At 45.4% G+C, this 57,671-nt stretch carries 49 protein-coding genes; 12 read left to right on the forward strand and 37 right to left on the reverse strand.

The features are described from left to right. Positions 1–187: 187 nt before the first annotated feature. Positions 188–607 carry a hypothetical protein gene (locus tag EH243_RS08250; protein WP_126158173.1) on the reverse strand — a complete coding sequence of 140 codons (420 nt, stop codon included), beginning with the start codon at positions 605–607 and terminating at the stop codon, positions 188–190. Between the two features lie 448 nt (positions 608–1,055). Here EH243_RS08250 and EH243_RS08255 point away from each other — a divergent pair, with 448 nt between their 5' ends. Next, positions 1,056–1,871: an SHOCT domain-containing protein gene (locus EH243_RS08255; protein ID WP_126158174.1), complete on the forward strand. Its 816-nt coding sequence runs from the start codon at positions 1,056–1,058 to the stop codon at positions 1,869–1,871. A gap of 848 nt (positions 1,872–2,719) precedes the next feature. On the opposite strand, the gene EH243_RS08260 is transcribed toward EH243_RS08255, so the two are convergent. From EH243_RS08260 to EH243_RS08375, 24 genes are all read right to left on the reverse strand, one after another. Next, positions 2,720–3,088 carry a DUF3703 domain-containing protein gene (locus EH243_RS08260; RefSeq protein WP_126158175.1) on the reverse strand — a complete coding sequence of 123 codons (369 nt, stop codon included), beginning with the start codon at positions 3,086–3,088 and terminating at the stop codon, positions 2,720–2,722. 78 nt (positions 3,089–3,166) lie between these two features. Further along, positions 3,167–4,522 (reverse strand): nucleotide-binding domain-containing protein, encoded by a 1,356-nt coding sequence (locus tag EH243_RS08265; protein WP_126158176.1) that lies wholly within the window; start codon positions 4,520–4,522, stop codon positions 3,167–3,169. Positions 4,523–4,525: 3 nt separating this feature from the next. Beyond that, complete coding sequence (locus EH243_RS08270; protein WP_126158177.1) at positions 4,526–5,071, reverse strand: Pycsar system effector family protein; 546 nt, start codon at positions 5,069–5,071, stop codon at positions 4,526–4,528. 89 nt (positions 5,072–5,160) lie between these two features. Further along, the gene (locus EH243_RS08275) at positions 5,161–5,850 is read right to left on the reverse strand and encodes a DUF4145 domain-containing protein (RefSeq protein WP_126158178.1); all 690 of its coding nucleotides are present in this window, start codon (positions 5,848–5,850) and stop codon (positions 5,161–5,163) included. A gap of 840 nt (positions 5,851–6,690) precedes the next feature. Beyond that, positions 6,691–7,506 carry an HNH endonuclease gene (locus tag EH243_RS08280; protein WP_126158179.1) on the reverse strand — a complete coding sequence of 272 codons (816 nt, stop codon included), beginning with the start codon at positions 7,504–7,506 and terminating at the stop codon, positions 6,691–6,693. 108 nt (positions 7,507–7,614) lie between these two features. Then, a complete protein-coding gene (locus EH243_RS08285; RefSeq protein WP_126158180.1) occupies positions 7,615–7,983 on the reverse strand; it encodes a hypothetical protein in 369 nt (122 codons plus the stop codon). Between the two features lie 9 nt (positions 7,984–7,992). Further along, on the reverse strand, positions 7,993–8,283 hold the full coding sequence (locus tag EH243_RS08290; RefSeq protein ID WP_126158181.1) for a helix-turn-helix domain-containing protein: 291 nt from the start codon (positions 8,281–8,283) through the stop codon (positions 7,993–7,995). Between the two features lie 11 nt (positions 8,284–8,294). Then, entirely contained in the window at positions 8,295–8,549 is a 255-nt protein-coding gene (locus EH243_RS08295; protein ID WP_126158182.1) for a hypothetical protein, read from the reverse strand. Beyond that, the gene (locus EH243_RS08300) at positions 8,546–9,175 is read right to left on the reverse strand and encodes a MerR family transcriptional regulator (protein WP_126158183.1); all 630 of its coding nucleotides are present in this window, start codon (positions 9,173–9,175) and stop codon (positions 8,546–8,548) included. The genes EH243_RS08295 and EH243_RS08300 overlap by 4 nt, the downstream gene beginning before the upstream one ends. A gap of 130 nt (positions 9,176–9,305) precedes the next feature. After that, positions 9,306–10,916 carry a TnsD family Tn7-like transposition protein gene (locus EH243_RS08305; protein WP_126158184.1) on the reverse strand — a complete coding sequence of 537 codons (1,611 nt, stop codon included), beginning with the start codon at positions 10,914–10,916 and terminating at the stop codon, positions 9,306–9,308. A 7-nt stretch (positions 10,917–10,923) separates the two neighbouring features. Continuing rightward, positions 10,924–11,883, reverse strand: a complete 960-nt coding sequence (locus tag EH243_RS08310; protein WP_126158185.1) for a TniQ family protein — start codon at positions 11,881–11,883, stop codon at positions 10,924–10,926. Further along, positions 11,876–13,333 (reverse strand): ATP-binding protein, encoded by a 1,458-nt coding sequence (locus EH243_RS08315; RefSeq protein WP_126158186.1) that lies wholly within the window; start codon positions 13,331–13,333, stop codon positions 11,876–11,878. The genes EH243_RS08310 and EH243_RS08315 overlap by 8 nt, the downstream gene beginning before the upstream one ends. Before the next feature lie 4 nt (positions 13,334–13,337). Next, positions 13,338–15,518 (reverse strand): Mu transposase C-terminal domain-containing protein, encoded by a 2,181-nt coding sequence (locus EH243_RS08320; RefSeq protein ID WP_164549072.1) that lies wholly within the window; start codon positions 15,516–15,518, stop codon positions 13,338–13,340. Continuing rightward, positions 15,508–16,386: a TnsA endonuclease N-terminal domain-containing protein gene (locus EH243_RS08325; protein WP_126158188.1), complete on the reverse strand. Its 879-nt coding sequence runs from the start codon at positions 16,384–16,386 to the stop codon at positions 15,508–15,510. Before EH243_RS08325 ends, EH243_RS08320 begins: the two co-directional genes overlap by 11 nt. 576 nt (positions 16,387–16,962) lie before the next feature. Beyond that, positions 16,963–18,210 (reverse strand): DUF5677 domain-containing protein, encoded by a 1,248-nt coding sequence (locus EH243_RS08330; RefSeq protein ID WP_126158189.1) that lies wholly within the window; start codon positions 18,208–18,210, stop codon positions 16,963–16,965. Beyond that, a protein-coding gene (locus EH243_RS08335; protein ID WP_126158190.1) for an IS3 family transposase occupies positions 18,207–19,384 on the reverse strand; the annotation gives its coding sequence in 2 pieces (ribosomal slippage) (positions 18,207–19,126 and positions 19,126–19,384; 1,179 coding nt in all). The genes EH243_RS08330 and EH243_RS08335 overlap by 4 nt, the downstream gene beginning before the upstream one ends. A gap of 40 nt (positions 19,385–19,424) precedes the next feature. Then, positions 19,425–19,742 (reverse strand): hypothetical protein, encoded by a 318-nt coding sequence (locus EH243_RS08340; protein WP_126158191.1) that lies wholly within the window; start codon positions 19,740–19,742, stop codon positions 19,425–19,427. Positions 19,743–19,880: 138 nt separating this feature from the next. Further along, entirely contained in the window at positions 19,881–20,438 is a 558-nt protein-coding gene (locus EH243_RS08345; protein WP_126158192.1) for a hypothetical protein, read from the reverse strand. A 102-nt stretch (positions 20,439–20,540) separates the two neighbouring features. Further along, positions 20,541–22,928: a DUF4238 domain-containing protein gene (locus EH243_RS08350; RefSeq protein ID WP_126158193.1), complete on the reverse strand. Its 2,388-nt coding sequence runs from the start codon at positions 22,926–22,928 to the stop codon at positions 20,541–20,543. A 176-nt stretch (positions 22,929–23,104) separates the two neighbouring features. Further along, positions 23,105–23,422 (reverse strand): antibiotic biosynthesis monooxygenase family protein, encoded by a 318-nt coding sequence (locus tag EH243_RS08355; RefSeq protein ID WP_126158194.1) that lies wholly within the window; start codon positions 23,420–23,422, stop codon positions 23,105–23,107. A 151-nt stretch (positions 23,423–23,573) separates the two neighbouring features. Beyond that, the gene (locus EH243_RS08360; protein ID WP_126158195.1) at positions 23,574–26,108 is read right to left on the reverse strand and encodes a DEAD/DEAH box helicase; all 2,535 of its coding nucleotides are present in this window, start codon (positions 26,106–26,108) and stop codon (positions 23,574–23,576) included. A gap of 9 nt (positions 26,109–26,117) precedes the next feature. Next, positions 26,118–27,047 (reverse strand): HamA C-terminal domain-containing protein, encoded by a 930-nt coding sequence (locus EH243_RS08365; protein ID WP_126158196.1) that lies wholly within the window; start codon positions 27,045–27,047, stop codon positions 26,118–26,120. Positions 27,048–27,175: 128 nt separating this feature from the next. After that, positions 27,176–27,883, reverse strand: a complete 708-nt coding sequence (locus EH243_RS08370) for a methyltransferase domain-containing protein (RefSeq protein WP_126158197.1) — start codon at positions 27,881–27,883, stop codon at positions 27,176–27,178. Next, positions 27,867–28,565, reverse strand: a complete 699-nt coding sequence (locus EH243_RS08375; RefSeq protein WP_126158198.1) for a hypothetical protein — start codon at positions 28,563–28,565, stop codon at positions 27,867–27,869. Before EH243_RS08375 ends, EH243_RS08370 begins: the two co-directional genes overlap by 17 nt. Positions 28,566–29,160: 595 nt before the next feature. Between EH243_RS08375 and EH243_RS18880 the strand changes: the two genes are divergently transcribed. Then, entirely contained in the window at positions 29,161–29,316 is a 156-nt protein-coding gene (locus EH243_RS18880; RefSeq protein ID WP_420897533.1) for a YgjP-like metallopeptidase domain-containing protein, read from the forward strand. Between the two features lie 410 nt (positions 29,317–29,726). On the opposite strand, the gene gcvP is transcribed toward EH243_RS18880, so the two are convergent. The 4 genes from gcvP to EH243_RS08400 all read right to left on the reverse strand — a co-directional run bounded on the left by gcvP (position 29,727) and on the right by EH243_RS08400 (position 36,113). Beyond that, positions 29,727–32,636: an aminomethyl-transferring glycine dehydrogenase gene (gcvP, locus tag EH243_RS08385; RefSeq protein WP_126158199.1), complete on the reverse strand. Its 2,910-nt coding sequence runs from the start codon at positions 32,634–32,636 to the stop codon at positions 29,727–29,729. A 187-nt stretch (positions 32,637–32,823) separates the two neighbouring features. After that, positions 32,824–33,213, reverse strand: coding sequence for a glycine cleavage system protein GcvH (gcvH, locus tag EH243_RS08390; RefSeq protein ID WP_126158200.1), 390 nt, complete (start codon positions 33,211–33,213; stop codon positions 32,824–32,826). 72 nt (positions 33,214–33,285) lie between these two features. Beyond that, positions 33,286–34,590: a serine hydroxymethyltransferase gene (glyA, locus tag EH243_RS08395; RefSeq protein WP_126158201.1), complete on the reverse strand. Its 1,305-nt coding sequence runs from the start codon at positions 34,588–34,590 to the stop codon at positions 33,286–33,288. A 143-nt stretch (positions 34,591–34,733) separates the two neighbouring features. After that, positions 34,734–36,113, reverse strand: a complete 1,380-nt coding sequence (locus EH243_RS08400; protein ID WP_126158202.1) for an L-serine ammonia-lyase — start codon at positions 36,111–36,113, stop codon at positions 34,734–34,736. Between the two features lie 437 nt (positions 36,114–36,550). Between EH243_RS08400 and EH243_RS08405 the strand changes: the two genes are divergently transcribed. The 3 genes from EH243_RS08405 (at position 36,551) to EH243_RS08415 (ending at position 39,718) form a co-directional block, all read left to right on the forward strand. Next, the gene (locus EH243_RS08405) at positions 36,551–37,186 is read left to right on the forward strand and encodes a helix-turn-helix domain-containing protein (protein WP_126158203.1); all 636 of its coding nucleotides are present in this window, start codon (positions 36,551–36,553) and stop codon (positions 37,184–37,186) included. A 389-nt stretch (positions 37,187–37,575) separates the two neighbouring features. Further along, positions 37,576–38,691 (forward strand): glycine cleavage system aminomethyltransferase GcvT, encoded by a 1,116-nt coding sequence (gcvT, locus tag EH243_RS08410; RefSeq protein WP_126158204.1) that lies wholly within the window; start codon positions 37,576–37,578, stop codon positions 38,689–38,691. Positions 38,692–38,773: 82 nt separating this feature from the next. After that, complete coding sequence (locus EH243_RS08415) at positions 38,774–39,718, forward strand: homoserine kinase (RefSeq protein ID WP_126158205.1); 945 nt, start codon at positions 38,774–38,776, stop codon at positions 39,716–39,718. A gap of 107 nt (positions 39,719–39,825) precedes the next feature. On the opposite strand, the gene EH243_RS08420 is transcribed toward EH243_RS08415, so the two are convergent. From EH243_RS08420 to EH243_RS08435, 4 genes are all read right to left on the reverse strand, one after another. Next, the gene (locus tag EH243_RS08420) at positions 39,826–40,701 is read right to left on the reverse strand and encodes a TraB/GumN family protein (RefSeq protein ID WP_164549073.1); all 876 of its coding nucleotides are present in this window, start codon (positions 40,699–40,701) and stop codon (positions 39,826–39,828) included. A 187-nt stretch (positions 40,702–40,888) separates the two neighbouring features. After that, the gene (alr, locus tag EH243_RS08425; RefSeq protein ID WP_126158207.1) at positions 40,889–41,968 is read right to left on the reverse strand and encodes an alanine racemase; all 1,080 of its coding nucleotides are present in this window, start codon (positions 41,966–41,968) and stop codon (positions 40,889–40,891) included. A gap of 78 nt (positions 41,969–42,046) precedes the next feature. Further along, on the reverse strand, positions 42,047–42,433 hold the full coding sequence (locus EH243_RS08430) for a RidA family protein (protein ID WP_126158208.1): 387 nt from the start codon (positions 42,431–42,433) through the stop codon (positions 42,047–42,049). Positions 42,434–42,618: 185 nt separating this feature from the next. Further along, positions 42,619–43,878: a D-amino acid dehydrogenase gene (locus EH243_RS08435; RefSeq protein ID WP_126158209.1), complete on the reverse strand. Its 1,260-nt coding sequence runs from the start codon at positions 43,876–43,878 to the stop codon at positions 42,619–42,621. A 171-nt stretch (positions 43,879–44,049) separates the two neighbouring features. Between EH243_RS08435 and EH243_RS08440 the strand changes: the two genes are divergently transcribed. Next, on the forward strand, positions 44,050–44,547 hold the full coding sequence (locus EH243_RS08440; RefSeq protein WP_126158210.1) for a winged helix-turn-helix transcriptional regulator: 498 nt from the start codon (positions 44,050–44,052) through the stop codon (positions 44,545–44,547). 70 nt (positions 44,548–44,617) lie between these two features. Here the strand turns inward: EH243_RS08440 and EH243_RS08445 are convergent, their stop codons facing one another. Next, positions 44,618–45,523 (reverse strand): LysR substrate-binding domain-containing protein, encoded by a 906-nt coding sequence (locus EH243_RS08445; RefSeq protein WP_126158211.1) that lies wholly within the window; start codon positions 45,521–45,523, stop codon positions 44,618–44,620. A 134-nt stretch (positions 45,524–45,657) separates the two neighbouring features. On the opposite strand from EH243_RS08445, the gene EH243_RS08450 reads away from it, so the two are divergent. From EH243_RS08450 to EH243_RS08460, 3 genes are all read left to right on the forward strand, one after another. Then, positions 45,658–46,995, forward strand: coding sequence for a D-serine ammonia-lyase (locus tag EH243_RS08450; protein WP_126158212.1), 1,338 nt, complete (start codon positions 45,658–45,660; stop codon positions 46,993–46,995). Between the two features lie 240 nt (positions 46,996–47,235). Beyond that, the gene (locus EH243_RS08455; protein ID WP_126158213.1) at positions 47,236–48,588 is read left to right on the forward strand and encodes an alanine/glycine:cation symporter family protein; all 1,353 of its coding nucleotides are present in this window, start codon (positions 47,236–47,238) and stop codon (positions 48,586–48,588) included. A 269-nt stretch (positions 48,589–48,857) separates the two neighbouring features. Next, entirely contained in the window at positions 48,858–49,598 is a 741-nt protein-coding gene (locus tag EH243_RS08460; RefSeq protein ID WP_126158214.1) for an alpha/beta fold hydrolase, read from the forward strand. Between the two features lie 16 nt (positions 49,599–49,614). On the opposite strand, the gene EH243_RS08465 is transcribed toward EH243_RS08460, so the two are convergent. Further along, positions 49,615–50,547, reverse strand: a complete 933-nt coding sequence (locus EH243_RS08465; RefSeq protein WP_126158215.1) for a LysR family transcriptional regulator — start codon at positions 50,545–50,547, stop codon at positions 49,615–49,617. Between the two features lie 217 nt (positions 50,548–50,764). On the opposite strand from EH243_RS08465, the gene aptA reads away from it, so the two are divergent. Next, a complete protein-coding gene (gene aptA, locus EH243_RS08470; RefSeq protein ID WP_126158216.1) occupies positions 50,765–52,084 on the forward strand; it encodes an omega-aminotransferase AptA in 1,320 nt (439 codons plus the stop codon). Positions 52,085–52,202: 118 nt separating this feature from the next. On the opposite strand, the gene EH243_RS08475 is transcribed toward aptA, so the two are convergent. Continuing rightward, on the reverse strand, positions 52,203–55,307 hold the full coding sequence (locus EH243_RS08475) for an EAL domain-containing protein (RefSeq protein ID WP_126158217.1): 3,105 nt from the start codon (positions 55,305–55,307) through the stop codon (positions 52,203–52,205). A 466-nt stretch (positions 55,308–55,773) separates the two neighbouring features. On the opposite strand from EH243_RS08475, the gene EH243_RS08480 reads away from it, so the two are divergent. Then, a complete protein-coding gene (locus EH243_RS08480) occupies positions 55,774–56,280 on the forward strand; it encodes a DUF1003 domain-containing protein (RefSeq protein WP_126158218.1) in 507 nt (168 codons plus the stop codon). A 9-nt stretch (positions 56,281–56,289) separates the two neighbouring features. Further along, positions 56,290–56,898: a mechanosensitive ion channel domain-containing protein gene (locus tag EH243_RS08485; RefSeq protein WP_126158219.1), complete on the forward strand. Its 609-nt coding sequence runs from the start codon at positions 56,290–56,292 to the stop codon at positions 56,896–56,898. A 17-nt stretch (positions 56,899–56,915) separates the two neighbouring features. Here the strand turns inward: EH243_RS08485 and EH243_RS08490 are convergent, their stop codons facing one another. Then, complete coding sequence (locus EH243_RS08490; protein WP_206441565.1) at positions 56,916–57,467, reverse strand: cupin domain-containing protein; 552 nt, start codon at positions 57,465–57,467, stop codon at positions 56,916–56,918. Positions 57,468–57,671 lie beyond the last annotated feature (204 nt).

Here is a 57,671-nt window from a genome sequence, read left to right on the forward strand (position 1 = left end):
ATTGATGGATAGCACATAAACGGCTCCATCAGCCCCGAGAAAGGCCGCTGCCAGCCAACAGTAAACCCTTAACAAGCCCCATGATTTGCGGCTATTTTGAGTAGCAGAGAACTCGAGTAGCAGCGAAATTCGATAGCATCATACTCACCCATGACTAACACCGTACAAACGGCGTATGACAACTACATCACCGCTGCGAGTAACCCGGCGCATCTCTCAATAAATCCTTGTGGCTGGCGGTATAATCAGCATAAAACGCCAGTGGCTGCTGGCTGTCCAAGGTTGCCAGTACTTCTTTATACCATGCCACATAGTCCGAATTTAAACGGCTTTCTCCGGGCTTCCTCAATCGATAAAATTCGATGAAATTATCACAAAGCTCTTCTATCGAAGCGGTATCCTCACTCCATTCAACCTGTCCTTCGGTCTGAACACTGTCTTGCACAATAATATTATCATTTGGCCAGCGACCGTTGTCTAAGTGCCCGATACAATACTGCCAATACATACCGCTAGCCGACATCCCTGAGTAGATATAAATATCGGCATAACCTTTTTCATGAAGCAAGCCAATCATATTAGCTATTTTATCGTACACAACATCCATGACTAAAACTCCCTATCCAATATCAACCGCTTTGACGCACCAGTTTTGACACACCAGTATAGAACATAAAATAAAGCCGTGATTTGATTAAACTCAACCAATCTCTAGGCGAAAAAACCAGTCTTGGGCAGATCACTGCTCACCTAGCGCGTTGACGCCTTCGCTGTTATACCAAGCCTAACACCCCCCAAAAAACCACCCCACAACAACCGATTAACACTCACACTTGGTCCAGAGCAGCAGAACTGCCCCAGAGCCCCGATTAACGTCCGCCAGGCAACCCCCATCATGACGGTGAAGGGATGATCATGCACAAAAATAGTTCAAAAAATAAACAATTCTGTTACAGGTTATTCGATGTCAACATGCTAAACTAAGCACTCTACGGAACCTGCCAACAACACTATGCTGAACAGCTCTCCGTTTTTAACTGATAAAAGAGCCCATGATGCAAAACTTAACAGCCGACGGACAACAACTCGTCAACAACCTAAGCCAGAAATATAACCTTAGCTATGATGCCGTTGTGCATATGCTAATCGCCGTTAATAACGGCTCTGGTACGATGGCACAATTTAATTGCCCAGAACTCGGCGGCAGCGGTCAGTGGATGCGTGGCGGCATGACCATGGTTGGCGATATGTTCAACAACGGCCTAAAAAACACCGTAGACAACCTATGTAACGAGCTAGCCAACGGCCTAGCCAACCTACAAATCTTTGTCCCTATTCCACAAGGCACACCCGGCAGTAACCAGTGGTGGCCCGTCGGTTTAGGCCAACCGTTTAGCAGTGGCGCACAAAACAATATTCGCTATGCGGTCTTTCCAAACCGTTTAGCCGTAGAACTGAATGGCCAAGTAACGGTGTATAACACTCTAGACAACAATATTAGCGGTGTTAGCCAACAACAGGGTGGCGACACATCCCTCACCTTTAGTAGCCAATACGGCACCATTGCCGTCAATAGCCTACCTATAGTGTCAGGCCCAGGCATCGCTCCAGCACCACAGCGTAATTTTGCCCAGCCTGCGCAAAACACGAACACTCAAAGCAACAATGCGCCGAACAATAATATTCCGGCCAACGATGCTCCGGCACCCATCAACCCGCCACAGGCCAGCAACCCCGTCAATACACCTAATACGGCATCGATTGATGAGACCCTGCAGGTCATCGAAAAATTAGCGAAATTGAAAGATGCGGGCGCTATCTCTGAAAACGAATACAACGCGAAAAAAACAGAGCTGCTGAGTCGTATCTAATGATCTCGTCAGTCACCTAAGATGAGATAAGCCAGAGCGTCACCATCCCCACCCCTTTGTAAGGCGTGGGGATTTTTTTGGCCTGTAGGAGCTGCCTCTGGCAGCGATAAGACTACGCACTGCAACAATCAGCGGACTGAACCCTGTGGGAGCTGCCTCTGGCTGCGATAAGACTATGTACTGCAATAATTAGCCGACTTAACCCTGTGGAAGCTGCCTCTGGCTGCGATAAGGCATATCACTGCAATAATTAGCGACCTTAACCCTGTGGGAGCTGCCTCTGGCTGTGATAAGGCAATGCACTGTCATAATTAGCGGATTAACCCTTGTGGGAGCTGCCTCTGGCAGCGATAAAGCGATGCACTGCCATAATTAGCGAACTTAATCCTTTGGGAGGAGCCTCTGGCTGCGATAAGGCAATGTACTGCCATAATTAGCGGACCGAACCCTGTGGAAGCTGCCTCTGGCAGCGATAGAGCGATGCACTGCCATAATTAACCGACTTAACCCTGTGGGAGCTGCCTCCGGCAGCGATAAGACTATGGACTGCCATAATTAGCAGACCGAACCCTGTGGGAGCTGCCTCTGCCAGCGATAAGGCTATGCACTCCAATAATTAACCGACTTAACCCTGTGGGAGTTGCCTTTGGCTGCGATAAAGCGATGCACTGCAATAATTAACCGACTTAACCCCGTGGGAGCTGCCTCCGGCAGCGATATCATCAACTGCCCCATTCGGCAGCCGCTTAACTTCATTATCAATTAACTTAATTCACAGCCTCAGCAGTACGCACCGGTGACCTTAACGCACCCAAGCGGACGTAAGGGTATCTGTGTGACACCCATGGTTATACACCGGACTTGGCTTTTTGAATCAAAGCGGCCAAATCCGGCGGGGTTGGCATCGCCTTAAACGGACTAACATTCGCACCACCAGTATTGCCTGATGGGACCAGACCAAATACTGTTTTCGTCGCGGCGCCCACAATGCGAAAAACCTGACCGAACACCTCTCGGAATGAGCGATTTCTAACAGCCCACACCAGCATCAAGATATGCACCTTAACGTGCCAATACGTTGATTCTTGTCCTATAACGTGCGCCCGCTCTAGATAAACAAATGCTTGCTGAGCATCACCGCCTGAACTTTCCCGTTTGGCGTTCGCCAGTTCTATCTCAACGTACGGAGCTATTTTTTGTGAAAAACCACGTCGCATAAAGTCATCCTCAGAGCAAGTATAACGTTCTAAACAGCCGCGCGTTTTTTTGCCTCGGCTACTTTGGCTTGTGATACCCTACCTTATCATTACACCAATCCAGTCCCGAAATAGCATAGCGCCACTTGATTCGTAAACTTCGCATTTCATTGTATGTAAACCTCGATATAAGGTAGCCTCATCGAGATTTACTTTAGAGAATGGAGGTATTGATTTGTCATATTGGCTAACACATTTTTTCTGGATATATTTAACCACACCCATTTGTTCGATATCCCTTTCATCATCAGGAGTTGCTCTTCCATGATTAGTTTTTTTGAAAACTACTTTAAGAGGAAAATTAAGTCTATTTGCCGTTCTAGCTGCAACTTCAAAAACTAGAGATATATTTGGCTCTAAAAACTTAGAAGCCGATATGTATTCACTCCGCTGCCCGTTAATTATAGTGAAACATTTGAAGTCTATTTGGGAATGATTCTTTACAGTACCTCCAGTAATCTTTTCTCTAAAGCTTCGAGGAAGGGCTATAAATTCAAGACACTTAGAATATGATAGCTGTCTCATGGCATAGTTTATAGGGACTCCATCTTTGTCGGTAAGATTAGGAGTGACTACCGGAAGGTTCTCTTGCACGCCATCTTTATTTCGAGCCTTAATTTGTGAGTACTTCTCTGGCCAATTAACAAAGTCCAACAGCCCTTGCCCAAGCATTGTTTGGTTTTTGCTAGCTAAACCTTGTAGCTTAGAAGCCATATCAACTGGCAATCCAGTTGCGGAAACCTCACCTACATTCTGATAACCAAAGCTACCCCAGAGCACTTCATTATCATCACCAAAATCACAGCCTACTCTAAAACCAAAGTCTTTTGCGTCTAGACCTTGTCGCTCCATCCAGGGTTTAATACTTTCTTCTAAAATTGCTCTTAGGGTTATAGAACAATTAATTGCGTCAGAAACAGCATCTTCTTTTTCTGTTGAACGCCCACCAAAGAATGCCATTACTGCATCACCCATTAATCGATGAACATGCCCATCAAAGGATCTTATTATTTCAACACATGTTTGAATTACTGCATTTTTAAACTTAAAAACAAAATCCAAAGGGTATAGGAGTGAAAGTCTTGTCGAGCCCTTAATATCTACAAATAGAGTGCAAGTATAGTGATTCTGTGTCGTAGCTGTACCCTCAAGAGCTATGAAATCAGGGTGAGTACCAATGGGAGAATCATTGATCCCAAATTTACCAAAATGAGGGCGAATTTGAGTTTGGAGGAGAAACTCCTCTTGGGGACCAGCTGGTAATGACTGCAACGAATCCATGACAGAATGAGCATCCATTGCTTCCAAAGAAGCTGATTTTTCGACGGCTACAGCAGTAGTCTGGCTATTTACAGAATCAAAAAAATCTTCAAACATTCTTTCAAAGTTAGCCATTTATTATTTCACCCCTTCAAATATTAAAAGCAGCAATGAAATTGCCAGCAAAGGAATAACTCCATAAATTATGATACCTGCAGCGATTTTTAAGATTCGAAATTTTTCATTAATTATTTCAGCAATGATAAATACCTGTTTAGACAAATCCTCTAGTAGCTGTTCAGTAGATGCTGCTTCTACTTTTTCCTGATAACCATCAATCCCATTTTCGCACGTAGCAACATCGCCAAAAAAAATTAAATATTTATCACCATCATGCGTTTTAGTATTTGGAAAGACCGCTCTTAAAAGATTTATAGCAGCAGAGAGAGAAAGAATTATTGTCAAAGCAGAAAACAGTAGTGCTGAATAATATAAGTAGTTACATCCTAAATCTACAGGTTCAATAGACATAACTCGAATTGTAAGCCCTAACACAATCGCTCCAACAAAGGACATCATTAGCCCAACTTTAAAGTTTGTTGTTGCAATATAGTGATCATACCTTGTAATGACATCGAATAAGAAAGTAGTCTTATCCTTCAATTTTTCGTTTCCTTCGTCCAAAGCCTTCTCCTATATTTCGGTTAACTCGGGGATATAACAGGCGCAGCTTTGCTGCGTCCGGCGCCAGAGGCGCGTAGCTGATTGACTTGTTAAGTGTTGCCACGCTGAGGGACACGCTTTTTTAGCTTTTCAGCTTTTTTCGAATGAACGTAGATTGTCTCTACTAAACTTTCTGTTATTTCAACTACAGTCAATACATCTTCAGCACTTGGATGAAATCCTCTATGGATCGCTGCATGACCGGCCTCCAAAATAGGTTCAACGATTTCTCGTTGTTTGCCAGATAGATAACCTGCTTGCTGAAAAGCCTCTAGGTTCTTTTTAAAAGTACCGTTGTCTGATACTTCTATAATCATCAAATGTTCAATTAACGCGCGAATACCCATTGCCGCTAGCCGACGTGAATCATTATGCAGTGCTGAATAGATTTCTTTGAGAAGCCCTCGAACATACTGCATTTGCTCATTGGGAACAAGACCGCCAAGTTCTGATAGCCACTTAGGCTCCGCTCGGGAAATTGCAGGAGGGTAGTAGTTAATGTCGATTATTGGCCGCCCATATTCATCGCATATTTCGGAGAACCAACTTGCATGCATAAGTTTTACGCTATCGCAGCCGCAACATTTAACCATATTGAATGTCTCACTTCCATGTATGGTATAACCATGATCGATCTCCTCATCCCATGGCTGATCTTCCTTATGCAACAGTATGTGGTTGGTTTCCCCGAGACACTTATTACACTGAGCTTTCAATTTGATTTCTTCCTTAGTTTCCATAGACACTCAACTGCTCATTATAGTGCCATCTAGCGCTATATCCCCTAAGCACTATAATTCTAGGAATACGACAATCCAAAGGACAACTACATCTTATATATCAGCAGGTTAAGAACATTCAAGAGAAGCACTTTACAGAAATATAGTGCCGTTCGAGGCTGCATCCCTGCCATAAACGTACTTCAATCATAATAGCTAGATGCTGCTAAATCAAAGCATTAGCTCAATACTTTGTGTACTCAAGGGGAAAGGGATCCCTTGAATAAGGGTAATGACATATCACGATGGCGCGTCTCATGCTTCGCCGACACCCGCATCTTTTTAGACCCCGCTGATTCTTCAATCGCCCCTAGAAGGGGCTCCCACATAAAGGCGTTAAACGCAAAAAGGCCGCTGAGATAGCGGCCTTTAGTTTTTAACTTGAATTGTTGTTATCAACCAAATATATCGTGCTTGTCACACTAATGAGTCACAAACTATATTACGCTCACAATCTTCATTAAATCAGTCACAAACTATATTCAAGGTTGACACTAAATGATAACAACAATTCAAGTTGGAAACTCACGAGTCAAATATATAGGCATTTATAACCAGAAAGTCATCTTTTAAGTTGGAAACTATCATGATTATACTTACCTCTCGATGCTAATAAAAAACAATTCAAGTTGGAAACTAATAAATACCTAAAACCCTATAGAATGAGAGTCTGACACAACGACTCATCTATCGATTAATAGATATTCCTGTCAAAAACATATGTATATCAACTTCTATAATATTTTTACAGTCTCATAATTTTTCGGACTAAGCAAACCCTTCAAATTCACATTATTTTCGTTATTTAAATAGCTTTAGATAACGAGCAAGAATTTTAGACCTTAAGCTACTTACAGTCATTGGTGGATTAACTTGATGAATCATTGCATGACAGTTTGGGCATAGTGGTACTAGGTCCTCAATAGGATCTACAACGTACTCTTTCCCAATGCTACTCAAGGGCACTATATGATGAACATGAATGTAATTTTTCCCCAAATCTAGGCCATATACCAAACTAAGATCAATACCACATGCTTTACATTTTATACCATGATGATCGATACACTTTTGCCGTGCCTTAAGGTCTCTTTCGTACCTATTAACAAGAACAGTCTTTTTCGCGCCTTCTATATACTCAGATGCTTCATTAAAATCAGCTTCACCTGCATATGATGGTTCTAGATTACCAGTGAGCTTATCCCATAGTTTCTCAAGGTCCGCGTCGATACCTCGATATGAAGTTCCTGATTTTTCTGGTGTAAATGCTCTTGATGATACTCCGAGAAGATCGGCTAGATACTCATGTGAAGCTACTGGTTTAGATGCTTTATCAGCTAGATAATCAAAACAAATATCGACATACCAGGCATTTTTGCTTGAGTCTGAAAAATCTTCCTCCTGTCGAGGCTCCGAAGCTATTTTTCCAGACCCCATTAGACCGGGTGAAAGCTTGCCTGTTCTCGATAGATAAACTCTATCCCCTATACACCCTTTTTTATGTGCACCAAACTTCCATCGCTCTACCACGATCTCCCCAGATGAGAATCTATCCATAAGATCCTGCATTTTTTCTTCAGACCACTTATCCTTATTCCACGTTATAATCCAAGCCAATGTGATCTCCTTTTTATATCTCACACTACAATTATGTCAACTCCCTATGATTAGCTAAAAATATAAAGAAACACTAAAAATCACAGGAACCTAAAACCTAAACCCTTTTTATTTATCTAACCATGCAAGGTAAGCGTTCAATGCAGAAATACTGCCGAATTTAACGTACCAAACCTCATGCTTATCCGTCAGCCTAGAAGCATTTTTTAGGTTTAAATTTGAATTTCGAGATTGGCCTTTGCTATAAGGTTGACCAGGGTGGCTTCTATTCACAATCTCTATATCAGCAGATAATAACGATCGATCGAACTCTTGTAACCAACAATAAACGCCATTTTTTCTTGTTCGCTCAATAGCAACTTGCTTTCCAAACCGGCTTTCAAAACCGGCGATGTATTTTGTTGGATTAGATGTCCGATTCAGATGAGAATCTAACATTTTCTCGGCAGTTGCTGATGTAAATATTTGTAGGTCCATCTTCATATCCTATTTGTACGTGTAATATTTAGTAATTAAGCTCCAAACCTCTGGGAAATATTGCTGCAATGCGAGCTCAAATAACTGTGTTGGCTCAATATCCAACGCTTCTGAAAGATGATCAATACGGCTGATAGGTAGATTTGTCCTTCCTGATTTGATCATACTAATCATGTTTATACTCGAAAACCCCGCTTCTTCAGCAATTGTCACTTGGCTTTTATGTGATTCATTAATAGCTTTAGTTAGAAATCGAGTTAAGGGGGTATCCTTAAAATAACTTTCCTGTTTACTCTTCATGAGAATTTCCTCTAAATGATATGCCCAACCGTAATAATACGACCATCCTCTGACTCAATGAGATACGTATCAGATAACGAGTCCAAATGATTAAGCACTCTATTAAGATCCTGTTTTAAGTGTTTAGCATCACGCTTAGTTAGTTGATACTTATATGTGCCACCTTTTTGATACATTTCTTTGCCGTAGTTAATAATTAGAGAAGCCATCGCATCTGGAATCGCTCGTTGTTTCAGTCGTTTTCTTGCATGCTGAGTTATCATCATGATGCCTCCACCTCTAATGTATCGGTAGGAATAAACCCTCTGCGCTTGCACAGCCACCTAAGCCCATCTTCTGGGGTAACATAAGTACGACCACCAACTTTAACTGTCTCTAAGCGATCATCTTTAGTTTGGTGAGTAGCATTGCGAACACTTTTCTCATTCATATTCGCTAAAAAAGCAACTTCACTCAAGGTAAGCAAATCATCCTTATAACCAGAAATAAATAAGTTTCCGTCTTCAGTAAAAGCGTAGTCATAACCCCCGCTAGCTAAATCTAGCTTGGCTCTTGCAATCATTGCCGAAAACACATTTTCACATTCAGTTAGCCTATTAGCCTCATAAAATTCCATAGCTGAACTCGCAATGTGAAGAAATGCCTGCATATCCTGAAGATCATCTAAAGAGATGCAATCAGCCGCTGAGGTATATCCTTTTACAGCGTAATCAAAAACATTATCAAAGATGTCACTAATTGACGAAGATTTGGGTTCTAAAACCATTTCACTCAGAGAAAACGCTCTCCTACATGAATTGTCTCTAAACGTGTTCAATGCATGTTGAGTTATTCGTAGACCAGCTTCTATATCCAATTCAAGCTTGTACTTTCTTTCTTCAATTGATTTCATGACATTACCTATTTTCTAAATATTCCATTATGGGTGGAATATATACCCACAAGCACCGCATGTCAACATATGTTACTTGAAATGGAATATATTAACGATATGTCTAACTTATACTCTACTGATAGACTCTCTAACTGCCTAAACATCTCTCAATTTTCTCTTTGGCCGCTAGGTACGCCTTTGGTAGTTTAGCTTGCTGACGAGGTAACCAGTTGTGTCCGCCAAAATATCGATCGATCTCAGACATAGATTTTGCGGTATCGATTTCCAACATAATCCTGCGACTCAAGTCATTGTCTAATTTCCCCCAGTCCTTTCTGGAGCGAAATACTTTCTTCTGGGCTGGCGGTAATTGCTGATACAGCCACGCTTTATCATGTTTAAATAACCACATATAGGCTGAGCATGCCGCTTTAATTTCATTTCTGGTATCGCTTGGATGGCTGTTGATATGGTCTATCAATCGATTTCTGGTTTCTCTCAGCTTTGTTTTAGCGCGTAGGTGTTTACGCCATGCCGATAGCCCTTTGTGACTCTGAATGATTTGTTCTACTGCACTAACAGATATGCGATGTTCCTTCGCGATAACATCTCTGTGCTGTCCCATAAAGGCTTTACGCCATATGGCACGCTCTACTTCTTCAGAAACTAACTGTGCTCGGCTACCAACCTTAATTCCATTCTTGAGGGCTAGCTGCTTTATAAAGCCGACACTACGGCCGGATAGTACAGATACTTTGCGCATCGATAGGCCGCTCCTCAATAGGACTAACATCTTGTTGGTCTCTAATACCTGATCAACTTTGTTAATTGTTACTGGCTCACTTAAAGGTTGATGGCGAACCTGCATGTTGAAGAGTATTTCCGGTGTCTTGGCTAAAAATGCCATCAGAAGCACATGCTTAATGAAGTGCAGATTTGCATCAGAGTGTACGAGCCTAGGCACAAAATTGAAGTTAGATAATTCAGTTGGCAAAAGGTTATTCGGGGACGTAAATAGCTCATCCCAATATGCCGTCAAATCAGCTTTCAGGGCTTTAAAACGAAGATTCCCATTCTTAGTAATATACCCTCGATCAGTGAGCGCCTGTTGATAACATCTACGTACTGAGAAAAGCGGTGATTGTTTGTTCAGAAAATCATGTAGCTGGGTAATAAAACGGGAAAGGTGCTTCTCACTGTCGGTATGAACAGCGCCATCGTCTAACATATGATTGTTTGGTAGTAGATACTTGCGACCGGCCTTGCCTTCACCCGCGCTAATGCTGCTTAATCGCTGACCGTGAACGGGACATACTGTCACTCCGTAAAGTTGATGGCTGGTATGCCAAACACTCCCTCCGTGCGTTGCTTCATCGTCAATTAAACAACTTGGACATAGCTTCAGCATCACACCCAACGCCAACTTACTGGCTGCTTGGCGTGATACTCGAAGTACACTGCCACCTTCATGGCCAAGCATACTATTCATCAGCTTTAAGCGCTCTGTAGGCTTCGCCAGCGTGAATGCATAAAGAGAGTAACCCGTCCCATCCAAAAGTAATTTGAAGGGGTTAATTGAAGCACTCTCTGCTAGATCTCTTACATGCGCAGGTAATACTGGATGCAATCTGACATGCTCAATATTAAATAAACGCTGGTTTGTTTGTTGCGGGGTGGTGTCGAGAGAATGCAGATGTATGTTGGCGACCATACTATAAACAGACTCACCTGCAATGTACTGAGGTATTGGTTGGCTCATGGCGATCTTAACCCATGAGTATCGATAAATCGTTGCTATCAAAACCTACATAATTCAGTATGGACAAGTAGATTAATGGGTGGCACGGTCGTTTTATAGTCGATAAGTTATGCAGGTGAGCATTTTTAAATAAAGTCGGCATTTTTCCTGTTGCGGCTACATCAAATTTAGAAAAGAACATCCTGAATGCTTGGGGATCGATATTGTCGGCCAACTCCTGCTCCCAAGCCCTTATCAAAATTTTCCTCCTGTATGTACCAATATCTGCTTCGTCAATACCAATATAACGCTGTAAAACGGTCACAAATTGATCGACGTTGAGTTCATGCTGCTCATTAGCTAACCGAAAAGTCATTGCCTCAATATCTTTCATTGCGTCAGAAAAATAACCATCAAAACCTGATACCCAAGCACCGCAATGAGGACAAGCATTATTCACTGGCGGTACCAATAGTTGATCGATGCTATCAGCCAAGAAACCGCACTCTGAACACTTCCCCGAAAGGCCCAGCTGATGCTTATCACAATGAAACGTGCCCGGAAGTTGATGATCCCTGTGATAGTAACTAATACCGTATTCATTTTGATCTTCTTCGACGCACTCACAACACCAGCGCCAATGATTGGTATTCGTGCCATAATGCCCGTGAAGCTTAAAACTTAGGGCCTTAACATCGGACTGAGCTAAATACCGAGCGACCTCCTGCTGCTCTGAGTTTTTCAAAAAAGGCCGAACATAGTTACCTAGCCCATGTTGAAAACAAGCTGACTCAATGCCTCTCTCTTGAAAGACATGTTGTAGAATCACATCATCCTGATGAAAATAACGATGAGGCCGAACCTTACAATTACTGAGCCCCAGCGAGTCCACTGTCGCAGGAAAATATTCATAAACACCCAATAGGTGTAAACGCCCAATAAACCCTGCAAGGTGCTCCCCTGGCAACAATTCCTTCAAGTTATTCATCGGAATCCTTTTTTGAGATGCAATGCCCTAAATCGCTCACAAAAGAGTCTGGCGTCATTTCATCCATCACGATGCTATTTTTAGTAGCATCAACCGAGTTGATCGGCTCATCTTTGACCTTAACCGGATCCTGCATTAACGCACTCGCCTGCCCATCAACCTTACTAGCAACAGCCTCTCGTCTCTCTTGAGCATCAGCATGCTCCAGCATGATCATCGGTGCCGTGTCTTCAAACTTATAATATTTCTGCTCCCGTAAAGCTGAAATAGAAGATTTGAGAATTTTAAACTGTTCATCAGAAATCTTATTAAGAGCCTTTATACTTAAATCTTGATTCTTGTCGTCAAGCAAGGTCAGATAGCTCATCGTCGCTTTCACCATACTCGTAGCGATAGCCGGAATCCCCCCTGATATGTAATGGATATGTCGCCGCAAGGTATCTTCATCCGTCTGTTGGTTTTTAAGCAAACTAGTTTGACAAAGACGCTTAATAAACCGTTTCCAGAATGAACCTTTTTCATCACAGCTGACCATCAATAACGAGCCACTCGTCGTGACTCGACGACTAATGGTCATCTCTTTTGAAAAAATATCTAGCATTGAAAACGTACCGATGAAGCATAAGGGTACCGATATACGATTAAAGATCTCTTCTATAAACTTCATTGAGGTCCTTTCATTATTACCAATGGTGTTACTCTTCGCTGTAGTCGATAAATTCTGTGCTTCATCCATAAAGATCATTCCAACACCATGGATGATGACGGCTTTTCTGACCGCCCGTATCAAGCTATTAACGTTATGATTACGCAGTGTATATTGATAGTTTTCACCTGTAGCCGCATCAATAGCCTCTAGTAAATTCATTAATACTGCCTTTTGCCCTCGGCGCTCATGAACTTCTACATACAAATAGGTAATTTGTGTTTGATGTAGTTGGACCTCTTCATTGCTCGGCGTGACGTAGTGGGAGTGCTCAATATGCTGATCGATTAACTTTAAAATATGTTTAATCATCGTCGTTTTTCCACGGCCGCTAAGCCCCGCGATAAAAAAACAATTCTTTGTATCCACTAAATCCAATGCCTCTATATAGGATGAACCAGAACCTAAGGTTTTATCTTTCTCAACAGCCATTAATAGCTGGCGTATATCTCTGCTCAATGGGTTCCGTTTTGCATATCCTGACTCCATCATCCGTCGAACAGTGTCATAAACTCGATAGGCCTCATCTTGTATAACGTAGGTATTCGATAGGTTATCAATAGCCGTTCGGACATAATAACTATGGTGCTCACAGGGAACTTGACTTAGATCCAACTCGTTATCAAAAGGAACGTTACCTAATTTCAAGAACTGAGATTGCGTTAAAGGAGCTCCCAAGCTTTCTATAAAGGGATTACCACGGTATGTAGCATTCGGATGAGGGCTGTACGTAGCTTTTGTCATTCAATTAATCCTCACATTGGATAATGGTTGGGTCGGTAAGATCTTGTCCGCTAGAGTCTCGAACAGAACCGGTATCTACTGCCGTCGTATTGGGTTGTTTTAAATCAGTTTGAATATCCATAGACTCATAAAACTTCTGCTTCGCGGCTTCAACTTCCTTGTACCCATGCATGCCTGGCTGAATATTTTTTGCTTGCGATTGCCTTAAGTATCTAACGTTCTTTTTTGCCTCATCATCAATCTCACTAATTTCAAGCTCCAACTTGACTCGCTCAGCAAGTCTTAGCTCTACTTGCTCAGCTAACACGCCTTTTTTCCTTTCCAATTTGCTCATCACATCAGCCCATATCTGATTTTTATAAGCTTCACTACGCGTGGTTAAATTCAGCTGTATGATCTTTCCTAGCGTCGAGTCAGTAACCCATATGTGGTTAGTTGATGTATCGGTATATCGAATTCGAACCTTATAACGGCCTTCATTTTTAGCTTTATCGAGCCATAGGTCCTTTACGATTTCGTCACTACAATAGTAAAGTCCTCGAAAATAGACGCCTTTATCCTGAACAGTTGCTTCAGCTTCAGGAAGTACCGCATACCGTACTTTTTCCCTAGAAACAGTCGGGGTCATAACCGCATTCTCTATCCCCCAATTCCAAACATCACGTGGCGTATAACCAACACCGTCTCGGGACATTTCAAAATTGTGAGAATCGACACGCGTGCGTGTATTATTCAGATGAATAATCGTTTTAATGAGAATTTTCATAAATTGATCGTAGGTAACTGTCGCTTTGCGCGAAGCATGCTGATCCTCTTTTCGAGGGTTTTTTACAACCTTTCCGTTTTCGATATGAACAATAACTTGGTTAAGTAAATCGAACATTTTTTCAACGCAACCTTTACAATCACCTCGGTGATACGCGTTAAAATTACCGGCTGTAATTCCAATTCGCGGCCGCAGTAAGGCTTCAATATGTGCATCTGTATTTTCCCCACCCCGATCAAATGTTAGCTCTCGACAAGGGTGATGGCATGGCCAATCTTCCGCTTTGATTGTGACGCCATGGCTGGCGCAAAACTCCACTTTATCAGTCATTGCGCTATATAAAGCCTGCCCTGCGGAATGCCAATTAGGCCCATCAAATGCCACATGCACACCGACAATCATGGTCGTACAGGTATCAATCACAAGGAAAACGATTGGACGGCCAATCGCGATCATTTCTTGGCCGGAGTAATTAGACCTGATATAAATATCAGCTACTGTCGAATCAATTTCATACCGACTGGTCGGCCCTCTCAGGCCTTCTCTCGCAACACCAGGCTTACCAGCATGATCCCTATCATAATTTATGGACCCTTTTTCCTTACGCAAAAAGGTTAAGTTACTCACTATTTTTTTAACCTCTCGCATAAATGATCGAGGTGATATGAGAAACTGGGGTGGCAACAAAACCCCAAGATTTTCAGCAATATCAGTGTCTAATGCACCTTTCGGCTTAACAGATACAAGACAATACTGACGACAATAATCTAAATACAATTTTCTGAGACTGACCTTATAGCCAGACCTTATCTTTTTACAAAACGCAGCAATCTGGAGACGGTCTTGTTCCGTGACCATACGATGAGGAGTCCCAAATTTCGTCTTTGGGCCAGGCTTAGACTTAAGACACACTACGTTGTTTTCGATAACGAAATAATCGTCTAATCGAGTCTGATTTTTCCCACACATGAAGTACTGAGGGAGCAGCGAATTATGAAATCCACCGAAGGCAAAAAAACGGTTTAGTGACGTGGCTATAAATTTTCTACTTCTGCCAGACTCTTTCATTAGCTTAGAGAAAATGCCCGCGCTATCACCAAATAAATATTCCAACCGAATAGACTGATCATTAACGATGGGATGAATAGCCTCTAGCGCTTTATTACGCATAGCAAGCCACTTCTCTTCTATATCAGCATCACGTAATTCAAGCGCAGCAGGAAATGAATGATCAACAACCTGCATAATCCCTTTGTCGACACTCGCTTGAAGTTCAGAAAGCGATTTCGTAAAAGGCCTGCGGGGATTCTTCAACGATAAGTCAGTCAACGCAACGAGGTCGACCTCTGGAGCCACCTCAACGATTAACCATTCAATCGCATTCTTATCACATGAAATAATTTTTTGATTAGGCAACATAACCATATCCTTGTGGCGGATAGTGAATCGGACGATATAACTCAATACGCTCACTAAGGTTCAGGTTGATCAACCTTTCGTAAACTGCCTTCTGAAAAACAGAGAGAGCTTGATATTTTGAGATCGCTAAAGCCTCAGAAACACATTGAATATGTTGGTACAAGGTCAGCTCTGAGTGGCCTATGAAGTGTTTTACGAACGTATCGATGATGCTCAATAGCTTTTCGTTACTCATATCTAAATACTCGGGGTGGTCATAGCATTCCCGCAAGAACTCAAGGTTATAAATCTCAGTACGATCAAAATCATGCTCAGTTAGTAATACGCACTCCACCCCTTGGGTCCGCCAAAACGCGAACTCTAAGTCCAGCTTTTGCTGTGTACGATTCACCTTACGCTGGCCATTTACTGCGCTATCTAGTGCAGATTGATACTTATAGCTGTAGGGCTCAAGTATCTTTCGACCGTCCGGTAATTGCCTGATAATCACAAGATCCGTTGTCATTGTTTTAGCAGGTATTTTTAGATCATGTTTGTAGCGCTCTTTGTATGAGCCCGGATGAACAATATTGAGTTTTCTAGCTATATCGAGGGTTTCATTTATCGGTAAAGGGTATTGCTCAAGAATATCGACAATCGTTACATCACTTTCAAACATAAAGAATGGCAGTCGTTCCCCGCGACTCAATAGATGATGAAGTCGGCCGGTTTTGTGGCTGAAAATGATTTGTCCTTGCCCATAAGTATGTGATTGTCTAACCGTTACCCATGGACGGAAACCATTCTTCTTCACAGTACGTTGGTACTTTTTGATTTTGTTAAGTTCAGAGTCAGTGATGACCGGCTGCTTGACTTGTTTGTTTTTCATACTGACCTCCTCTATAAGTTGAGGCTATTTTAGGCATGAAAAAAACATCAAGTCCAATCCGGATAAATCGTAAGTTATTGAATTAATTAACGTTTTATTAATAAAACCCAATATTTAGCATTTAGTATAAGTCTTCAGATTCAATAGCTTAAAAATTATTATTTATTACTTCATATATTATATAGGCCTCTTTTTAAAACCACAGAATCTAAAAACATAGAAATATATTCTTATTTGATCTAAAAAAAATCTAAAAACAACGTCTAATAATCATTTATACAGAGGATAAATCAGCTTAAAAGTTTGCAAAACGACTCATTTCTTTGTCTATACTCGCTAAAAAACGTCAATATTTTGAGATGAAGGGCAGTCATTAGAGGGATAATTACGTGCCAGATAGCAGGATTAGATCGGCAACGGCTATTACCCTGTTTCGATCTGGATTACCGGATTCGGCGCAGAGTCGAGATGGTTTACCCATCCATTCCTCACTCCTACAGCTAACGCTTGCAGCATGCGCGCCCACGAAATGGAGCCGAAGGCGCAATGTAGTGGGCGTCGCCGTGCCTGCACTTGTTAGCACTGGGCACTATTAGTTGACATTAACTCCGCTCGTCTTTCAAAACCTGGATAAATTCCGTTTAACAGCTCAAGGATTTTGTTGAGCAGCAAAACCAAGTCTTCTTCAGCGCCGTCCTCGTACCTAGGAGCCGCACGCGGAATCCGATGTAGTCTATGGAGCGGGTTATGACACGTTGTGAAAACTACATCCCTCACCGCACACCATTGCCCATGGGCGTATGATGAGGGCCAGGAATAGTAGGCGTCATATACATCCTTACATCCCGCCACCTGAGACATTTTCCGGAGATCAATGTTTGCCCAATTACCCAAATTGATATCTTGGAAATCCATATACATGTCTTCATTGGCCAATGCTTCCACACTTTCCTTATTGAGGTAGCCTGGTTGATTTTCCAAAATTTCTTCTAGCTTTAAAAAAGTGAGCTTTGCTTGGCCTGCACCATAGGCTCTATAAACATCCCAAAGTTTTCTGTCACCAACAGAAATTAGATAACTAAATGTGATGTATAGCTCTGCTAACATTCTAAGGGCTAGCTTTGCTGTTAGTAGTTTTCCTGAAGAAGCCAACCCCTCTTGAGTTAAAGCCAAAGCGTAGAAGCAAAACCCAAAAGAAGCATCGCGCTTTGGCTGGACATGAGTGAATTCATCAGTGTCAGAGAAATGATCTGCTAGGTCGCTCCAAACACTTCTAATTTCTGCTAACGTCCTAGGTAAATCGTAACTTGCTGTCGGTTTGTCAGGGGGCGGCGCGAAGCACTCAGTTCTCTTCTTACACTCATTCCAGAACTGCTTAGACCACTCCTTTTTCGGAACTGAATACCCCTCATTCATGACTCCGCTACCAAACTGCATCTCCGTAGCTCTGATCGTCGGCCTAACTTTCCGTTGATCTTCATAAAAAGGATATTCGGTAAATTCCCTAAACTGCTCCTCATTTTGCAGATGCAGTTTTCCCGAGTTGACGATGGGGGTCATGTAAGCCCAGCGGCAATCTGTTGATTCTTGAGATTGATGATCAAGCAGAACGAGAACAGCGTCAGCTAGCTGAGTCCATAGCTCGTTGTGATTTTCAGGAGCAATACCAAGATTCTCATGCCATCTTTCTGCTAATGGTAAACCATCAAATAACACTAATGGTTTCAGTGCATCGACAACCCCATCCTCCTCAAAAAGTACGTCAAAGAACCTATCTTGAAGGTCTGAATCTAAAGTTGATAAACCGTAAAGTGTAGTGGTCAACTAAAACTGGCCACCGCTTTAGAGGTTTTTTGGTATTTCTGTTCTGCTACTAGTGGCGATAATCCCTCGTTGAATTGATGAGGCCGATACCGATTGTAATATCCAATGATGTACTCCGTGATCGAGTGTACGGCCGAACTAAAATCATGATATCCAGACCTTGGCATCCATTCTGTTTTAAAACTTCTAAAAAAGCGTTCCATTGGACTGTTATCCCAGCAATTCCCTCGGCGACTTAAGCTTTGGCGAATACCATAGCGCCAGAGTAATTGTCGGAATGCTTTACTCGTATAGTGACAGCCTTGATCACTATGGAATAGGAGATTTTTGGGTTTACCTCGACTTTCAAAAGCCATTCTCAGAGCCTTCTTCGTTAATTCCCTATCCGGGCTGTTTGACGTAGCCCAGCCAACAACTTTGCGTGCATAAAGGTCTAAAACGACCGCCAGATACAGCCACTTTTTCCCCGTCCAAACATAGGTTACATCCCCGCACCATACTTGATCGGGCGCTTTGGGTTTAAATTGTCTGGCCAGTGTATTAGGTATACTTAAATGTTCTTTTTCACTTTTTGCATACTTATGCGTAGGCAGCTGCCGGCTGATCAGACCTTCTTGCTTCATCAGCTTATTCACCAGCCAACGACTCACTTTATAGCCTGACGTCGCCAGCATTGTAACAAGGCTTCTTTCGCCCGCTGAACCGTGGCTTACACCGAACCATCGCTTCATTTCAGCAATCACCCTGAGACGCTCTGGATGTGTTTTAGGTGGATGAGAGAGCCAATACCGATAGCTGCTGCGGTGAACTTCAAAAAGACGACAAAGTCGTGCAGTTCCCTTGCTCTCTTGAAGCTCGTGTATTAACGAAAACCTTTGATCGAGTCTTGCATCAAGAGAGCGGAAGCCTTTTTTAAAATTTGGTTATCTTCTTCAAGAATGCGCAATTTTCTTTCTAACTCACGAATTCTTATTTGATCGGGCGTCAAAGGTGTTGCTGATGATAGATTACCGTTACGTTCATGACGTAACTGACGTGCCCACTTATCGACGGTTGATTTACCTAGGCCGAGGCTTTCAGCCACATCACGAATTGAACGACCAGCATCGACAACTTGTTGTGCAACTTCAAGGCGGAACTCTGGAGAATATGTGGGTCTGCTTTGTTTAGTCATTTTTATACCTGGTTAGTTAAGGTGATTTTATCACCTCTAATCAGGTGGCCAAATTTATTCTGCCACTACAAAGCCCAACTCTAGGTAACTCGCAATCTCTGTCTTCTGTTTCGCGAAACGCATTTCCGACGTGAAGCCCTATATTTCTAAAAACCTCGATCGCTTTTTCTCTTCCAATACCATTAATCAACAGTGCCCCCCAAACCATGCAGGGCAGCCTCTCATTCATCCATGACATATAGCTCGCATTAGGAATTTGATTGAAAGGAGCAACCAGCCTGCTCCCCTCTTTCTTATGGGAAGCAATTCGACCTTGTTGGCTCTTGGAGCTCTTGGCTTTTTTTTTCTTGCGAGACATAAAGCTGGGTCCCTCTGATATTAAATGCTAATGCCGCACTAAGCGGACTAAAATTGTGGGTTAAAATGTGCAGCGAAACGAAACCTAACCCACTGTTTTAGTTCCGTTTAAGTGCCTTGTTAGGCATTCAGCTACAACTCAACGCATTACTGGCCTTGATAGCATTTCTGAGATGATATTTTCAGATAGATCAGGACATCTAGCTTTTATTTCAATTGCATCAATTGAAATAAAATTATCACATGTTGCCCTAAGCTCTTTTGCAATTAAATATGAATCGTTACCCAGTGAATCGAACAACTTCAATGCAGTTTTATACGAGTCTACCTCTGGCAAGCCAGCGGTATCAAATCCATATTTTTTCATCATATCCAAGGAGAATCTAACAGCGGCACCTTCTTCGAGAAGATGAGTCTGCTTGCCTCCATGCTGATCAAGTAAATGAACCGTTTCATGAGCAAGTTGATAAACAACCATTTTCCAATCGGTTTTTGCATTAAAGCCTAATTCCGCAAACGCCCCGTCTTTGCTCGGTGTGTACCTTACATAAGGACCATTTACATCCCATGATGGTTGATAGATTTTTTTTGATTGGTCTCTTGAGCCGAAAAACCTCTCAGCTTCAGCCATAAACTCCATTTGAAGTCGCCAAAGTCCAGGTTCATCGTCTACCGGTTGTGATTTTTTAAAGTCCAATTTAACTCCAATGCCGACTAATGATGCCTAACGCCTGCATTTGCGGCTGGTTTGGAGCACAGTGGAGAACCAGTCCGACAACATGCATTTGTTAGACTTATTTTACACCTTCAAGTTAACATAATAGATCGAACGAACTTTATCATCGTATTTTAGGCACCCTGAACGTACCAACAACCGTTGAACATTGTTGTCATGTATACCGCCATCAGGAACTAAAATCTTACAGTCACCATTCACAAACTCGGCTTCATCATCGGTATCTATCTCGCCAAGCTTATTATTTAAACGATCTATTAAATCACTCAAATTTTCTAATTGCTTAGGGTTGCGCTCATCTGCCAATACTAGCTTATCCGCAAGTTCTAAAATCGATCTAGAAATTGTAAAGTGATGCTGACTTTTGACGTAAAGTCCAAGCATGTGATAATCCATTGGAGCTCGAACCAGCTTCCCATATATATCATTCCACGGATAGGAAGCAACGCCAGCTTGCCTGTGCTGCGCCGCTTGATATTCTAACCACCTAGACTCACTGTCGGTTACGATAACCGAACCTGTAACCTGAGCTGTAAAGAGCGACATTTCATAATTTGGAGACATGCTAAACTGCATAAGTTGACCTCCATCTCCTGGCTCTCTTGGCTGGAGCATGGTCAATGGAGATGCCTCAGCATTCGCATCTAACTTATCAATCGACTGCTCAGCGAGATTCTCAGGCATGCCAAAATCGCTAACCAATAAACATATTTTTACATCTCTAGGCATCATATGTATTGAGTTCAAAAAATCCTCAAATGCCAATTTTGTATAAGCTTCGGAATCTTTCCGACTTTGCACGGTTCCTCTTCGGGATGTAGCCATGTCCATCATGGCTCTCATTAAGTGCAGATCGAAGTTACTCGGATCAGGAATTAGATTGATAAGACCATAATAAATATACGGTTCTAACTCCAACATAAACGAAATGTCTTTTAGTGCTTGGTACTTATACTTTCCTGGGTTCTTTATTGGGCTAAACTCAGGATTAACATTATTTGGATTGATAATTGGGCTTTCGATAAGAAATTCACTAAATAGTGAAGCCATAGGTAATGCGTGAAGGCCGATAACTCGAACATCAAGAACACCTGTGTATAAAGCCCTGAACCGGCCGTCCGACTTTGGTAGCAATGAATAGATATCTGTTTCACGAGGCCATATGAAAGAATAGAAACTATAAATATCGGAAATTTGTTTCTCAGTAATTTCACGCCTAATATCTAGCCACGTCTTACCAGCATCAAACCCTAAAATCCCCTTGATTGCACGGCAAAATGCTAAATTTCGTTCACGAACACTCAGCTCACTCCAACTGGTCCGCAACTCGTCCGGTAGATCTTTACAACAGTGCTTATATTTTCGGCCACTGCCGCAACCACAATAATCATTTCTTCCTAATTTTTTTTCATTAGTTTCTTTTTTCAGGTTCTCATTTTGAGGGTTTGTACGGCCGAATTCATCCTGATAATAAGTACTGCCATCCTCATAACCTGCGTACATTTCTCCACCGAATTTGTATAGCTCTTCAGTTGGTGGTAATAAAACATGGCGTAATTCAGACCACTTGCAAGTTAGCCTGTCTTCAGGGTAAAGCCAGGTCTCTTTTCCCGCAGCAATTGCGTCTTTGGATCTAGACTTTATTATGTGATTTATTTTGGTCACTTCATCTTGTTTCAGCTTTCTTTTTGCGATGAAGTTTATTGTATTGACCATTGAATGCCGTATTCTAGTAGCGTTTGGTCGCTGCTCTAACGGGTTCGTACCATTTGGGTCTTTAGCATATTCAAGATTCGTCAAGATCAAGCATCGATTTTTATCCAAAGGAAATATGGTCTGAGACCCCTTTAAGGCGATGTCAGGATCATTGGGATAGGCACATAATTCTGAGTCTGGTGGACACGCGTAGTTAAAGATAGTTACTGGATGATCTGACAATATGAATTTAATGTCTGAATCTTCGGCTGATACCAACTCACGAACCCCTTCTGCCCATAGCGTGCAGTGAATAGTTCTTAAAGCCTGCATCTCAGTCATCAACTGAATTTGATTTAACTCAGGGTACTTTGTTTTAACCCAATCTAATCCTTTGGGAGTCCGTAATTTCTGTACGTCTAAGTAAGTAAAGAAATCCTGAAAGCTATGGTGCCACTGAGCCTGATCATCAGTAAGAAACGCCTTAACCGCATCTGCACCATTATCATCAATCGGTCCAAACAACTTCCTTTCTATGTCATCATTGACAAAAGAGCCAAAAAAAGTTGAGTACAGGTCTTTCTCATAAAAGCACTGTGCGGCAGTAAACCAATTCTTTCCATAAACAACTTTGGTTGATCCATCTCTTAGCTGAATATCACGGCGTTTCAGATGACGCAATTGATTATCGCGCTCATCAATGAACCCGTTCTGGTGCCACTGAGGCACATAATGATTATTTCTTGTTTGGCTCATCGGGTATTCAATACACCTTTATGACAGGAGTGCAATCCTTTAAGTGTTGGTCAATAAAAACACCTAGGCTAAACGTTCGCTCAAAGCCTAACGCCTCAATAAGAGGCTACAAATTGTGGGCGAAAATACGAGCGAAGCGAGATAGCCCGCTGTTTTTAGTCCTTTTAATTGACTTGTTATATGCCGTAGTCTCGTTCTACTTTTGATATGCGCACTTTAAAAGAAGCATACCAAGATTTACGCCCAGTTTTTTGAGCCTCTAAATGTTCAGAGTTTGCCTTCCAATTCTTAATAGAATCTAAATCTGACCAGTAAGAAACTGTTATTCCTACATCTTCTCTAGCGGATTCTACTCCAAGAAAGCCAGATTGTTGCTCTGCTAACTCAACCATTCTATTAGCCATTTCACTGTAACCATTGTCACCTTCTGTTCGTGTCGAGGTGAAAATGACAGCATAATATGGTGGTTTAGGCGTATTCGCGATAACTGACATTGGTGCTCCTAGGCATATAACGCTCGCGTTTTCGGCTGGTTTGAAGCGCAGCGGAAAACAAGTCCGACAACATGCGCTTGTTATACGGTACTTCAATCTACCTTCACGACCCTAGCACATATTTGTTGCATTTAATTTTCAAAAACAACACTTATGAAAGAAGATCTCTTACTTCTTGCTTGCACAGCACAGGCATATTCATAGAGTCTATATTCATCCCCCTCATTACCTCAAGATACTCTTCTGCTTCAATATCTTTTGGTAAGTCGAATTTATTTTCTAAGTGTAGAGCTGTAAATCTTGATATACCTAGAGCCATTAAGTTTAAAGCATGTCGGCTGCATGAACCGAACTCTAAATAAATATGATATGGCTCGACACTTTCGCTTTCTTTATTATACCCAGCCTCTAAGGCAACGTGTTTTAATATTTCAATGTATGCAGAGAAATATTTAACAAGTCTGAAGCGAATAGCCTCTTCCAGGACACTGAGGCACCCTCGAATAACTGATGAAACATTCGATGATGAATCAATACTTTTCATATAAATAACTCTTTCTGATAATATTTTCCCAATCGATTCACCCCAAACCCACTTGTAAGCTAGATAGCTGACCCATGATCTATATCGGTCAGTAACATCCCAATCAAAGCATATAGTTATGGCTTTGAATATTTCTTCCATTCTGTCCTTTGCCCCCTCTATATAAGGAGAAATAGGAACGACATCGGCTAATGAATCCTTGCTTTTTAAGTAGAGGTACAGTTTCTGGAGATGGTCAGGCCTTAAAGACTGGTTGTTTTCAAGTATTCGAATGGGAAGCGAAACCTCGATATTTTTTATCGCATCAATAGTTTCATCAAGAGCTTTTGAGTTATGCTCATTTCGATATTGTTCAACAAAAGATAATTCAGGGTCAACTAAATAGTCATGGTATAGCTTCCCAAGTGCAGCTTCAGCTTTAGCGATATCAATATCTCCGGATATATTTTCAACATTTCCGAGAATTTCTTGCACAACTGATCCGCCGTCCTCCATTACGTTACTAATAGCTGATGATATCTCTTGCAATCGTTCTCCTTCGTAACAATTACTTTTCCATTCACTAGACCTAATGCACCAGATGTTTCCATGGAACTCCTGAAGCAACCGACCAGCTCTACCGGCTAAGTTCAAAAAATCCGCTCTTGTCATTGGATCATCACCTGACATAGGGTTTTCAATAATGATGTGTTTGGCAGGGAGATTCACCCCCTGGAGGAGAGTGCTTGTACAGCAAATTATCTTGATGTGCCCTTCTCTAAACAAGTCTTCAACGCCAGATCTGACCAATGAGGGCATATTGCCATAATGAAATGCCACCCCATTCATTATACAATCTGCAAGTGAGTACTCTCTGTGTACTTCACGTTTAATAAAATCAACAAATGTCAGAATAGCATTACTGGGCTGAAAATCCGGCGAAAGATCAGCTATATGGCAAGCAATTTTTTCAGCCTCTGCGGGCCCATTAGAAAAAGATATTATCGACTCGTTCTGAGAACTAATGGAAAGTGCAAAGTTTGCCCTCTGTATAATCTTTCCTTCCCTGAACTTGAAGTTTATTTTTACCTGGCCGATAGTAATTTTCTTATCTCTACTTAATAACGATATTTCTACTTCTTTAGGTTTGTTTTTTACTTCGGAAACTAAAATTATATTTTGTGAAACAGGAGATACCTGTTCGACAAAATATCTACCGTTGGTTGTTCTACCAAATAGAGATAAAAAATATGCTGGATTTTTTATTAACGGGCTGGCAAACAGTACTTTTACTTTGTCAAACCTAGATAATGTAATATTGATGGCATTCTGAAGTATTATTCCTCGCTTTCCATTTTGTATTTCATGTGCCTCATCAACAATTAATGACGATATAAATGGCTTTTCGTCTTGAGAGTTGATGAAACTCATCAGTCGCTCTTGCGTAAACACATATACAACGGCCTGCTTTATTTTTTCTTTAGCTACAGGAAATGGAGCTGTTCTAACGATAACATCATTGATATTTTCGCTTCTCAGAGTAGTACGGATTCGATGTGAAACTTCTGATATTAAAGCTCTGGTAGGAACTACATAAACAATGCTCTGTCCCGTATCAGACTTTACTTTTCTAATAAGATCTAGGTTAAGGACAAATGATTTTCCCGCTGAAGTTGGAGCGGAAACACTAAGCGACTCCTCGCTATCTAAAGAACTAAGAAGCTTGTATTGAAAATCGGTTAGCAAAATGCTTTTTTCACCATCAGTGTATGCTGTGTTTTCTGCCTCCCTTGCAACACACTCTAATTTTAGTGATGGTGATATCGATCTGCTAGATGGGTTAATATGCCTTTCTCGCAGTAGAGATCTTCCCGGGAAATTTCCGATTCTTGAAAAAATAAGATCGGCTGCGGAAATCACTCTAGCGCAATCGCCATTAGTATATTCAATTAAGCGTGTAATTATCTCATACGACAGTGAGGTGTCATTTGGCTCTTCTGAGAGTGATAGTATGGAAGAGTAACCTGCTAGGCTATTTATTTCTCTGTCATCGAATTCCACATTGATATTTGATTGAAAACTATCTGGTAGCTGTTGGAGAATACTGGCAGTTTCGAGCTTCTTTATTAGAAACTCAATATTTTCTTTAATATCTATATTCACAGATTATCCTTAATCTAGTGCCGCATTAAAGGCGTTTCTGAATGCTACTACTGATGGGAAGGGTAAGAAGAAGACTTCGAATTTGATATGTTTTTTATCAAAATTATCAAATCTTTTTTGAATTAATTTTGTTAGTCTTTCCCCATCCTTTACAAATACATCAAGAAATTCTTTATTAATTTCATCTGATGTACCTATGACAGACAACTTTTTGAACCCTTTAAAATCATACCCAATCAAGCAAGCATGATTAATACTTACGCTCGGGCCTGGTTCTCCATGTATGAATAGCGACGTAATAGCATCTCGTGTTTTCTCGTCCGCATATTTAAAATGCTTCGTCACCATTATAAATTCATGCTGATACATTTCTATATTATGGAATTGATCAACGCTTTTTATTGCATCGGCTATTGCAGAAGATGAATCTTGGTATAGTTTGGACTCTCCAAAGAAAAAATCGACCAGCCCCGTTTTTTCATTTAAGCGTGCATGTATTCCATCCGATCCTTTTACTTCATCCTTATGGTTGGTTTTTAGTTCCATCTTCGATACTAACTGTGGAGCTTTTAGTACAGATTCCATTAAAAAAAAGAGCAGTAACTCCCCTGCCTCCCCTGTTTTATCTGGTGAGTCGTCTGAAACTTCTGGATGGCGAAAAAGATCTCTTGCCTGTTTTATAAGTTTAGCTGACTGTCGAGTGGTGAGTGGCTCAGGTCTGTTTCGGGTAGCAATACAGTAATCTATAATGTAGGTGTAGAGCATCTTTGCAAGAGCTTTGATCATAGGGAATCCATTTCCATCGAATTTTATATAATGCATCCGAATCTGAGCATTAATTCCATTAATGTAATACTCGTGCTCTATTACATCTATACAATCATTATAATCAGTTGAATCAACCGATATATTTTTATTAAGTTCTTCCAATGAAGTCATTTATTCTTATTCCTGTAATCAACCAGATAAACCTTTAGGAGGAAAATCTTTGGTTAGCTTTTATATTTCCATATCAAAAAATACTTTTATCCAGTCTGTAAATCAGCTTTGGGGCGGAGCTGTCATTCCTATGATGCCCGTATAACGCCGTCAGCAGAGGCGCAGCTAAGCTGCGTCCTTTTGACTGGCTTTGTTAGCATTTTGGTCAAGTATGCGAAGGTTCGGTCCCCTCTTACAAAAACATCCGTAGAAAATCCATGCTTTCTAGAAAGGTTTTTGATAGTCGACTTATCGATAATTCCGTAGTATGAAGATCCCCGGTTACCTTTGTACAAATATCCGTGTAGGTGTGGTCTACCCATTTCGAATTTTTTAAAATAGCTGCTACGATGCTGATTTACAACTAAAGCTTTCCCCGAATCAGATAGCAGTCTATAAATAATTGACATTGTGGTATTTAGAGTTTGCTCACAAGGTATCGCGGAAAGAACATTGGAGCAAAAGATAAAGTCAAATTGATCGTTTAATTCTTGAATGTCTTCAATCGCTACACATCTGCTTAAAGGATAGTTCTTCTCTACATATTCCTGCACAGAACATCTTATACCTTTTATCACCTGCATTCGCTCTAGTTGAATCCTTGAGTCAGCAAAACAAATGTTTTGAGATATTTCACAAAGGTGGTCGCTGTAGCGCAACTTTCCACAACCCAAGTCTAGTATTTGACCAGACACAGCTATATTTTCAAGCTCTTCTAGAACCTGTCTTGAGGTTTGTGTATGTGGTTTCGCAGCATTATGGCTTTGAATACTATGCCCTTCAATTTTGTAGTGCATCGAACTGTTCCTTTATCTCTCTTTTTCTAGGAGCAGAATCTAGAATTACTTCTACCTCTTGAATTGTGTATTTCGAACATGATCCTTGAAGCACCTTCGAAAAAACAACAAGACCCAGCCCAAAGTAGAAAACAACCAAGGCATGTTCAAAAGCTTCCAAATACAAAAGAATGCAGAAAACGCAAAACACGATGAATGAGGATTCAATAATCATCCAGTACCAGGTCAGCTGATCTAGAACCATTTCTATTAAGTGTTTATCAACAATGGGGTTGTCATCTCGACTCGAAGCATACTTATAGAAAACCTTGGACATCAACCGCCCTCGATTTGACATTACCGTCTTCTTGTCTAGATTGGATTCGACAGCATCTTTTATTGGTTTTAGAACATACTCCCAGTCATAAAATGCACGAAGCCCAAAAATATCAGAGATCCTGTCATGCAATTTTATAATCCGAAATAAAACTGCCAATACTAGTGGCGGAACAAGAAATCCTACGGGTATTTTGAAACCTGAAATCGAGACATCGAGAGTGAAGCGAGATGCAATTTCATTTAGGGAAATGGATTGAGTAGTGATAAAGTAAAACACAATTAACCACACAAAGAAGTTTGCTGTCGCTAGTTTATTCAGCATCGCTCCATACGTGTTTACTGTTTTAAAAAAATTTGTGGGCACTCGATCTCCTTTTCGTAATGCTAACAGCTTATTCGTGTGCGTGCCTGATATACTGGTGAGAAATCACTGGGCCTCTGCTTGTAACCAACTGATTTCATTCTGAAACCTTCCATATTTTGACGATTCCCTTCCAGAAAAGCGTGCGTGCACACTATTTCGGCAACGAGTGGCATATAAACGTGTAAACCAAATCAATAACCTATTGATTTTATTATTGATTAAAATATCACCAACCAAATAAACAGGCAAGCACGAAGACTGAGTGTGTCCCCTTTCCTTGAAAAGTTCAAATCGTACTGTGTATTTAAGAACCTCTTTGAAGCGTAAAGGGCTCTGACCTTTTACTTCCTCCTTGTGAAAGGAGGTCAAAAATAACAATAATCAACTTAAAAAATATAGCCTAGTTAGGTATTAGAACCCAGCATGCACGATGCGAGACCTGACCCCTTTATTTTTCCAGTAAACGATCATCATGCCAGTAATTTGCAGAAGAAAAGTACTCGCTGATATCGTAACCAACTCCTCGCGCAGCTACAACTTGTTATGCGAAAACAACGGATGCTGAATCTGCCCCGTTGGTACTCAAACCTACCAAATCCGTTGGGCTAATTGCTCAGCCAAATACAATATCGTGCTTAAGCTTAACTGGGAAAACGTTATGGTTCTGAACCCTACGATCAGCTCTGTGATAATGCATGAACTCTATCACCGAATCCAGCTTGATTCGCTTCAGTTCTGGGAAGAGGAATAACGGATTCTACTGACGATACTAACCATGAAGGATGGCTAAATACGAATGCATTCCTCCAAATTAATAACTGGAAAGTAAGAACCTACCTTCTTTAGAAAGGGGCAAGAAAAAAGGCGAACCATTACTGGACCACATTTTTTGTCTTTACCTAGGTCAGTTAACCAACTTAATTGAGATAACCAACTTAGTTTCATAGCCTCAGATGGCACGTCTCATGCTTCACCGACACCCATTTCTATCTGTGTATCATTAGACCCCTATGATTCTACAATCGCCCCTAGAAGAGGCCCCACATAAAAGCGTTAAACACAAAAAGGCCGCTGAGATAGCGGCCTTTAGTTTCCAACTTGAATTGTTAGTTTCCAACTTGAATTGTCAGTTTCCAACTTGAATTGTTGTTATCACTAAATTCAGTCTTCCATATAGGTTTCAATGCTTGGGCAAGAACAAATGAAGTTCCGGTCGCCATACACATTGTCGATACGGTTGTTGGTTGGCCAGAACTTATTCTCGCGGGCGGATCGGCTTGGGAATACCGCTTCTTCACGGGTGTAAGGACGGCTCCAATCATCGACCATAATATCCGCTTGTGTGTGGGGTGCACGACACAGTGGATTGTTATCGGCTGGCCATTCACCGCTCTGCACTTTCTCGATCTCCGCTTTAATCTGGATCATCGCATCGATAAAGCGATCAAGCTCTACCTTGGATTCTGATTCAGTCGGTTCGATCATCAAGGTGCCCGGCACTGGGAAGGACATGGTTGGTGCATGGAAACCATAATCCATTAGACGCTTAGAGATATCCTCTTCTGTAACGCCTGACGCTTCCTTCAACGGACGGATATCAATAATGCACTCATGGGCTACTTTGTTGTTGCGACCACGGTAGAGCACTGGATAGTGCACCGACAGTTTCTCAGCCATGTAGTTAGCATTAAGAATCGCGACCTGTGTTGAACGCTTCAGGCCAGATTTACCCAGCATTTTGTTGTACATCCAAGTGATTGGCAAAATAGATGCCGAACCATAAGGTGTTGCTGCTACTGCGCCGTTCTCTGGGTTTAATCCTGCTACTGGGCTCACCTTATGGCTCGCCAAGAAGGGTGCTAAATGACTCTTAACACCGATAGGACCCATACCTGGGCCGCCGCCGCCGTGAGGGATAGCGAAGGTTTTGTGCAGGTTAAGGTGGGACACATCAGAACCGATCACGCCGGGTTTAGAGATACCCACCTGTGCGTTCATGTTGGCGCCATCCATATATACCTGACCACCGTTTTTGTGGATGATCTCGCAGATTTCGACGATATCTTCTTCATACACACCGTGGGTGGACGGGTAGGTAATCATCAAGCAAGACAGGTCATCTTTATGCTGTTCTGCCTTAGCGCGCAGATCAGCCACATCGACGTTACCCTTTTCATCACAACGGGTGACAATGATTTTCAGGTCAGCCATCGCAGCAGAGGCAGGGTTAGTACCGTGTGCCGATGATGGGATCAGGCAGATGTTACGATCCCCTTCACCGATAGAGGCTTGATACTTACGAATCGCCAGCAAGCCTGCGTATTCACCGGAAGCACCGGAGTTAGGTTGCAGTGATACCGCATCATAACCGGTAATTTCTACCAACTGCTCTTCTAATGAAGACAGCATTTTGTGATAGCCCGTCACCTGATCAGCCGGTGCAAAGGGGTGAATATTGGAGAATTCAGGCCAGGTCACCGGAATCATTTCGGCGGTGGCGTTCAGCTTCATGGTGCAAGAACCCAGCGGAATCATGCCGTGTACCAGAGAGTAATCTTTGTTCTCTAGTTTCTTCATGTAGCGCAGCATATCGGTTTCGCTGTGATAGCTGTTGAAGGTTGGGTGGGTAAGGATCGCATCGTTACGACGCATCTCAGCCGTAATACCAGTTGCAGCACCGGCAACGATCTCAGCATCCAGATCAGCGACGTTCAAGCCGTGACCGGTACCGAGTACCACATCAAACAGATCGGCAACATCGGCAGGAGTTGTCGTTTCATCCAAGGCGATACCTAGTTTATCGGCACCGATTTGACGCAGGTTACAACCGGCATCCAGCGCACGCTGATAAACCTCAGCAGCCGTTTCTGGCAACGTCAGCGTCAGGGTATCGAAATAGGTATCGTTAACTGCCACGCCTTTCGCTTTCAGGCCGTTAGCCAGAATCGCTGTCAGACGGTGGACTCGCTCAGCAATGGTTTTTAAGCCGTCAGGACCGTGATAAACACAGAAGAATGACGCCATATTAGCCAGCAACGCCTGTGCAGTACAGATGTTCGACGTCGCTTTCTCACGACGGATATGCTGCTCACGGGTTTGCATCGCCATACGTAAGGCTTGGTTACCGTTGGCATCGATAGAGACACCGATAATACGGCCGGGTACGGAACGTTTCAGTTTTTCACTGGCCGCAAAGAAGGCCGCGTGTGGGCCACCAAAGCCCATCGGTACACCAAAGCGCTGTGACGAACCTAGCACTACATCAGCGCCTAGTTCACCAGGTGATTTAAGCAACACCAGCGCCAATGGGTCAGCCGCCACAGAGACCATCGCTTTCTGTGCTTTAGCGTTATCAATCAATGTTTTGATATCGGTAATATCGCCATAGGTGCTTGGGTATTGCAGCTGCACACCAAACACATCATGGTTTTCAAGATCGGTGACAGGGTTGCCAACGACGATCTCAAAGCCGAAATAAGCGGCACGGGTTTTAATCACGTCGATGGTTTGTGGGTGAACATCATCCGCCACAAAATACACATCGGTTTTCTTACGATTAGAGCGTTTGCACAGCGTCATCGCTTCAGCGGCTGCCGTGGCTTCATCCAGCAAGGACGCATTCGCAAGGTCCATACCGGTAAGATCCATCACCACTTGCTGATAGTTCAGCAGTGCTTCAAGACGTCCCTGAGAGATCTCAGGCTGGTAAGGGGTGTACGCGGTGTACCAGCCCGGATTTTCAAACACGTTACGTAAAATAACGTTAGGCACTTGGGTGTTGTGATAACCCATGCCGATATACGAGCGGTTAACTGTGTTCTGATCAGCCAGGCTGCGCAGCAATGCCAGCGCATCAGCTTCTGATACGGAATCCTCCATTGCCAGTGCATCATCCAGACGAATGGAATCCGGCACGGTCTGTGTCATCAGTTCTTCGATAGAACCAACACCCAAATCAGCTAGCATTGCTGCCGTCTGATCGGCATCTGGGCCAATATGTCGACGTGTAAAGTCAGTCGTCTGCTGAAGCTCACTTAGAGCAGAGACAGGAGTAGAATTATCAGTAGCCATACAATAACCTGTTTAAACTGATCAGTCGGGTTAACGCCTGATCTGAAATCAAAGGGGTGCGAGATGGTAATCACCACCCCGCGTTGCGAAAAGATCTGACCGGGGGACACGATAGCCATTATCTCACACGATAATCCTGCACAACAATCGGCACAGGAAAATCATTCAATAAAGGCTATCCTGCAGATCAACTCTCTTCAGCAATCGTTGCTGCATAAGCATCTGCATCGAGTAATGCTTCCACTTCAGCGGCATCGGCCAGTTTAATCTTAACGATCCAACCACCCTCGTAAGGCTCGCTATTCACCAACTCAGGCTCGTCTTCCAAGGTTTCGTTAATAGCAACAACTTCACCGGCAATCGGTGCATAGATATCAGACGCCGCTTTTACTGATTCAACCAGCGAGAACTCTTCACCGGCAGTCACTTCACGACCGACTTCTGGCAGTTCAACAAAAACCACATCACCCAGCAGATCCTGTGCATGATCTGAGATACCCATCGTGACCGTTCCATCACCGTTATCCAGAACCCACTCATGGCTGGACGCAAAGCGGTAATTAGTTGGAATGTTCATAGTCGTATTTCCCATATAATTTAGATCGGTAGCCCGACCGTTACAGTGAATATCAATACCGTTGTTTCGGTGTTACTTATACAGTGGGAAGCGTTTACACAGGGTTTCAACCTGCGCCTTAACAGCCGCTTCCACCGCTGAATTATCTTCTGGATTTGCCACCAGACCATCGAGCACGTCGTTGATCAGATTACCAATCAGGCGGAACTCTTCGGTGCCAAAGCCCCGCGTTGTGCCCGCCGGTGTGCCCAGACGGATACCCGATGTCACCATCGGTTTTTCTGGATCAAATGGAATACCATTTTTGTTACAGGTAATGCCGGCACGCTCTAGCGCCGCATCAACCACGTTGCCGGTCAGCCCTTTAGGCCGCAGATCAACCAGCATCAGGTGAGTATCCGTGCCACCGGTAACGATAGCGCAACCGCGTTCAACCATGACACTGGCGAGCGCTTTGGCGTTATCCACTACCTGCTGAATATAGGTTTTAAATTCTGGACGCAGCGCTTCACCGAAGGCAACCGCTTTAGCCGCGATCACATGCATCAGTGGGCCACCCTGCAAACCTGGGAAAACTGCTGAGTTAATCTTTTTGCCGATCTCAAGGTTATTGGTGAGAATCATGCCACCGCGCGGTCCGCGCAGGGTTTTATGGGTAGTCGTCGTGACGACATCCGCATGAGGCAGTGGGCTAGGATGCAACCCTGTTGCCACCAAACCGGCAATGTGGGCCATATCAACAAACAGATAAGCACCAACTTTATCGGCGATCTCACGGAAACGGGCAAAATCGATTTCACGGGGAATCGCAGAGCCACCGGCAATAATCATTTTTGGCTGACACTCAACCGCCAGTGCTTCAACGGCATCATAGTCGATACGGTTATCGGTTTTAGAAACGCCATACTGTACCGCGTTAAACCACTTACCTGACAATGCTGGACGGGCACCGTGAGTCAAATGACCACCCGCATCCAGTGACATACCCAATACGGTATCGCCCGGTTGCAGCAAAGCGAGCATCACTGCGCCATTGGCCTGTGCGCCGGAATGTGGCTGAACATTAGCAAATTCACAGTTGAACAACTGCTTCGCCCGCTCGATCGCCAAACCTTCCGCTTTATCCACATATTCACAGCCACCGTAATAACGACGACCGGGATAGCCTTCGGCATATTTGTTGGTTAGTACGGTGCCCTGCGCCTGCATCACTGCTTTGGAAACGATGTTTTCCGAAGCGATAAGCTCAATCTGATGTTCTTGACGGTTAAACTCTTCATTCACCGCGGCCATAATCTCGGCATCACGTGCGGCCAAATCCTGAGTAAAAAATGCTTCGCTTACAGCGTCACCACGATACAGTTCAGTGTTATTCATATTGTTCTTCTCTGTTGGTCTTCGGGAAGTCTGTTAATCAAACCGTTTTTTTAGACGGCGCCATCGCCCGTCACTTCTATTACACGCACTTAACTCTTAAGCTCTTATCTCAAGCACATATCTCAATGCCATATCGCAGATGCTTAGCAGGCAACCACATTGACCGCCAAGCCCCCCTGCGAGGTCTCTTTGTACTTGTCTTGCATATCGACACCGGTCTGACGCATCGTTTCGATCACTGAATCCAGTGACACATGATGTTTACCGTCACCGCGCATCGCCAAACGGGCCGCGTTGATCGCTTTCACCGCGCCCATGGTGTTACGTTCGATACAGGGCACCTGCACTAATCCGCCAATCGGATCACAGGTTAAGCCTAGATTATGTTCCATACCGATCTCCGCGGCATTTTCGACCTGCTCTATCGTGCCGCCCATCACCGCACAGAGCGCACCGGCGGCCATCGAACAGGCCACGCCGATCTCACCTTGGCAACCCACTTCGGCGGCGGAGATAGAAGCATTCTTCTTATACAGCATGCCGATCGCTGCGGCGGTGGCAAGAAAATCAAAAATCCCCTGCTCGCTGGAGCCATGCACAAAACGATCGTAATACGCCAATACCGCTGGGATAACACCCGCTGCACCATTGGTAGGCGCGGTCACCACTCGACCACCCGCAGCGTTCTCTTCATTCACCGCAATGGCGAATAGATTGATCCAATCCATCACCGTGAGTTGATCTTTAAACGAAGCCTCTGGGCTAGTGCGCAACTCTTCATACAGTTCATTGGCGCGACGTTTAATGCCTAATCCACCGGGCAGTTCACCGGTCTGCACACAACCGCGTTTAATGCAGTTGTTCATCACCTGCCAAATATCACGGAGGCCTTGCTTAACCTCCTCTTCGCTGCGCCAAACGGCTTCGTTCGCCATCATGATCTGCGCCACACTCAGGCCACTGTTTTTACACAGCTCTAATAGCTCGACGCCGTTATTAAAGTCGTAAGGCAGCACCACATCACCTTCGGCTGCCGGCGACTTATCCGCTTCGGCATCACTCAGGACAAAACCGCCGCCGACAGAATAAAAAATCGCGTCATGCAGTACGATACCCGCGGCATCAAACGCCTGAAACCGCATCCCATTAGGGTGCTTAGGCAGGCTCTGAGCAAAGTTAAACAGCAGATCGGTTTCAGGACAAAAACCAATCAATCGCTGCCCCGCCAACATCAGTTGTCCGCTTTGCTTAATCTGCTCTACAAACAGCGGGATGTCATCCGGATCGACTTGATCAGGGTTTTCGCCCAGCAACCCCACCATCACGGCAATATCGGTAGAATGTCCTTTACCGGTCATCGCCAAGGAGCCATAAAGCCCTACTTTCAGCTGTTCAACCTGTGTCAGTTGATCACGCTGGGTCAGCTCATCAAGAAAACGGTTAGCGGCAACCATCGGCCCGACGGTATGTGAACTAGAGGGGCCAACGCCTACTTTAAAGAGATCAAATATGCTTAAAGACACTGTCTCGTTGCTCCCACGTGGTCATCCACGCTACTGATGTTGCGGCGCTAGGCCAACACGCTGACCGAATACTAATGAATGTCTCAACTTAAACGTGACCGTTTAACCTCAAGTTTCATTATCAAATCGGTTTAGCTATTTATTTTTGTTATGAGTCCTCGATAAGCGCTGTCGTTAAGTGCGCTAACAAAAAAGTATCTATAGGCGTTTATCAAGAACTGGATCGAAGGTTAGCAGCGAGATTTCTCAAAATCAACAAAAAGTTTCCTATAGGAAATATATCTCCCTATAATATCCATAAGCCACCGTTAAGGGCTTCTTTCATTGCCTATAACGGTTGTGTAGTATTATTGGAAACAGAAAGACCAGATTCTTTCACCCGCAATAACCCATACGTGATTGAACCTAAAGAGAATTAGGTTTAAACGGAGTGCCCGATGCCAGACAAACCATCCTTTCTTCAAGAAGAACTGCAACAACTCTCGGTCACCCGGGATAATGCCGAAGCGATGGTAGAGCCACTCGAACTAGGCAAGCGGGTCAGAGAGATTCGTCTAAGCCAAAAGCTGACACTCGAAGAAGCCAGCAAACTCACTGGGCTTGCCCGTTCAACCCTCTCTAAGATTGAAAATGAACAGATTTCGCCCACCTTTACCGCGGTCAATAAATTGGTCAAAGGCTTGGGTATCGATATCCCCCAACTGTTCACTCAGCCAAAGAAGAAAACCCCTGGCAGTGGCGGACGGCGCGACATCACCCGTTGCGGTGAAGGCAAACCTCATCCAACGCCTACCTATGAACATGAACTGCTGGCCACCCAGTTATCCAGCAAAAAGATGATCCCGTTCAAAACCACCGTGCGCACCCACTCTTGGGATGAATATGAAGACTGGGTACGCCACGACGGTGAAGAGTTTCTCTACGTGCTCAGCGGTAGCATCATGTTTTACAGTGAGTTTTATGAGCCGATCGAACTGCATACCGGCGATAGCGCCTACTATGATTGTGAGATGGGCCACGCGCTTGTATCCACTAGCCAAAAAGACGCCGAAGTGCTCTGGGTAACGGCTTAGCCCCTGCCCAGCCCCGCTAACCGCTAACGCCTGTTACATCGATAGTGAATAGGCGGATAAACATAGGTAAATAGCCGCCTCCAAGACAGATCATTAGTTGCATTAGCTAGCTGAATACTGAACATCTAAGTCCTACCATCGTTAACGATCAGCCCCTTTAGCGCGACAACCAATAGCGCCAATACGACATCGACTTTCCTCTAAGCGTAACTTTTCGGTTGCAAAATATTTCCTGTTGAATTAATTTTGTTTCCTATTGGAAACATATTCTATTACCATACGTTCATTACTGGCGATCAACGCTCAATCTGATATCCCATAGGCTCAGAGTCATGTTGCCCGCTAATAAACATAATGACGTTAAAAGCACATCAATAATGGAGACTCTCATGTCTGAACTGAACAGAACACCGCTTTACAATCTGCATCTAGAACTGGGCGGAAAAATGGTCCCTTTTGCAGGCTTTGAAATGCCCGTTCAGTATCCGTTAGGGGTAAAGAAGGAACATATCCACACCCGTGAACATGCGGGTCTGTTCGATGTCTCCCATATGGGCCAGGTAAAACTAACCGGCGCCAACGCGGCCGCCGAGCTGGAAAAACTGGTCCCCGTCGACATTATTGATCTACCGGTTGGCAAACAACGTTATGCACTGTTCACCAACGACGATGGCGGCATCATGGATGACCTGATGGTCACCAATGCAGGCGACTACCTCTATGTGGTGGTTAACGCTGCCTGTAAAGCTCAGGATATCGCCCATATGCAGGCGAACCTCGGTGAAGGCGTTGAACTGGAAGTGTTAGATGATCGTGCACTGGTGGCCCTACAAGGCCCAGAGGCTGCTCAAGCACTGTCACGCATCTGCCCTGCTGTGAATGAGATGGTCTTTATGGATTCTCGCCAAGTGACTATCGATGGCGTGGAATGCTTCGTTAGCCGTTCCGGTTATACCGGCGAAGATGGTTATGAAATCTCTATTCCTGCCGCTGAAGCCGAACGTCTGTGCCGCCTATTTATTGCACAGCCTGAAGTTGAATGTATTGGCCTAGGTGCGCGTGACTCACTGCGCCTAGAATCCGGCCTGTGCCTCTATGGTCACGATCTGGATCAAACCACCACACCGATCGAAGGCAGCCTGATCTGGGCGATCAGCAAATGTCGTCGCGCCGATGGTGAACGTGCCGGTGGTTTCCCCGGTGCCGATAAGATCTTCGATCAGATCGCTAACAAAAACTACAGCCGTAAACGTATCGGCCTGATCGCTCAGGGTAAAGCTCCGATTCGTGAAGGCGCTGAACTGCAAAATGCGGATGGCGTTAAAATTGGTGAAGTCACCAGCGGTAGCTTCGGCCCAACCGTGGGTGTTCCAATTGCGATGGGATATGTCGCAACTGAGTATGCTGTACTAGAAACAGAAGTATATGCTCTGGTTCGCGGTAAACAGCTGCCAATGACGGTAGCTAAAACACCATTTATCGAACAGCGCTACTTCCGCGGCTAATCCTGCGGCATTGCTCCGCTGCGTAGCGCTGATAAACATGGTTTAACGAAGCACGCAGCGAACAAGAATAAAGGAACTGATGATGTCTGTTTATACACCCGTCACCCGTGAACAACTTGAACGTTACCTACAGCAATACTCTGTAGGTCAATTGATTGATTTTCAGGGCATTGAAGCCGGTGTTGAAAACACTAACTATTTTGTCACCACCAATGAAGGCCGTTTTGTGCTGACATTGGTCGAATCAGTGAGTGCGACGCAGTTACCCTTTATTCTTGATTATATCGAACAGCTCACAGGTAACGGTGTTGCCTGTGCCAGCCCTATCCATCTCAACACGGGTGAACTCTACGGTCAGTTAAATGATCGTCCTGCCGTGTTGATGTCCCGCTTAGCCGGTGCTCCACTAGACAATCCTAATGATCAACAAGCCAGCGTGATCGGCTTAACCCTCGGACAGATGCACAACGTGGCCGATTCCCTCAGCCCCGCGCAAGCTGTCCATATTCATCATTGGTGTGCCGACTTAGGGGATCAACTGATGCCCCATCTGGCCGAAGAAGAGCAACAGATACTGCACTACAATCTGCAGGATACCGGACAGATCGCTTGGGATGCGTTACCTAGCGGCCCGATCCATGCCGACCTGTTTCCTGATAACGCCCTGTTTGACGGTGACCAACTGTGCGGCCTGATCGATTTCTATCATGCCTGCTCAGCGCCCTACCTCTATGACCTCTGCATCACTTTGAATGCTTGGTGCTATGACGAGCAGAGCGCCACCTATGATTTTAATAAGGCTCTGTTGATACTCGATAGCTATCAGAGCGTTCGCCCGCTGAACAACGATGAACAGCGCAGCTTCAGCCGTATGCTACAGGTGGCGGCGATGCGTTTTTGGCTTTCCCGTTTACGTGATATTCACTTTCGTAAAGAGGGTGAGGTTGTGACACGTAAAGACCCAGCCGGCAAACTACAACTCTTGAAGCTACTCGGTGAGAATCAACACCTACAGATGGCGAGCTAAGCGCGACCATAGCGCTTTTTAATACTCGCTAACCATCCGCCAAAAACACACCCTAGATGCATTCAAAAAAAGCACGTACTAAGCGAACTTAATACGTGCTTGCAGTATTACTGTAACCGTTCGACCTGATAACCGGCCAACTGCAACTGTTTGATTAAGCCCTCATCACCGGCTAAATGGCCACTGCCCACCAGCACAAACTCAACCGGACGATCACGCAGCATCGCTTTAATCTGTGGCATCCAGTGTTGATTACGGCCCACCAGCAGGGTCTGATATTGCGCCGGTGATTCGCGCCGCATATCTTCCACAATCAGATGTTCCAAGCCATCGAGATCCCCTTGACGCCAAGCGGCAAGAATATCGTCAACAAAGGTGGCGGCCTCATCGAGCTCGTCTAACGACATACGCATAAAGGTCTCTTCGTCGCCCTCGCCCATGGTGGCCAAAAACCCGATCTGCTGATCAACGGTTTCTAAGCCAGACACCGGCTTACCCTCTTTTACCGCCCGTGAGTGGTAATAATCATCGATCCCTTGGGCATCCACCCCGATCTGTTTGAGATTGAGCATGGTCAGAGTAATTACAATCCCCGAGGGCCGCAGGCCATTCAATGCCTCAACCGGCAGGCCATATTGTTGCCATATGGTTGCTAGACGCTGATAGAGCCCCGCGGAAATACGCTGTGATAAATCTGAACCATCGCCATAACGAATAGCCCGCTGCATCCGCTGCTGCACATCGGTGGTTCGCAATTGCGCTAGATCGGTTTCAAACACCAGACGATCGGCTCGCAGATAGGCCCGATCAAATTCAACCGGCAAGGGATAGTCTTGCTGGCGTAACACATGCACCGTGCCCCCTAAATAAAGCACATTATCACCGGAGCTCACCTTCCAGACACTGCTAGCCTGTGCGGTTGTTGCCACAACCGTCAAACAGACCAGCGTTAAGAGCCGACGCACCCCTTGGGTAAATCTCATTGCACACCTCATTAGACTGTTATCCATGATCGCCACAGCCGATCACTATCTCGCTATCATCGTTGACGCTAGATTACCCTTGCCTGAACACAGAAGCTACACCCTTCCCTCCGAGTGCAGCACCGGCTGTATGGCGCTCAATAAACAAAAAAACCGGCACAGGGCCGGTTTTATCAAGCATTAATGCTTAGCGATTCAAATAGTGCTTATACACTCGGCGGGTAATACCGGTAAACAGTGTATATGGGATAGTATCACTGTGGTTTGCCACCTCTGCCGCGAGGACATTCTTACCCCAGAACTCGACTTCGGTGCCAATACCAGCGTCGATACCGGTTAGATCAACCCCCAACATATCCATCGAGACCCGACCAATAATACGGCTACGCTGACCGTTCACCCAAACCGGTGTGCCGGTCACGGCATGACGGGGATAGCCGTCGGCATAACCTAGGGCCACCGTACCGACGCGCGTTGGCTTATCGGCACAGAAGTTACCCGCATAACCAACCGTTTCTCCGGCCTGCACTTCACGCACGGCAATCACTTCAGATGTCAGCGTCATCGCCGGAATCAGCTTATCCGCGTTTTCTTGAGCCGCTGGGAACGGGCTTGAACCATACAGCATCAAACCAGGGCGCATCCAATCACGGCGCGCCGTCGGCCAAGCCAATACCGCCGCCGAGTTTGCCATACAGTGAGGTGCATCGAGACCTTCAGTGGCTTTATTAAACACCGCCAACTGTTTGTCCGTGTCCGCCTTATCCAACTCATCGGAGTTAAAGAAGTGGGTCATCAGCACGATATCGGAGACATTATCCAGCTGTTTAAGACGCTTGAACGCCGCCTGATAATCATCCGGGTGTACACCCAAACGATTCATACCGGAATTCATTTTTAACCAGACGGTAATGGGCTTACTGAGTTTCGCCTGAGCAATTTGTTCGATCTGAGCCAGACTATGCACTGCGCACCAAACACCGTGCTCACTGATATAATCCAACTCACTGACTTCAAAATAGCCTTCAAGGAGCAATACCGGCTTCTGAATGCCGGCCTCAATCAGCTCGGCACCCTCTTCCAGACAGGCCACACCAAAGGCATCCGCTTCAGCTTCTAACGCTTTCGCGACTTCGATGGCGCCATGCCCATAAGCATTGGCTTTAATAATGGCGACCGCATGACCCGCAGTATTCAGGGAACGTGCCAGTCGGTAGTTGTGCCGGATAGCATCCAGGTCAACTGTAATTTTAGCTGCTCGACTCATTCTAGTTTACTTTACCCTCTGTTCCGGTCGGTTATCTGTCTTTTCCCCGACAGATAACCAGGCGCTTTAATCGGCTATTTAAGCGATAACCATAACCGCTTCAACTTCAATATCCGCATCCTTCGGCAGTGCCTTAACAGCATAAGCGGCACGGGCAGGATATGGTTGTGCAAAATAACGAGCCATCACTTCATTGACGGTGGCAAAGTTAGCCAAATCAGTCAGCAGAATATTAACTTTAACCAGATCATCCATTGATCCACCCGCCGCTTCAGCCACCGCTTTCAGGTTTTCAAATACCTGTACAGCCTGTGCTTCGAAGGACTCAGTCACCATTTCCATGGTTGCAGGGACCAACGGGATCTGACCCGACATATAAACCGTGTTATCGACTTTAACAGCCTGTGAATAAGTACCGATAGCAGAAGGAGCGTTTTCAGTCGCGATGATTGTCTTTGTTGTCATGATGTTAATTCCAATAAAAAATAATGTCAGTGGCGATCAACCCTATTCTCAGTCGATCCCTGCACTCTGTTCAGCCTAGGTGCCGAATAAAAGGCCGCCAATTATAACGGGTAAAAAAAACTGAGCACAGAGGCATCATCAATCTTCGCAAGGTGCGAGAGCCTCTGTGCTCAAAAAATGACGGTCTATTTTCGACCGTAGCGGGTAATCGATAATCCTTCAGGATCGATATCGGTCTGCTGGCCACCGATCACATCGGCAACAAACTTCCCTGACCCTAGCGACATCGTCCAACCTAAGGTGCCATGTCCGGTATTAAGGTAAAGGTTTGGATAGCGAGTACCACCCAGAATCGGGGTGCCGTCTGGCGTCATCGGCCGCAGCCCCGTCCAAAATTCAGCCTTTTCAAGATCACCACCACCGGGGAACAGATCACCGACGGTAAACTCAACATTTTTACGGCGTTTTTCCTGTAGCGAAGTATCGTAGGAGGTAATCTCAGCGGTACCGCCAACACGGATACGATCCTCAAAACGGGTCACGGCCACTTTATAGGTTTCATCCATGATGGTAGAAACCGGCGCTCTCGATTCGTCAATAATCGGTAGTGTTAGTGAATACCCTTTAATCGGATAAACCGGCACAACAACACCGACATTCGCCAGCAGCAAAGTGCTATAGCTACCCAGACACATCAAGTATCGATCGGCGGTCAGCGTGCCTTGGTTGGTTTTAACCCCGACGATATCTCGATCATCACTGATCAATCCTTCGATCTCAGTATCAAACTTAAACTCGACGCCTAGCTTTTTACACTCTTCCGCTAGGCCCGTGGTGAACTTAAAGCAGTCACCGGTTTCATCACCGGGCAAACGTAAGCCACCGATAATTTTATCTTTTACATAGCCCAGCGCAGGCTCTCGGGCGACACAACCTTCACGGTCGAGCACCTCATAATCAACGCCGCACTCATCGAGTACCGCAATATCTTTAGCCGCGGCATCCACCTGTTTTTGGGTGCGAAACACCTGCAGGGTACCGCCGGTTCGGCCTTCGTAATCAATTTCGACTTCAGAACGCAGATCTTTAAAGCAATCACGGCTATACTCAGCCAAGCGCATCATGCGTGCTTTGTTAGTGTGGTATGATGCTTCGGTGCAGTTGGCCAACATTTTGGTCATCCACTTGAGCGTGTTAGCATTCACTTTTGGGTTGATCATCAACGGCGCAAGATCCTGCATCATCCACTTAATCGCTTTAAGTGGTACCCCAGGAGCTGCCCAAGGTGCAGAATAGCCAGGCGAGATCTGACCGGCATTGCCAAAACTAGTCTCTAAGGCTGGACCACTCTGGCGGTCGACAACAGTCACCTGATGGCCCTGTTTAGCCAGGTACCATGCGCTGGTAACGCCAATGACGCCACTACCCAAAATCAAAATTTTCATCAAAGTTACCTATCCGTTTTTATACTTATCACCAACAAATGATTTAGCTAGTTTATTGTATCTTTGACAGATTATTTTTTTGTATTTAAACTATTTTCAAAGATATAACCCCACAAATAAGCACTTATAAAAAAATTCACCTTCTTTGGGAATGACGGGTAAAGCAACACTATGAATACAAAACAAAAACGTAAACTCGATAAGATAGACCTGAACATTCTGAAAACCCTGCAAGAAAATGGCCGGATCAGCTATGTTGATCTCGCCGATATTGTCGGCCTAAGCACCACTCCCTGCATGGAACGGGTGAAACGCTTAGAGAAAGATGGGCTGATTCAAGGCTACTACGCCCGCATCGATCCACAAGCGATGGGCTATGGCATGCTGGTGTTTGTAGAGATATCCCTCTCTTACCAATCCCCCGATGCGTTCCTCAAGTTTAATAAGGCGGTGGTGTCACTGCCCTATGTACTCGAATGTCATCTGGTCTCCGGCGATGCGGATTTTCTGATCAAAGCGCGTATTGCCGATATGTCGGAATACCGCGCCCTGTTGGGCGAAATGCTATTAACACTGCCTGGCGTGAAAAATTCTAAGAGCTATATCGTTATGGAAGAGGTAAAGGAATCCCTTAGCCTACCGATCAATCCGGTTCAGCCTAGGGGTTAAACGCGGCGCCGAAGGGATGTGAAGGGTAACTCGATAGCGTTAACCCTTGATAGCCAGCTAAGCTGATCGTTCAGCCGGGCTGGCTGCCAACTTCCATCAACCAATCATGCACCGCTTTAATGCTCGGATTACTCAAGGCCCCATGGGCATAGAGAATGTAGTAACTGCAACGACACTGCTGCCGACCATAGGGGGCGAATAAGCGGCCACGGATGATCTCATCGGTTAACAACGACTCACGGGCTATCGCGACCCCCAAACCGGATTCAGCAGCTTTAATCGCCATATCACCACGATTGAAATAATGACCCCGCTCGGTTTCGATATCATCCATACCACTGGCCTGCAACCAATAGCGCCACTCCTCATCACGTTCAGCATCTTGCCAAGGCGCGGTATCATGTAGCAAAGGCACCCGGTTCAGCGCCCCTGGCGCCTGCCAATCGATGTCACTGAAATATTCAGGGCTAACCACCGGAAATAGGTGTTCATCCATCATCCGCGAAAAACTCAAGCCGGGGTAGTGCCCCATACCGTAATCGATAGCGATATCGAAATCGCGACTCTGTAGATCGAGCAGACTGCCCTCGGCAATGCTCTCGATACGAATATCGGGATAACGCTTTTGAAACCCACCCAAACGTGGAATCAACCACTTAAACACAAAAGAGGGTATAGAACGTAAACGAACACTCCCCTCGGGATCGGCCCGTTTAATGCGATTCAAACAGTTTTCCAAACTAAGCAGGGCCGGCCTAACCGACTCATAAAGTTGCAGCCCCTGAGTCGTCAATTCAACCTGTCGGGTATGACGAATAAACAGCGCTACTCCAACCTGCCCCTCAAGGTTTTTTATCTGCTGGCTAACGGCGCCTGGGGTAATGGCTAACTCACTGGCCGCCTGACTGAAACTGCGTAAGCGCGCGGCGGCTTCAAAGGTACGCATGGCCGCGAGAATTTGACTATTGATATGCATAGTAATTTTTTTTATTCTGTTTTAAATTAATTAGTCAAACTTAACCATACAATAGAAATGATCGTTTGTTTAGCCAGAACTTAGATTAGAGAATAAGCCACTGCCTATACAAACATAATAAATGCAGAGCCCCTATGAACCCGCTTATCGATAGCACGCTAATGGATTCACCTTTCGGGCAGTCGCTCCGCCAAGGCGAGCCGCTTCTCTGGTTAAATACTCATTATCAAGCAGAGGAGAGTCAGTATCCATGCGAACTAACTCGCGATGATATTGAGCAAGCTGATCGACGCCTACGACACTTTGCACCGTTACTGCAGCAGCTGTTTCCAGAATTAGCATCGCAACAGGGGTTAATCGAATCCCCCCTACTCTCTGCACTTCATCTACAGCAACAACACTACCCCAACCTATCAGGCAAGCTAATACTAAAAGCCGATCATGCCTTACCGGTCGCGGGATCAGTCAAAGCCCGTGGTGGCATCCATGAAGTGCTCTGTCACGCCGAACAACTCGCGTTAGAAAACGGCGTTATTGATAGCCTAGAAGATGACCCGCTCACGCTACTCAGCCCTGCATGTAAAGCCCTGTTCGGCCGCCATGAGATCGCGGTCAGCAGTACCGGCAACCTAGGACTTAGTATCGGTATTATGAGTGCGGCACTCAGCTTCAAATCGGTTGTGCATATGTCGGTCGAAGCCAAGCAGTGGAAAAAACAGCGATTACGTGACCGGGGCGTCACTGTAATCGAACACAGTAATGATTACAGTGCCGCGGTGGAAGCGGGTCGCGATGCCTCAAATGCCGACCCCAGCAGCTACTTTGTCGATGATGAGAACTCCCCTCGGTTATTTCTGGGCTATGCGGTCGCGGCGCTACGGCTGCAACAACAGCTCGCCGAGCAAAACATACTGGTTGATGCCGAGCACCCGCTCTTTGTTTATATACCCTGCGGCGTTGGTGGTGCACCGGGGGGCATTAACTTTGGCCTCAAGCAGGTTTTCGGCCCTCATGTTCACTGTTTCTTCGCCGAACCGGTTGAAGCGCCCTGTGTGCTCGTCGGGATGCAGTCAAAAGACCTGCGAAACCCCGCATCGGTTTATCAGGTGGGTCTCAAGGTAGACACCGAGGCGGATGGCTTGGCTGTCAGCATGGCCTCCGGTTGGGTTTGCTCGGTCATCGACACTCTCCTTAGCGGGGTCTTTACGGTCACCGATGATGAACTGTTCCGCGCCCTGTATCAGCTAAAGCAGAGTGAGGGGATTGAGATAGAACCCTCTGCGGCAGCGGGTTTTGCTGGCCCTAACTGGCTAACCGAGACGGCCCAAGGCAAAACCTACCAACAACAGCAACAGCTAACCTCCGTGATGGCCAATGCCGCCCATCTCGTATGGACGACCGGCGGCTTATTTGTCCCCCCAGAGGAGATGCAAAGGTTTCAACAGCGTGGCGCGCAACTCGCCAACCGTTAAAGCATTCATCGCCGTCCCGATAACAGCTCGGTACGGTGTGATCTCAGGCCAGATCATCTGTTTGGCCTGAGCGATATTGACGACCACGTCGGTATCGATGGAAGCAGAGAGTAGGACAGCGGCTTTCAAGCCCAATCCTGATACTCAGCATCCAGCAAACGACCGTCATAAACGGTCACCTTCCCAACCGCTGATCATAAGTCTGCCGGTTGGGAATATTACAATAATTATGGAGTTCATATGGAAGCTATTACGTCAATCATCAGCGCGATCAACAGTGTTGTCTGGGGTCCGATGATGCTGGTTTTGATTTTAGGTGTTGGCCTGTTTCTGATGTTGGGTCTGAAACTCATGCCAATCCTCAAACTAGGAACCGGTTTTAAACTATTATGGAGTGGTCGTTCGGCTGAAGGCGAAGCCGCTAAAGAGGGTGAAATTCCTCCCTTTCAGGCACTGATGACAGCCCTTTCGGCTACCGTTGGTACCGGCAATATCGCGGGTGTTGCGACCGCGGTTTTCCTCGGCGGTCCAGGTGCACTCTTCTGGATGTGGTGTACTGCACTGGTCGGTATGGCTACTAAGTATTCGGAAGCCGTATTGGCCGTCAAATACCGTGAAGTCGATGAAGAGGGCAACCATGTCGGTGGCCCGATGTACTATATCAAAAATGGTTTGGGCTCTAATTGGGCTTGGCTGGGTACGGCTTTTGCTATTTTTGGCTCCGTTGCCGCCTTTGGTATCGGTAATACGGTACAGTCAAACTCGGTAGCCGATGTTATTCAATCGAACTTCGGGCTCAATGTTTGGGTCACCGGCTTGATTCTGATGGTACTAGTGGGTGCTGTTCTGATCGGCGGTATCAAACGTATTGGTAGCGTCGCAGGTGCCTTAGTACCAGTGATGGCCATTGCTTATCTAGTCGCGGGTTTAGTCGTACTGGCAATCAACGCCGATGCCATCCCTGCGGCTCTCGACCTGATCTTCACCTATGCCTTTACTGAGAGTGCGGCCGAAGGCGGCTTCGCCGGTGCGGCTATCTGGATGGCGATCCGTTTCGGTGTGGCCCGTGGTATTTTCTCCAACGAAGCCGGTCTAGGTTCTGCGCCTATCGCTCACGCGGCAGCACAAACAAAAGACCCCGTTCGTCAGGGTTTAGTCGCAATGCTAGGTACCTTTATCGATACCATTCTGATCTGTACTATCACCGGTTTGGTAATCATCACTTCCGGCGAATGGACCTCAGGGGTTTCCGGTGCGGCACTTACATCCGCTGCCTTCTCCCAAGCGCTGCCCGGTGTTGGTAACTATCTTGTTGCTATCTCGCTGGCTATCTTCGCCTTCACCACCATTATCGGCTGGTCTTTCTACGGCGAGCGTTGCGTTGAGTTTCTGTTTGGTATTAAAGCCATCGTCCCTTACCGCATCCTGTGGATCATTGCGGTGCCACTAGGTGCGGGTGTTAGCCTTGATTTCATCTGGCTATTGGCCGATACGCTGAACGCTATGATGGCGATTCCTAACTTGATTGCCCTCGCGCTATTAAGCCCAGTGGTATTCAAGCTGACTCGGGAATATTTTTCTAGAGCAAAATAATTCTTGAGTTAAAGTAAGGGAGGCTGCGGCCTCCTTTTTTTTGATCTCGAGCGAAACAACACTCACCCAAACGAAGCAAAGCTAAACAAAACCACCACGATTTCATCTATTTCCGACTACACTTTAACTTAGATATCAGCGATGCCGATCACTAACAACGCTGAGACGGTCGACAAACCGATCACCCTTGTCGCTGCCTGCAGTACTTAACTCTCGTATACGCTGATCTATCCACTGCATTTTTAAGCGGAGGCGGAGGCGAATAAAAAATGGCAAAACAACATTGGATATTACTACGGGGACTGTGCCGCGAAAGCCGACACTGGGGGGCGTTCCCAGAACTGATGCAACAGCGATTAGCCAACACAGAGGTCAGTTGTATCGATCTACCCGGAAACGGTAGACGCCATCGACACCCCTGTCCTACCTCGGTGAATGAGTTGATCGATGATCTACACCGTCGTCACCGTCCCGAACAACCGGTATACCTACTCGGCCTCTCTCTCGGCGGTATGATCGCCTACCATTGGATGCAAGAATATCCTGATGACCTGCGTGGCATTGTCTTGGTTAACTGTAGCCTATCGCCAGAACACAGCCTGCCTCTTCGCCTACAACCCAACGCATGGCCAAAGTTGATACGGGCGATGTTAAGCAGCGGTTACCCACGGGAAAAAGCCCTATTTGATCTAACCTGCGAACAGCAGCTCGGCCGCGATGAGCTGCTAACCTTCTGGCAAATGTATCAGCTAGAATACCCTCTGAGTTTTACTAATGTCCGACGGCAGCTACAACTCGCCATCAAATGTGGCATTCAACCCTACCCACCGAAGAAACCGGTCTTACTCCTCAGCGGCGCAAACGATAAGCTGATTAACCCCCGCTGCTCAGAACAGCTCGCAAACGCTTGGCGTATGCCTCATCTTAGTCACCCTGACGCAGGGCATGATCTACCTCACGATCAACCCGACTGGCTCATTCAGCAAATCAAAGAGTGGTTAAAAGAATAGCCCCAAAATAACCAACTTATACCGTCGTCTGAATATGTTGATTGAGTAACTCCATAAAGAGATCTCGAGGCTTGTTTAAAGGCCCAGAGCGACGACTGATCGCCGCCACCTGCAGACTATAAAACCGCGTTTCGGGTAAGAGGGCCCGCATTCGCCCACGGTTCACCCATTGCTGCGCAAATTTCTCCGCCAAAAAGCCCACATAGACCCCTGACAGAATCATGGTTGCTCGCGTTTCATAATAATAGGCTTCAGCCGCGCGGACCATCTCGCCCAACTGCTGTGTCGCCTCGGGGCTGGTTAACACCCCCGCATGCACCAGCTTACAGGTTTTAAGCGCCTCGTTAAGGACCGCCTCATCCTGTTCGTGAAACAGAGGATGCCGGTCACCACAATAGAGCTGTGATCTATCTTTATACATCAGCAGAAAATCTAATCCCTCGATATCTCGATGATGAGGGATAAAGCCGACATCGGCATCGCCATTAATCACCCGCCGTTCTATCTCACCTAACGGGGCCGTATCGAAGCTGATATAGACATCCGGCGCCAGTGTGGCAAACTCAGCCAGTACTAAGTCAAGACCGCAACGTTCATCGAGACTGATGGTATCCGAGGTCAAGATTCTCACTTCACCGGTCATCTGCTGATGCAGTGCATTAACGGTCGAACGAAATTCCGCCAAGCGTGAAAATAACTGACGGGTGGCGTTATAGATGGTCAAGCCTTCTTCTGTTAGCGCAAAGCCCGAGCGACCCCGCTGACAGAGTTTCAGCTTGAGACGTCCTTCAAGGTTAGACATATGCACCGAGATAGTTGAACGACTGATATTCAACTCAACCTCCGCCGCAGAGAAACCACCGCACTCCACCACCGTTTTGAAAACCCGCAGTAGGCGAATCTCAAAATCCCCTACCTTACCCATACTCTGTAGTACTTTGCCGACCATCTGAGCCTCGAATATAAAGTTTTATAAACATTAAAGTAAGCATTCAATGTTTGTTATTTATAAGACTTTATCACTGACGCTACTATGGCGCCATAAGGCCATTCAGTTAACCCCTAAAGTTCGCTATTAAAACGCGGCTTTAATGCTTAACGATCAACCTTCTCGCTGAGCTGACATCAGTAACCGCCAATACTAATAACCTACACAGGGTTTTCTCATGAGCACAAACATCAATATGGATGCGTTCTGGATGCCATATACGGCTAACCGGGACTTCAAAAACGAGCCTCGCATTATCGAGCGCGCTGAAGGTGTAATGTACTACACCAATGAGGGCCAAGAGATTCTTGATGCCACCGCTGGACTCTGGTGTGTTAATGCCGGTCATGGCCGTACCGAGATCGCTGATGCCGTTAGCCAACAGTTGCGCAATCTAGACTATGCTTCACCGTTTAACTTTGGTCATGAGATCGGTTTTGAGTTTGCTAACCGCCTTATCAAACATACGCCAGCGTCCCTGAACAAGGTGTTCTTTGCTAACTCCGGTTCAGAAGCGGTTGAGTCTGCTCTGAAGATTGCACTGCAATATCAGAGATCCCGTGGTAAAGGCGGTAAAACGAAATTCCTTGGCCGCGAATTGGCCTACCACGGTGTTAACTTCGGCGGTATCTCTGTCGGCGGCTTAACCCCTAACCGCGTTGGCTTTGGTCCATTGTTACCAACCGATCACCTGCCTCATACACTGGACATCGCTAACAACGCGTTCAGCAAAGGATTACCCGAACAAGGTATCGACAAAGCCGAAGCACTCGAGCAGTTGATCCAGTTCCACGGTGCTGACAGCATTGCGGCGGTGATCATTGAGCCGATGAGTGGTGCCGGTGGCGTAATTATGCCGCCACAGGGTTACCTGAAACGCATGCGTGAGATCTGTGATCAGTACGATATTCTATTGATCTTTGATGAAGTTATTACCGGTTGGGGCCGTTTAGGTTCCGCCTTTGCATCAACAGAATTTGATGTCGTTCCAGATATGATTACCTCTGCAAAAGGTATTACCAACGGTGTAATTCCTCTGGGCGCGGTGTTCGTTAAGGATGAGATTCACGATCAAATCGTTAACAACGTCCCTGTTGGCGGCATCGAGTTTTACCATGGTTACACCTACTCCGCCCACCCAGTTGCCTGTGCTGCTGGCCTAGCGACCTTGGATATCTACGAGAAAGAAGGTTTGCTAACCCGTGCGAGTGGTGAGATCGGTACACACTTTGAAAACGCTCTGCATAGCTTGAAAGATGCGCCTAAAGTGATCGATGTGCGTAACTATGGATTGGTCGGCGCCGTACAGTTTGATGCCTCCGTCGCGGCTAACGGCCCTGTCGGTTTGGACTTCCAGAAAGGCTGTTACAAACGTGGCGTAATGGTGCGTACGATGGGCAATATTGTTGCTTTCTCACCACCGCTGACGGTTGAAGCGAATCATATTGACCAGCTAGTGAATGTCTTGCGCGAAACCGCAGAAGATATGTTCGGTTAAAAAAGCATTGCCCTCCCGGAGCCAGCTTATCTCGGCTCCCATTGATACGGATGTCAATCGATGCCAGCATCGAATTGACATCCGTTTTTTTATGTTCGTTGATTATCCTTTTGTTTTATCACTCAGCCGGCAACCGCTGGTCATGGAGCAGCTGCTCAAACGCACCGAGATCCACCGCCTTTGAGTAGAGATAACCCTGACCATAATCACAGCCCAAGTCCAGCAACAAGCGATGCTGCTGCTCAGTCTCAATCCCTTCGGCCACCACCTTAATACCCAAGTTATGAGCCATCATAATAATCGCCTTACATAACATATAGGCATCGGACGAGAGGGTTAGATTTTTCACAAAGTACTGATCGATTTTCAAGTAATCGATATCATACTCGCTAATATACGCCAGACTTGAATAGCCGGTGCCAAAATCATCTAAAGCGACCTGTACTCCCGCTGTTTTAAAGGCATTCATCTTCTCACGAATTTCAGCCGAGCGGCTCATCATCATCCCCTCGGTGATTTCCGCCACTACCGATTGGCCGGATAATCCCATCGAGCTTAGCTGTTGAAGCCAGGTAGAAATATTACTATCGAGGCTTTCAAACTGTATCGGAGAGATATTCACGCTTAGCTGAAAGTCAGGATCATAGTGCTGCTGCAACATCTGTACTGTTTTACTCGCCTCTTCCAACACCCAGCGACCGATCGGTAAAATCAGATTCGACTCTTCCGCCGTCGAAATAAACTCATCGGGCATGACTAACCCTTTGCTTGGATGCTGCCAACGAATCAGTGCTTCGGCTTTACTGATCGAACGGTCGACCATCAACACCTGCGGTTGATAGTAGAGTACAAACTGATGCTCAGAGACCCCTCGGCGTAAGTCAGCGATCAGCTGCATTCTTGTCACCGCCTCTTCTTGCATCTCTCGGGTGAAATACTGGAAACAGTTCCGGCCACGCTGTTTCGCCGCATACATCGCTTGATCCGCCGACTTGATAAGATCATTAGCGTTGCTAGCATCATTCGGATAGAGCGTAATACCGATACTGACGGTCAGGTAAGCTGTTTCGTCACCCAAGAGGTAGGGTTGCGACAATGCATGCAATAACTCTTCGCTGATGGAGTTCACCACATGCATATTTTTAACTTGGCTGAGGATAACCATAAATTCATCCCCGCCCTGTCGCGCCACGGTATCGATCGAACGGACGGTGGCGGAGATACGTGAGGCGACCTGTATCAACAACTGATCACCGATGGCATGGCCAAGGGTATCGTTAACCTCCTTGAACAGATCCAGATCGAGTAACAACACCGCGGTCGGCAGCCCATCCCGATCGGTATGTTCAAGCTCCTGCTTCATCCGATCGCCCAGCAGTTTTCGGTTAGGCAGGCCCGTCAGGATATCCATATGTGCCTGCTGCCAAATCATCTCCTCGGCCTGCTTTTTCTCGGTAAAATCAATAAACATGGCGATACGTCGAGACGGTAAACCCAGGTCATCATAAACCGTGTTAATCGTTAACCATACAGGGTATAACTCGCCATTTTTTCGCTGGTTGTAGATCTCTCCTTCCCAACAGCCTTCACGAATTAACTTCTGCCAAAGCGCCTCATACCCCCCCTTATCCTGATAACCCGACCGGAGCAGATCTGGGGTTTTACCCACGATTTCATCGAGGCTGTAGCCTGATGTCTGACTAAAAGCGGGGTTCGCATCGATGATCAAACCATCGGCATCGGTCACCAAGATACTCTCACTCATGGCATGAAAGACCATGGCCGATAACTCCAATCGACCATCCGCCTCTTTCTTAGCCGTAATATTACGCACCACCATCACCGACTGCTCAACGCCAGCAATCCGGTTTAGACGGGCTTCGAAATACTGTTTACCCTGAGGTGAATCGAGACTGTACTCCCAAGCGACCGATTGCTTATCTTGATTCAGTTGCTGTAGATGACCGGCAAAATCAACCGACTCAGGCATCACTTCGCTGATCGGTTTCTGTAAAAATTCATCGACAGAGGCATATAGACCGGATTCAACATCCGCTTTGAAATCAAGAATGGTGCCATCATCAGCCAGCCGAAAATACAGATCGGGCAGCGCCTTAAAAACCGAGTTTAGCTCTTCATTTCGTTCCAATGCTTGCTGTTCAGCTTGCAAACGTTTCTGCGCCATATCTTGAAACTGTTGCTGTAACTGCATAATTTGAGGGGCCCCCTGAGACAGCGGCACATCGGTAAAATGACCTTCCGATAATAGCCGTGTCGCTCGGGTCAATTGAGACAAGGGATCAAGTACACCTCGTTTCAATCCTTTAATGGCCATCATCAGCACGAGGAACATAACGCCGCACATCAGCACCAAACTCAGATACAGTTGCCGACTCGCCGCAGCAATCTCATCTTCAACGGGAATACCGAGGCTAAAGGAAATCACTCGGCCGGAGGGCGTTCTGTAGAGTTCAGAGGAGAAATAAACCCGCCGAATACCATCCTGATCCACTAGAATGGGGCCTTTTTCTGCGTCGGTTTCCTGAGAATATGACGATGCTTGGGTACCTATTCGATCTTTTGCCAATGGATAGTGAGCAATAACCAAACCATCGGCATCGCTAATCATCGCCACGGAATTCGCTGGCAAATCTGATTCTGCCAAATACTGATTCCACCAGTTAAGTGCAACGACCGCCACCACGGCACCGACAACAGTGTTCTGATCATCGATCACAGGGTAGGCAAAATTAATACTAACCTCATCCACCGCTCGGTCCAGTTGATACTCGCCGATCGCAAACGTACGATGCTCGATAGCCCGCTGAAAGTAGCCTCGATCGGCCACGGAGATAGGTTTCTCAATAGGAAGGGCGCTGCAGAGCAGTTGGCCGTCATGGCGAGGAACGCCTAAATTGACATAGTCGGTATTCAATTTAAAGATGCTAGCTAAATAATCAGAACAGGCAGGAGAAGAAGGTTGTTTAACGGCGGCGGTATCCGCCAATATCTCAAGATAGTGGCGCGTATTTTCCACCAACTGCTGTTGATGCAATACCGAGTGCTGTACCACAAAACGAGCCTGTTCACGGCTCACACTGATCGCTGACTCACGTAGCTGCTGCACATGAATAATCACCATCAGAAAGCCGGGTAATGCGACTAGGAACAGCAACAAAATTAGCCGGTTTTTCAGCGAGCCGAACAGATAACTCATTATCATTTTTTGCTTTCCTTAGCCCCACACCTAAACCCATCAATACAGCCCATCAATACAGCAAGCCGGACATCTATCAGATCAGGACAAACAACCCGACGGCAACAACAAGTGATGCATGGTTCGCATTCACTGGCTTTAATATAGTAGTGTGATTTTATCCAATTAACCTTAACTCAGTAAGGTTTTTCCCTTAATTGCAGCGATTATTCAATATTACCTCTTTTCTCGTCACCGGTATCGCATCAATAGAAAAAACACGCGCCGCCGTGAAAGCTTTTCCTATGAATGATGTCGATGCCATCTAAACCATACCTTCTAAACCATTCATCTAAACCATTCCATCTAAACCATAGTTAACTCGGACATTATGGGATATAACTGAAAGAATATGTGAACATTCCGATCAATGACCAACCGCGCAATCATTTGGCCTTCTGTTTGCCGCTGAATCGATCATAAGGACATTGTTATGAAACGCTATTTTGAAAATCTAGCTAAAGCCCTGTTAGGGCAAAACTACAACGCGCTCGCTGAAAATGAACAAAAAGTCATTAACAGCATTGCCGAACATACGACGGTTTCCGAGAACGTCAATGATGCATTCAGCGACAGCCTCACCACCGGACAAAAAATTGCCGATGTGGTTGCTCGATTTGGCGGCTCTTGGTGGTTTATCTCACTGTTTTTTATGTTTATCATCGCTTGGATTCTAACCAACAGTTATCTGCTGATTGACCAACCCTTCGATCCCTACCCCTATATCTTATTAAACTTGGGGCTTTCCAGCTTGGCGGCATTTCAAGCCCCCATCATTATGATGTCGCAAAATCGTCAGGCCGCTAAAGACCGGATCAAACAGGATGCGACGTTCGAAATAAACCTGAAACTTGAGCTACAGGTGATGCGTTTACACACTAAACTGGATCTACTCAGCGAAAGGCTCACCCCGCCGACAGCAAGTACAGCCGAGGATTAAAGATAAAAGATGAAATACGTTATCGTTTTAGCCGTCATTGCGGCATACATCCTCGCCTTGCGCTTTATCAACCGCCATATCAATCGGTTAGGTGAACTCAAAGGCACCGATGCTTACCGGCTAAAGTATATTGCCAAGACGCTCAATATCGCCTTAACCCTGCTGTTTTTCACGCTGTTAACACTCATATTGGGCATTCAATATGCCCAGCTATCGGTGTTTTTATCCTCGGTATTTGCCATTATCGGCGTGGCGATGTTTGCCCAGTGGTCGATACTCAGCAATATCACCGCCAGCTTAATCATCTTCTTTGGCTTCCCCTATCGTGTGGGGGATTTCATCAAGATCGTCGATAAGGATGATGATATCCGCGGTATCGTCGATGAGATTACCCTATTCCATGTCATCATTAGGCGGCAAGGTGAGATCATCACCTATCCCAACACACTGATTCTGCAAAAAGCGGTGATCAAGTTTGATCACCCAACGCCTAACCAAGCGATGCCCAGCGAGACAGAACTCGGCGAGTCCACGGTCGCCACTCAAGCTAGCGTAGACGTTCAATTAACAGATGCTCAACCTAAAGAGGCTCAACCTAAAGAGGTTCAGCCTAAATAGATTCGACCTAAAGAGCGTTAAACAGAGGGGTTCGCACTCACGATTTCGCACACCTCATCGGACACATTGCGAAACCGATGCGGGCGCTGACTATTGAAATAGTAACCATCGCCGGCTTTCAGGTGATAAACCTGAAAGCCCACCGTCAGTTCGATCTCGCCGCTGATCACCAAGCCGGCTTCCTCTCCTGGGTGCTGCAACATTTCACTGCCGGTTTCAGCGCCCGGCTCATAACGTTCCCTCAGTAGATCCATCGAACGCCCTTTATGACGGGCGCCAATGAGTTTAAGGCTGAGATTATTAGAACCGATATCGGGCATCTCTTCAGCTTTATAGACGATGCTCTCGGGCTCAATCTCTTCGAGTTCGAGCGTAAAGAAATCACCAATAGAGATAGGAATCCCCGATAACACCTTTTTCAATGAACTCACCGAAGGGCTCACCCCGTTCTTCTCAATCATTGAGATGGTGCTATTCGTTACCCCAACCCGTTTCGCCAGTTCCCGTTGCGAAAGTCCATTCATTTTGCGAATCGCTTTTAAGCGTTCACCTACATCTAAATGTTCCACTTCAGAATCCGCCGTCAGTTATTTCATTGATGAGCATAATCGCATATCTACATAACGCTGTGTGCGAAATATTTTATAGAAATAGAGGCTTCGGAGAAAGTACTAGTGATCAGCCTGCAAGAAGTGATGCCGCCTGACAATCAAGGTGCAGCCTGTCGTGATGACCTTAACGGCGCTTAGAATGCCTCACCCTGTGACAACCTA

The organism is Amphritea opalescens, assembly GCF_003957515.1.
Lineage (GTDB): Bacteria > Pseudomonadota > Gammaproteobacteria > Pseudomonadales > Balneatricaceae > Amphritea > Amphritea opalescens.

Coding starts and splice junctions, on each gene's coding strand:
- EH243_RS08250 (WP_126158173.1), bottom strand. CDS start 607: ATGGATGTTGTGTACGATAAAATAGCTAATATGATTGGCTTGCTTCAT.
- EH243_RS08255 (WP_126158174.1), top strand. CDS start 1,056: ATGCAAAACTTAACAGCCGACGGACAACAACTCGTCAACAACCTAAGC.
- EH243_RS08260 (WP_126158175.1), bottom strand. CDS start 3,088: ATGCGACGTGGTTTTTCACAAAAAATAGCTCCGTACGTTGAGATAGAA.
- EH243_RS08265 (WP_126158176.1), bottom strand. CDS start 4,522: ATGGCTAACTTTGAAAGAATGTTTGAAGATTTTTTTGATTCTGTAAAT.
- EH243_RS08275 (WP_126158178.1), bottom strand. CDS start 5,850: ATGGAAACTAAGGAAGAAATCAAATTGAAAGCTCAGTGTAATAAGTGT.
- EH243_RS08285 (WP_126158180.1), bottom strand. CDS start 7,983: ATGGACCTACAAATATTTACATCAGCAACTGCCGAGAAAATGTTAGAT.
- EH243_RS08290 (WP_126158181.1), bottom strand. CDS start 8,283: ATGAAGAGTAAACAGGAAAGTTATTTTAAGGATACCCCCTTAACTCGA.
- EH243_RS08295 (WP_126158182.1), bottom strand. CDS start 8,549: ATGATGATAACTCAGCATGCAAGAAAACGACTGAAACAACGAGCGATT.
- EH243_RS08300 (WP_126158183.1), bottom strand. CDS start 9,175: ATGAAATCAATTGAAGAAAGAAAGTACAAGCTTGAATTGGATATAGAA.
- EH243_RS08305 (WP_126158184.1), bottom strand. CDS start 10,916: ATGAGCCAACCAATACCTCAGTACATTGCAGGTGAGTCTGTTTATAGT.
- EH243_RS08310 (WP_126158185.1), bottom strand. CDS start 11,883: ATGAATAACTTGAAGGAATTGTTGCCAGGGGAGCACCTTGCAGGGTTT.
- EH243_RS08315 (WP_126158186.1), bottom strand. CDS start 13,333: ATGACAAAAGCTACGTACAGCCCTCATCCGAATGCTACATACCGTGGT.
- EH243_RS08320 (WP_164549072.1), bottom strand. CDS start 15,518: ATGTTGCCTAATCAAAAAATTATTTCATGTGATAAGAATGCGATTGAA.
- EH243_RS08325 (WP_126158188.1), bottom strand. CDS start 16,386: ATGAAAAACAAACAAGTCAAGCAGCCGGTCATCACTGACTCTGAACTT.
- EH243_RS08340 (WP_126158191.1), bottom strand. CDS start 19,742: ATGTCTCGCAAGAAAAAAAAAGCCAAGAGCTCCAAGAGCCAACAAGGT.
- EH243_RS08350 (WP_126158193.1), bottom strand. CDS start 22,928: ATGAGCCAAACAAGAAATAATCATTATGTGCCTCAGTGGCACCAGAAC.
- EH243_RS08355 (WP_126158194.1), bottom strand. CDS start 23,422: ATGTCAGTTATCGCGAATACGCCTAAACCACCATATTATGCTGTCATT.
- EH243_RS08365 (WP_126158196.1), bottom strand. CDS start 27,047: ATGACTTCATTGGAAGAACTTAATAAAAATATATCGGTTGATTCAACT.
- EH243_RS08370 (WP_126158197.1), bottom strand. CDS start 27,883: ATGCACTACAAAATTGAAGGGCATAGTATTCAAAGCCATAATGCTGCG.
- gcvP (WP_126158199.1), bottom strand. CDS start 32,636: ATGGCTACTGATAATTCTACTCCTGTCTCTGCTCTAAGTGAGCTTCAG.
- gcvH (WP_126158200.1), bottom strand. CDS start 33,213: ATGAACATTCCAACTAATTACCGCTTTGCGTCCAGCCATGAGTGGGTT.
- glyA (WP_126158201.1), bottom strand. CDS start 34,590: ATGAATAACACTGAACTGTATCGTGGTGACGCTGTAAGCGAAGCATTT.
- EH243_RS08405 (WP_126158203.1), top strand. CDS start 36,551: ATGCCAGACAAACCATCCTTTCTTCAAGAAGAACTGCAACAACTCTCG.
- gcvT (WP_126158204.1), top strand. CDS start 37,576: ATGTCTGAACTGAACAGAACACCGCTTTACAATCTGCATCTAGAACTG.
- EH243_RS08415 (WP_126158205.1), top strand. CDS start 38,774: ATGTCTGTTTATACACCCGTCACCCGTGAACAACTTGAACGTTACCTA.
- EH243_RS08420 (WP_164549073.1), bottom strand. CDS start 40,701: ATGAGATTTACCCAAGGGGTGCGTCGGCTCTTAACGCTGGTCTGTTTG.
- alr (WP_126158207.1), bottom strand. CDS start 41,968: ATGAGTCGAGCAGCTAAAATTACAGTTGACCTGGATGCTATCCGGCAC.
- EH243_RS08430 (WP_126158208.1), bottom strand. CDS start 42,433: ATGACAACAAAGACAATCATCGCGACTGAAAACGCTCCTTCTGCTATC.
- EH243_RS08435 (WP_126158209.1), bottom strand. CDS start 43,878: ATGAAAATTTTGATTTTGGGTAGTGGCGTCATTGGCGTTACCAGCGCA.
- EH243_RS08440 (WP_126158210.1), top strand. CDS start 44,050: ATGAATACAAAACAAAAACGTAAACTCGATAAGATAGACCTGAACATT.
- EH243_RS08445 (WP_126158211.1), bottom strand. CDS start 45,523: ATGCATATCAATAGTCAAATTCTCGCGGCCATGCGTACCTTTGAAGCC.
- EH243_RS08450 (WP_126158212.1), top strand. CDS start 45,658: ATGAACCCGCTTATCGATAGCACGCTAATGGATTCACCTTTCGGGCAG.
- EH243_RS08455 (WP_126158213.1), top strand. CDS start 47,236: ATGGAAGCTATTACGTCAATCATCAGCGCGATCAACAGTGTTGTCTGG.
- EH243_RS08460 (WP_126158214.1), top strand. CDS start 48,858: ATGGCAAAACAACATTGGATATTACTACGGGGACTGTGCCGCGAAAGC.
- EH243_RS08465 (WP_126158215.1), bottom strand. CDS start 50,547: ATGGTCGGCAAAGTACTACAGAGTATGGGTAAGGTAGGGGATTTTGAG.
- aptA (WP_126158216.1), top strand. CDS start 50,765: ATGAGCACAAACATCAATATGGATGCGTTCTGGATGCCATATACGGCT.
- EH243_RS08475 (WP_126158217.1), bottom strand. CDS start 55,307: ATGATAATGAGTTATCTGTTCGGCTCGCTGAAAAACCGGCTAATTTTG.
- EH243_RS08480 (WP_126158218.1), top strand. CDS start 55,774: ATGAAACGCTATTTTGAAAATCTAGCTAAAGCCCTGTTAGGGCAAAAC.
- EH243_RS08485 (WP_126158219.1), top strand. CDS start 56,290: ATGAAATACGTTATCGTTTTAGCCGTCATTGCGGCATACATCCTCGCC.